This is a genomic window from Ruegeria sp. AG6 (genome assembly GCF_056541565.1).
This window is the reverse complement of sequence record NZ_JBQFYQ010000017.1, coordinates 1-50,041: the sequence shown is the minus strand read 5'-3', so window position 1 is coordinate 50,041 and position 50,041 is coordinate 1. Positions and strand designations below refer to the sequence as shown.

The 50,041-nt window shown below is 58.9% G+C and carries 49 protein-coding genes and 1 tRNA gene; 21 read left to right on the top strand and 29 right to left on the bottom strand.

Going from position 1 to position 50,041, the window contains the following annotated elements; genetic code table 11:
- Positions 1-62: 62 nt before the first annotated feature.
- The 5 genes from ACR0I0_RS20120 to ACR0I0_RS20100 all read right to left on the bottom strand — a co-directional run bounded on the left by ACR0I0_RS20120 (position 63) and on the right by ACR0I0_RS20100 (position 4,802).
- Positions 63-455: a hypothetical protein gene (locus tag ACR0I0_RS20120; protein WP_480492617.1), complete on the bottom strand. Its 393-nt coding sequence runs from the start codon at positions 453-455 to the stop codon at positions 63-65.
- A gap of 651 nt (positions 456-1,106) precedes the next feature.
- A tRNA-Arg gene (locus tag ACR0I0_RS20115) sits at positions 1,107-1,183 on the bottom strand.
- A 64-nt stretch (positions 1,184-1,247) separates the two neighbouring features.
- Entirely contained in the window at positions 1,248-2,630 is a 1,383-nt protein-coding gene (locus ACR0I0_RS20110; RefSeq protein ID WP_253284979.1) for a sensor histidine kinase, read from the bottom strand.
- An 18-nt stretch (positions 2,631-2,648) separates the two neighbouring features.
- Complete coding sequence (locus ACR0I0_RS20105; protein WP_480492616.1) at positions 2,649-4,067, bottom strand: dihydrolipoyl dehydrogenase family protein; 1,419 nt, start codon at positions 4,065-4,067, stop codon at positions 2,649-2,651.
- A gap of 3 nt (positions 4,068-4,070) precedes the next feature.
- Entirely contained in the window at positions 4,071-4,802 is a 732-nt protein-coding gene (locus ACR0I0_RS20100; RefSeq protein WP_152456930.1) for a TVP38/TMEM64 family protein, read from the bottom strand.
- 295 nt (positions 4,803-5,097) lie between these two features.
- Between ACR0I0_RS20100 and rpmH the strand changes: the two genes are divergently transcribed.
- From rpmH to ACR0I0_RS20040, 12 genes are all read left to right on the top strand, one after another.
- Entirely contained in the window at positions 5,098-5,232 is a 135-nt protein-coding gene (gene rpmH, locus ACR0I0_RS20095) for a 50S ribosomal protein L34 (RefSeq protein WP_005980833.1), read from the top strand.
- Between the two features lie 25 nt (positions 5,233-5,257).
- On the top strand, positions 5,258-5,683 hold the full coding sequence (gene rnpA, locus ACR0I0_RS20090; RefSeq protein ID WP_171634743.1) for a ribonuclease P protein component: 426 nt from the start codon (positions 5,258-5,260) through the stop codon (positions 5,681-5,683).
- The gene (gene yidD, locus ACR0I0_RS20085; protein WP_152456928.1) at positions 5,680-5,925 is read left to right on the top strand and encodes a membrane protein insertion efficiency factor YidD; all 246 of its coding nucleotides are present in this window, start codon (positions 5,680-5,682) and stop codon (positions 5,923-5,925) included. The genes rnpA and yidD overlap by 4 nt, the downstream gene beginning before the upstream one ends.
- A gap of 67 nt (positions 5,926-5,992) precedes the next feature.
- Positions 5,993-7,609, top strand: a complete 1,617-nt coding sequence (locus tag ACR0I0_RS20080; RefSeq protein WP_480492615.1) for an acyl-CoA dehydrogenase family protein — start codon at positions 5,993-5,995, stop codon at positions 7,607-7,609.
- A 43-nt stretch (positions 7,610-7,652) separates the two neighbouring features.
- Complete coding sequence (gene ttcA, locus ACR0I0_RS20075; protein WP_209834576.1) at positions 7,653-8,546, top strand: tRNA 2-thiocytidine(32) synthetase TtcA; 894 nt, start codon at positions 7,653-7,655, stop codon at positions 8,544-8,546.
- A gap of 61 nt (positions 8,547-8,607) precedes the next feature.
- Positions 8,608-10,140, top strand: coding sequence for a putative bifunctional diguanylate cyclase/phosphodiesterase (locus tag ACR0I0_RS20070; RefSeq protein WP_480492614.1), 1,533 nt, complete (start codon positions 8,608-8,610; stop codon positions 10,138-10,140).
- 126 nt (positions 10,141-10,266) lie between these two features.
- Positions 10,267-12,096 (top strand): membrane protein insertase YidC, encoded by a 1,830-nt coding sequence (gene yidC, locus ACR0I0_RS20065; protein WP_480492613.1) that lies wholly within the window; start codon positions 10,267-10,269, stop codon positions 12,094-12,096.
- On the top strand, positions 12,093-12,830 hold the full coding sequence (locus ACR0I0_RS20060) for an MOSC domain-containing protein (protein ID WP_171724219.1): 738 nt from the start codon (positions 12,093-12,095) through the stop codon (positions 12,828-12,830). The genes yidC and ACR0I0_RS20060 overlap by 4 nt, the downstream gene beginning before the upstream one ends.
- Complete coding sequence (yihA, locus tag ACR0I0_RS20055) at positions 12,827-13,480, top strand: ribosome biogenesis GTP-binding protein YihA/YsxC (protein ID WP_152456923.1); 654 nt, start codon at positions 12,827-12,829, stop codon at positions 13,478-13,480. The genes ACR0I0_RS20060 and yihA overlap by 4 nt, the downstream gene beginning before the upstream one ends.
- A 60-nt stretch (positions 13,481-13,540) precedes the next feature.
- Positions 13,541-14,404, top strand: coding sequence for an acetylglutamate kinase (gene argB, locus ACR0I0_RS20050; protein WP_171119631.1), 864 nt, complete (start codon positions 13,541-13,543; stop codon positions 14,402-14,404).
- 24 nt (positions 14,405-14,428) lie between these two features.
- Positions 14,429-15,115 carry a ferredoxin gene (locus ACR0I0_RS20045; protein WP_480492612.1) on the top strand — a complete coding sequence of 229 codons (687 nt, stop codon included), beginning with the start codon at positions 14,429-14,431 and terminating at the stop codon, positions 15,113-15,115.
- Entirely contained in the window at positions 15,112-15,609 is a 498-nt protein-coding gene (locus ACR0I0_RS20040; RefSeq protein WP_480492611.1) for a SixA phosphatase family protein, read from the top strand. Before ACR0I0_RS20045 ends, ACR0I0_RS20040 begins: the two co-directional genes overlap by 4 nt.
- 49 nt (positions 15,610-15,658) lie before the next feature.
- Here the strand turns inward: ACR0I0_RS20040 and ACR0I0_RS20035 are convergent, their stop codons facing one another.
- The 16 genes from ACR0I0_RS20035 to rplO form a co-directional block, all read right to left on the bottom strand.
- Positions 15,659-16,450, bottom strand: a complete 792-nt coding sequence (locus ACR0I0_RS20035) for an amino acid ABC transporter ATP-binding protein (RefSeq protein WP_171724223.1) — start codon at positions 16,448-16,450, stop codon at positions 15,659-15,661.
- Positions 16,451-16,462: 12 nt separating this feature from the next.
- Complete coding sequence (locus ACR0I0_RS20030; RefSeq protein WP_171205993.1) at positions 16,463-17,761, bottom strand: amino acid ABC transporter permease; 1,299 nt, start codon at positions 17,759-17,761, stop codon at positions 16,463-16,465.
- Between the two features lie 3 nt (positions 17,762-17,764).
- Entirely contained in the window at positions 17,765-18,997 is a 1,233-nt protein-coding gene (locus ACR0I0_RS20025) for an amino acid ABC transporter permease (protein WP_209834588.1), read from the bottom strand.
- Between the two features lie 126 nt (positions 18,998-19,123).
- Positions 19,124-20,140, bottom strand: coding sequence for an amino acid ABC transporter substrate-binding protein (locus ACR0I0_RS20020; protein ID WP_171724225.1), 1,017 nt, complete (start codon positions 20,138-20,140; stop codon positions 19,124-19,126).
- A 205-nt stretch (positions 20,141-20,345) separates the two neighbouring features.
- Entirely contained in the window at positions 20,346-21,053 is a 708-nt protein-coding gene (locus ACR0I0_RS20015; RefSeq protein ID WP_210093294.1) for an ATP12 family chaperone protein, read from the bottom strand.
- A gap of 3 nt (positions 21,054-21,056) precedes the next feature.
- Complete coding sequence (locus ACR0I0_RS20010) at positions 21,057-21,728, bottom strand: HAD-IA family hydrolase (protein ID WP_480492609.1); 672 nt, start codon at positions 21,726-21,728, stop codon at positions 21,057-21,059.
- The gene (locus ACR0I0_RS20005; protein ID WP_209834591.1) at positions 21,725-22,768 is read right to left on the bottom strand and encodes an RluA family pseudouridine synthase; all 1,044 of its coding nucleotides are present in this window, start codon (positions 22,766-22,768) and stop codon (positions 21,725-21,727) included. Before ACR0I0_RS20005 ends, ACR0I0_RS20010 begins: the two co-directional genes overlap by 4 nt.
- Before the next feature lie 375 nt (positions 22,769-23,143).
- The gene (locus tag ACR0I0_RS20000; protein ID WP_171724229.1) at positions 23,144-24,454 is read right to left on the bottom strand and encodes a replication-associated recombination protein A; all 1,311 of its coding nucleotides are present in this window, start codon (positions 24,452-24,454) and stop codon (positions 23,144-23,146) included.
- Positions 24,455-24,457: 3 nt separating this feature from the next.
- Positions 24,458-25,843, bottom strand: coding sequence for a trypsin-like peptidase domain-containing protein (locus ACR0I0_RS19995; RefSeq protein WP_171634785.1), 1,386 nt, complete (start codon positions 25,841-25,843; stop codon positions 24,458-24,460).
- Between the two features lie 159 nt (positions 25,844-26,002).
- Entirely contained in the window at positions 26,003-26,425 is a 423-nt protein-coding gene (gene rplQ, locus ACR0I0_RS19990) for a 50S ribosomal protein L17 (RefSeq protein WP_170687292.1), read from the bottom strand.
- A gap of 130 nt (positions 26,426-26,555) precedes the next feature.
- Positions 26,556-27,572, bottom strand: coding sequence for a DNA-directed RNA polymerase subunit alpha (locus ACR0I0_RS19985; protein ID WP_117870179.1), 1,017 nt, complete (start codon positions 27,570-27,572; stop codon positions 26,556-26,558).
- Positions 27,573-27,686: 114 nt separating this feature from the next.
- A complete protein-coding gene (rpsK, locus tag ACR0I0_RS19980; RefSeq protein WP_008757289.1) occupies positions 27,687-28,076 on the bottom strand; it encodes a 30S ribosomal protein S11 in 390 nt (129 codons plus the stop codon).
- 15 nt (positions 28,077-28,091) lie between these two features.
- Positions 28,092-28,460 (bottom strand): 30S ribosomal protein S13, encoded by a 369-nt coding sequence (gene rpsM / locus ACR0I0_RS19975; RefSeq protein ID WP_008757392.1) that lies wholly within the window; start codon positions 28,458-28,460, stop codon positions 28,092-28,094.
- Positions 28,461-28,660: 200 nt separating this feature from the next.
- Entirely contained in the window at positions 28,661-29,305 is a 645-nt protein-coding gene (locus tag ACR0I0_RS19970; protein WP_152456908.1) for an adenylate kinase, read from the bottom strand.
- Positions 29,302-30,666, bottom strand: coding sequence for a preprotein translocase subunit SecY (gene secY / locus ACR0I0_RS19965; protein ID WP_171634788.1), 1,365 nt, complete (start codon positions 30,664-30,666; stop codon positions 29,302-29,304). The genes ACR0I0_RS19970 and secY overlap by 4 nt, the downstream gene beginning before the upstream one ends.
- Positions 30,667-30,775: 109 nt before the next feature.
- A complete protein-coding gene (gene rplO / locus ACR0I0_RS19960) occupies positions 30,776-31,249 on the bottom strand; it encodes a 50S ribosomal protein L15 (RefSeq protein WP_171634791.1) in 474 nt (157 codons plus the stop codon).
- A 309-nt stretch (positions 31,250-31,558) separates the two neighbouring features.
- Here rplO and ACR0I0_RS19955 point away from each other — a divergent pair, with 309 nt between their 5' ends.
- The 3 genes from ACR0I0_RS19955 to ACR0I0_RS19945 all read left to right on the top strand — a co-directional run bounded on the left by ACR0I0_RS19955 (position 31,559) and on the right by ACR0I0_RS19945 (position 34,132).
- Positions 31,559-32,593 carry a fatty acid desaturase gene (locus ACR0I0_RS19955; RefSeq protein ID WP_171634793.1) on the top strand — a complete coding sequence of 345 codons (1,035 nt, stop codon included), beginning with the start codon at positions 31,559-31,561 and terminating at the stop codon, positions 32,591-32,593.
- A 614-nt stretch (positions 32,594-33,207) separates the two neighbouring features.
- Complete coding sequence (locus ACR0I0_RS19950) at positions 33,208-33,414, top strand: cold-shock protein (protein ID WP_152456904.1); 207 nt, start codon at positions 33,208-33,210, stop codon at positions 33,412-33,414.
- Positions 33,415-33,577: 163 nt separating this feature from the next.
- Positions 33,578-34,132 (top strand): L,D-transpeptidase, encoded by a 555-nt coding sequence (locus ACR0I0_RS19945; RefSeq protein ID WP_152456903.1) that lies wholly within the window; start codon positions 33,578-33,580, stop codon positions 34,130-34,132.
- An 18-nt stretch (positions 34,133-34,150) separates the two neighbouring features.
- Here the strand turns inward: ACR0I0_RS19945 and ACR0I0_RS19940 are convergent, their stop codons facing one another.
- Positions 34,151-34,816, bottom strand: a complete 666-nt coding sequence (locus ACR0I0_RS19940) for an arylesterase (protein ID WP_171634795.1) — start codon at positions 34,814-34,816, stop codon at positions 34,151-34,153.
- A gap of 27 nt (positions 34,817-34,843) precedes the next feature.
- Between ACR0I0_RS19940 and ACR0I0_RS19935 the strand changes: the two genes are divergently transcribed.
- Together ACR0I0_RS19935 and ACR0I0_RS19930 are read left to right on the top strand one after the other, a co-directional pair.
- The gene (locus ACR0I0_RS19935) at positions 34,844-35,539 is read left to right on the top strand and encodes an ABC transporter ATP-binding protein (protein ID WP_171724232.1); all 696 of its coding nucleotides are present in this window, start codon (positions 34,844-34,846) and stop codon (positions 35,537-35,539) included.
- Positions 35,536-38,064, top strand: coding sequence for an ABC transporter permease (locus tag ACR0I0_RS19930; RefSeq protein WP_480492605.1), 2,529 nt, complete (start codon positions 35,536-35,538; stop codon positions 38,062-38,064). The genes ACR0I0_RS19935 and ACR0I0_RS19930 overlap by 4 nt, the downstream gene beginning before the upstream one ends.
- A gap of 2 nt (positions 38,065-38,066) precedes the next feature.
- Here ACR0I0_RS19930 and ACR0I0_RS19925 read toward each other — a convergent pair whose 3' ends face one another.
- Positions 38,067-38,513: an RrF2 family transcriptional regulator gene (locus ACR0I0_RS19925; protein ID WP_170346430.1), complete on the bottom strand. Its 447-nt coding sequence runs from the start codon at positions 38,511-38,513 to the stop codon at positions 38,067-38,069.
- Between the two features lie 93 nt (positions 38,514-38,606).
- Here ACR0I0_RS19925 and ACR0I0_RS19920 point away from each other — a divergent pair, with 93 nt between their 5' ends.
- On the top strand, positions 38,607-39,176 hold the full coding sequence (locus tag ACR0I0_RS19920; RefSeq protein ID WP_210093301.1) for a gamma-glutamylcyclotransferase family protein: 570 nt from the start codon (positions 38,607-38,609) through the stop codon (positions 39,174-39,176).
- Positions 39,177-39,227: 51 nt separating this feature from the next.
- Here the strand turns inward: ACR0I0_RS19920 and gltX are convergent, their stop codons facing one another.
- The gene (gene gltX / locus ACR0I0_RS19915; protein WP_480492603.1) at positions 39,228-40,553 is read right to left on the bottom strand and encodes a glutamate--tRNA ligase; all 1,326 of its coding nucleotides are present in this window, start codon (positions 40,551-40,553) and stop codon (positions 39,228-39,230) included.
- 75 nt (positions 40,554-40,628) lie between these two features.
- Complete coding sequence (locus ACR0I0_RS19910) at positions 40,629-41,063, bottom strand: DUF1801 domain-containing protein (protein ID WP_480492602.1); 435 nt, start codon at positions 41,061-41,063, stop codon at positions 40,629-40,631.
- Between the two features lie 116 nt (positions 41,064-41,179).
- Between ACR0I0_RS19910 and ACR0I0_RS19905 the strand changes: the two genes are divergently transcribed.
- The gene (locus ACR0I0_RS19905; RefSeq protein WP_171634809.1) at positions 41,180-42,112 is read left to right on the top strand and encodes an MBL fold metallo-hydrolase; all 933 of its coding nucleotides are present in this window, start codon (positions 41,180-41,182) and stop codon (positions 42,110-42,112) included.
- 4 nt (positions 42,113-42,116) lie between these two features.
- On the opposite strand, the gene ACR0I0_RS19900 is transcribed toward ACR0I0_RS19905, so the two are convergent.
- The 3 genes from ACR0I0_RS19900 to ACR0I0_RS19890 all read right to left on the bottom strand — a co-directional run bounded on the left by ACR0I0_RS19900 (position 42,117) and on the right by ACR0I0_RS19890 (position 45,780).
- Positions 42,117-43,448 carry an NAD(P)/FAD-dependent oxidoreductase gene (locus ACR0I0_RS19900; RefSeq protein ID WP_480492599.1) on the bottom strand — a complete coding sequence of 444 codons (1,332 nt, stop codon included), beginning with the start codon at positions 43,446-43,448 and terminating at the stop codon, positions 42,117-42,119.
- A gap of 137 nt (positions 43,449-43,585) precedes the next feature.
- Positions 43,586-43,810, bottom strand: a complete 225-nt coding sequence (locus tag ACR0I0_RS19895; protein WP_480492598.1) for a hypothetical protein — start codon at positions 43,808-43,810, stop codon at positions 43,586-43,588.
- A gap of 311 nt (positions 43,811-44,121) precedes the next feature.
- Positions 44,122-45,780, bottom strand: coding sequence for an NAD+ synthase (locus tag ACR0I0_RS19890; RefSeq protein ID WP_480492597.1), 1,659 nt, complete (start codon positions 45,778-45,780; stop codon positions 44,122-44,124).
- Between the two features lie 153 nt (positions 45,781-45,933).
- Here ACR0I0_RS19890 and ACR0I0_RS19885 point away from each other — a divergent pair, with 153 nt between their 5' ends.
- Entirely contained in the window at positions 45,934-47,415 is a 1,482-nt protein-coding gene (locus tag ACR0I0_RS19885) for an MORN repeat-containing protein (protein ID WP_480492595.1), read from the top strand.
- A gap of 4 nt (positions 47,416-47,419) precedes the next feature.
- Here the strand turns inward: ACR0I0_RS19885 and ACR0I0_RS19880 are convergent, their stop codons facing one another.
- Positions 47,420-48,085 (bottom strand): SDR family NAD(P)-dependent oxidoreductase, encoded by a 666-nt coding sequence (locus ACR0I0_RS19880; RefSeq protein ID WP_171634821.1) that lies wholly within the window; start codon positions 48,083-48,085, stop codon positions 47,420-47,422.
- Positions 48,086-48,373: 288 nt separating this feature from the next.
- On the opposite strand from ACR0I0_RS19880, the gene ACR0I0_RS19875 reads away from it, so the two are divergent.
- Positions 48,374-49,942, top strand: coding sequence for a 2-isopropylmalate synthase (locus ACR0I0_RS19875; RefSeq protein ID WP_171634829.1), 1,569 nt, complete (start codon positions 48,374-48,376; stop codon positions 49,940-49,942).
- The last annotated feature ends 99 nt before the right edge of the window (positions 49,943-50,041 follow it).

The following is a 50,041-nucleotide window of genomic DNA, read 5'->3' as shown; positions in this document are numbered from 1 at the left end:
GGCGACCAGATACGACAGATGCCCGAAGGTCTTCCTCTCCGCCATCGCCCTCGCCGCAACCGTCATTTATTGGTTATGAGTCCTGACCCTAAATGCTTCGCGAAATATCGAGACAGTTCAGTTTGATCTTCCAGGACGACGTCAATTACGTCGATGCCGTCGCTCAGTTTCTCTTCCATTACTTGGCTTTGCGTATCCTGAAACTTTTCATACGCGCGGTCCGCAGGTTGTGTGACCTGGTTATTGCAGGTAGCACAGATCGAGTTTTCAAATTTTAAGAGGCGAGAGTTCAAACCTTGGATCGGTTTTTCTTCTCCTTTGAAGCTTCTCCAGACCGTGGGCTTTCCTGTCGCGTTCTTGGTTAGATCGCTTTTCTTGATTTTGTGTTCGCCAGTAAGGTTTTCCGCTGTTCCACAAATCCAACAAACATTTCTTGCCAACTTGATAAAAATCATAAAACCAACGCTACGGTATTTTTGTCCTCTCAGAAAGTGTGGTTTGAACTTGAGACCGAAGAGGCTGCAGCTCTCAAACGGTAGATAGGACTACACAGAGTCAATTTGCCCGTCATCGAATTTCGCTCACGCGGCGAATGTCGGCTTGGTGGCCCTATTGCTTTTTGCAGTTTGACAAAATGATACAATCGCAAAGGGCGGCGGACCCTCTTTCCCCTTACTTTTCCTTCGTGGGCCAGCGGGATTTGGACAAGCCAAACGCCTCTGGCCGTCAGGGTGAGAGCGCTGCCTTCCCCCTCGGGCAACCCTTTTAGACAGGGCCGTGTCCTCGGCTGTGCCTGCGGGCCGCACCACCCCTGTCGAATAGCGTTGCCTCGCCCCCTCCCGCGTTCGCCACGTGGCAGATTAGCAGGAACAGGCAGCTTCGCTGTCTGACCTACAAATCAGCTCTGATTTCCCAAGAGGGGGTCAGATCAGACCAAATTGTCTGCGGAAGTATGAAATGGGGGGGGCGTGTTAGTTGATGACGCAAAGGTCAAATTCAAGTGATGTCCAAGGTTGGGGTCGTCTTCTGACGTCGAACGTTCACTGCTTTTCTGGTCCAACTATGACGGTTGGGTCAGGTTCTTGTGACGTTCAACAGGAAACCAGTGGCGGACCGAGGAGGATTCGAACCCCCGACCCCTTGATTCGTAGTCAAGTACTCTATCCAGCTGAGCTATCGGTCCGCGTTGGTGAGGCGGTGTTTAGACCTGCTGCCCGAGACGTGCAAGCCGATTCTTCAAAAAAAAATCAAAATGTCATATCCCCGCGCGGAAGGCTGATTTCAAAGACTGTTCCCTCGGGTCCGGTCTCTTTCAAAACCAGGTCCCCGCCATGGCCGCGCACCAGCTCCTGCGAGATTGCCAGCCCCAGACCCGAGCCACCCTTTCGGACCCCACCCTGAAAAGGTGTAAACAGGTTTTCGCGCGCCTTGGGGGGAAGACCCGGCCCCGTGTCGCGGATTTCGATGCACCAAGCATCGTCGTATTCACACCCCGCAATCGTAATCCGGCCAGGTTTTCCCGAGGCAACCAGAGCCTGTCTTGCGTTGCGCACGAGGTTCATGATGACGCGGTACAATTGTTCGGGGTCGGCGCGGGCCACAAGCGCGTCCGGCACTTCGTTCACGATTTCGACGCAGGCATCCGCGACGGCGAGTTGTTCGCTGGCCGCGACATCCGCCGCGATTGCGCGGATCGGAACCATAGTCAGAGTGGGCGCGGGTTCTTCCGCGCGGCCAAAGGCCAATGTGCTTTCACAAAGGGACACGGCCCGGGTGATGGAATTCACCAGTTTCGGCGCCATCCGCCGCACCAGCGGATCATCGCTGGCCTCGATCCGGTCGGTAAACAGCTGCGCCGACGTCAGGATATTGCGCAAGTCATGGCTGACTTTGGCGACGGCCCCCCCAAGCTGCGCCAGCCTTTCCCGCTGCTTGAGCGCCTGGGTCAGGTCCGTTTGCAGCATCTTCAGTGCCTCCTCGGCCTCTCGCAACTCCGTCACCTTCGAGTTCGGCGAGATTATGCCACGCGCGTCCTCTGGCGCACTGGCATAGCGTTGCATGTAGCCGACAACGCTTTTGATGGGCCGCACAAGTACGACGCGCACGGCGAGAAACAGAAAAAACGCTGTGATGATGGAGATCACAAAGGACAGACCGAGAATACGCAACCCGTAGTCAATCATCGCCATTCGCAACGGCATGCTATCCATGGTGACTTCGATCAGAAGGCCCGCCCCCTTGACCGGTTCTCCGATGACCCGGATGACTTCGTTTTCGGGTTTGAGAAAGCGGCTAATCGCATCCCGGATCAGAATCCAGGGGCTTGCATCCCGCAAATCGAACGTGTCGGCGATTGGATCGGGAATCGGCGACGACAGCATCAGTTGCCGAACCTCATCCCGTCGCAACACGACATTGTAGACGCCTGCGTTTTCCAGCAGTTCTGCCTCAAGATCTTCGGCCAGCATGTCGTCCGCCAGCAAAGCCAGCGAGGCGATCTGCGCGCGTTCGAGCCTGTTCAGCAGAAAGTCCTCGCGGAACCGGGCGATCGACGGGACAAAGATCAGAACCTCGGCCAACATGACGAAGACCGTCGTCAGGATCAGAAATCGGCCCGAAAGCGAGTTCAATTTGCGCCCCTCCTCAGGTCAGGGAATCCAGCGCTGGACGAACCGGACCACTCGTTTAACTGTCTGATTCTCAAACAGCCTTGGCGAGAAATAAGCACCCGCCACACGTTTGTTAAGCTCTCCGATCGTCGGATAGGGTGAAACCATGGCGGCGATCTGCCCCATCTTCAGGTTATTGGCCAAAGCCAACGACCACAAGTTGATCAACTCACCCGCCTGATGCCCGACGATTGTGGCGCCGACGGGTCGGCCTTTCACGACCATGACCTTGACGAAGCCTTTGGTTTTGCGCTCGGCAATCGCCCGGTCATTGTGGAGATAGTCAAAGCGGGCGATTTCGAGCTTTTCTCCATGCGCCTCGCGGGCCTGAGCTTCGGTCAGTCCGACCTGGGCCAGCTCTGGATCCGTATAGGTGGCCCAAGGGATATGTGCCGTTTTCGCCCTGGACGGCAGACCGAACAGGGCCGAACGAATGATGACACCTGCATGATACCCTGCAACATGGGTGAATTGCAGGCCACCCGTTACATCTCCGATCGAATAGACGCGGCGATTGGCCGTGCGCAACGCGTCATCCGTTCTGATGCCGGTTTTTGTGCGTTCAATTCCGGCTGCTTCCAGGTTCAGACGCTCGATATTGGCTTTGCGACCGGCAGCGATCAAAAGATGAGAGCCCCGGTGAATTTCACCGTTTTCGGCAACGACCTCCACAGCGCCCTCTGTTCCGCGCACCTGAGCGATCATGGCGTTTTCCCGGATGTCCACGCCTTCACTGCGCAGGGTATCCAGCACCACGGAGGCAGCCTCGGGATCGTCTTTGCCCAAGGCTTTGAACCCTTCGACGACCGTCACCTTGCTGCCGAGGCGTATATGGGCCTGCGCCATCTCCATCCCGATCGGGCCGCCCCCGATGATCAGCAGGTGATCTGGCCGCTCTCTCAAGTCAAAGATGGTTTCGTTCGTATAATAGGGCACCGTGTCCAACCCCGGAATCGGCGGCACCAGCGGTGATGAACCGGTCGCGATGACGATGCGACGTGCACAGATGACATGATCCCCGGCCTGCACCTTTTCAGGGGATATGAACGTGCCATATTCGCGAATGACCGTCACGCCGAAGCCTTCGAACCGCTGCTGGCTGTCCATCGGTTCGATCTGCGCGATCACATCATGAACATGATCCTTTACTGCGGCGTAGTCGACCTGAGGGATTGTATCAGCGATGCCAAAACGAACGGAATGCGCCTGAGCATGGGCCGCTTTGCCGCTTGCGATCAGCGCCTTCGACGGGACACAGCCGAAATTCAGGCAATCCCCACCCATCTTGTGCCCTTCCAGCAGGACAACATCCGCGCCCATCTGGCTGGCACCCGCGGCGACGGACAATCCTCCGGACCCGGCGCCAATGACCAGGAGGTCGGTTTTCAACTCTTTCATGGTTCAGGTGCCTCTTTTCGCGCGCAGTGCTTTGAAAACGATGGGCAAGGCGGCCAATATACACAACCCGATAATCGGCCCGATCACGAACGGTTCCCACAGCAACGAAACATCAGGCGTTTCCCCACGGTCGAATACACCGCCCAGACCGACCCCGATCCAAGTGTACACGATACCTCCGGGAATGATGCCCAGCGCGGTCGTCAAAAGAAAATTGCGGAACTTCACACCGACCAAAGCCGGCACGAGATTGGCAACAAAGAACGGCACCACCGGCACCAGACGCAGCAGAAACAACACCGAGATTTCGTTTTCCCGCAGACCGTCCTTCAGTTTTCTGACCGTGCCTTCTGATGATTCCAGGCGCGACGTCAGGGCTTCGCCCAAGCCCCAGCGCGCCGCCAGAAAGATCGCCGACGCACCGATGGTGGCGGACACGACATTGAAAACAGTTCCCGCAAAAAGACCGAAAAGAAAACCGCCCGTCATCGAAGCCACCGCGGCACCGGGCAGTGAAAAGGCCACTATGACGATGTATATGGCGACAAAAGCGGCTGCCATGATCCAATAGTGACCGTCCCGCCACGCCAGAAGCGCCTCGCGATTGTCCCGCAAGGTCTCGAAAGTCAGGTAATCCCCAAGCGTGAAAAAGCCGACAACGGCTACGCTCAGGATTACAAGCAGCGGAATGTGGCGTGCGAAACCGTTGCGCGGCGCCTGGCTTGTGTCGGACATCAGATTTTCCGGTTCTTTGTGCTTCATCTTGTGCCCAAGATGCGCTGACTGACGGGCCAGCAATAGGGGGATCACGGGGCCTTGATCTTTGTGGCACCGAATGTGAGGAATTTCGGCGATAAACGGGTATTTTGAAACCTTTTGCCGTTGCCGGTTACAGAATTGTTGCAAAAGCTGCGAAAACCTGGCCGTTGGGGTTTGACTTACCCCCCGCTTGGCAGTAGAGGACGGGCTTCGAACACCACGGGCAGGCGAATCCGCGCCGCACCCGACCGCATAGATTGGAGACGGAGCGATGAAACGCACCTATCAGCCTTCGAACCTGGTTCGCAAACGCCGCCACGGTTTCCGCGCGCGCATGGCCACTAAGGCCGGCCGCAAGATCCTGAATGCACGCCGCGCACGCGGCCGCAAATCGCTGAGCGCGTAAACCGCTCACCGATCAGGTTATGAACATGACGCCGCCGGAGGCCCCTGAGGTTGGTAGGAACCACCCCGGGAACAAGCCCCCGGCGGCGTCCGTTTGTGCATCTGCACCCCTGACCGTTCTCAAGAAACGGTCCGACTTTCTGAAAGCGGCGCGTGCCCGCCGACAAGGCACGTCTTCGATGATGGTGCAGGCCCGCAAGCGTGGCCTCGGCGAGGGCATCGGGATTCGCGTGGGGTTCACCTGCTCGAAAAAAGTGGGCAATGCCGTGGCCCGCAACCGCGCCAAGCGCCGTCTGCGCGAAGCCGCGCGGGCCGTGTTGCCCGAAGCCGGCCGCGACGGGTGGGATTACGTTCTGATCGGCCGTGCCGAAGTTACCGCCAACCGCCCCTATGACGCATTGTTGGACGACCTGCGCTATGCGCTCCGCAAGGTGCATGCGGCTGAAAAATGACCTTCCTGTCCCATATCGTCGCCCTGCCTGTTCGGGCGTATCGGCTGATCTTCAGCCCATGGGTCGGTTTCAACTGTCGCTACCAACCCACCTGTTCCGCCTATGCGCTTGAGGCGCTGGAGAAACACGGGGCGGTCAAAGGATCCTACTTGGCCGCTCACCGGATCTGCCGTTGCCACCCTTGGGGCGGCGACGGATATGATCCGGTACCTGACGACAAGCATAACGACCCTTCGTCCTGACCCCTCGTCAGACTTGACCGGCAAGTGCCGCGCCTGAACAGTTGGACCTGCACAACCCGAGGTCCCTATGAAATCCCCAGCGCGCGACACCCTGCCAACCCACGATGTCCTGAACCAACCGCCCACGCGCGGCGGCACCGATCTTTGGCTGTCCGATCCGGTCCTACAAGACGCAGCAAAGACAGCGGGCGCGCGCGCTTTGGAGCTGGCGGCATATGGCAAAACACTCGGAACCGAAGAAACGCGGGAACTGGGTCGGGAAGCCAACCGGCATTTGCCAGAGCTGCGGCTGTTCGATCCCGGCGGCAGGCGCCTGGACGAGGTGCGGTTTCACCCGGCCTATCATCAGATGATGCAGATCAGCCAATCGGCGGGCTATGCCGCACTGGCCTGGGATGGACAACCCGGAGGGCATGCGACCCATGCGGCGATGGTCTATTTGGCCGGACAGGTCGAACCCGGGCATTGCTGCCCGATGACCATGACCTATGCAGCAATCCCTGCACTGGCCGCCAATGAACACATTGCCTCGCTCTGGCAGCCAAAACTCATGGCCCGCCACTATGATCCTTCGAAGGAACCGATCGGTCAAAAGACCAGCGCGACGCTGGGGATGGCGATGACCGAAAAACAGGGCGGTTCGGACATACGCGCCAATACGACCATTGCGGCACGCGACGGGGATCATTGGCGCTTGCGAGGGCACAAGTGGTTCTGTTCCGCGCCAATGTCGGATGGGTTCCTGACACTGGCGCAGGCGCCCGGCGGGTTGACCTGTTTTCTGGTGCCCCGCTGGCTCGAAGGCGAACGCAATGCGATCCACCTGATGCGCCTGAAAGACAAGCTGGGCAACAAATCCAACGCATCCTCGGAAATCGAGTATCATGACGCGCTGGCCTATCAGTTGGGCGAAGAAGGCGCGGGCGTGCGCACCATACTGGAAATGGTGCACCACACGCGGCTTGATACAGCCATGGCACCGGCCGGGCTGATGCGTGCCGCGCTCAGCGCAGCGCATCATTGGGTGGAACACCGCAGCGCATTTCAGCGCCGATTGATTGATCAACCGCTGATGCGTGCGGTCCTGTCCGACCTTGTTCTGGACTGGGAAGGCGCTGTGACCTTGGGAATGCGTGTGGCGCAGGCATTTGACGGCCAGACACCCGAAGACAAGGCCTTTGCCCGGATCGGTGTCGCATTGGCCAAGTTCCTGAACAACAAGCGTTGCCCGGTCGTCGTCGTCGAAGCGATGGAAGTGCTGGGCGGCATGGGGTACGTCGAAGACACGCCCTTGCCCCTGATCTATCGTGAAGCGCCCCTGAACAGCATCTGGGAGGGGTCAGGCAATGTGATCTGCCTCGATATCCTGCGCACCCTGACGCGTGAGCCGCTGGCCGCCGAGGTTCTGGGGGCCGAGTTGGATGCGGTACGAGGCACGGACAGAAGGTATGACGCAGCTTTGACCGCGCATCGCAACCGCTGGCCCGGTCTTCCGCCCGAGGCCGAAGCGCGCTGGTACGCTGAACGTACGGCACTGCTGCTGACGGCCTCGCAATTGCTGCGCCATGCGCCCAGCGCTGTGGCTGACGGCTTTGTTGCCACACGTCTTTCCGATGACAGCGGCCGCATTCCCGGAGCAGTAGCCGGGTTGGATACCGGCGCCCTGCTGGCGCGGCTTGGCTGACCCGCCACTTGCCCGGTTGCGCCATCTGCTGTAGGGGCTGCGCATGTTTGATGATGCAGACGATATCCACCCGCTCTTTGCCGGCGCGCCCTCGACCACCGAGTTCAAGAAACTGCGCAAACGCATCGTGCGCCAGACCCGCGAAGCGATCGAACAATACGGGATGGTTGACCCGTCCGCCCATGACAAGGACGGCACACCGCCGCGTTGGCTTGTCTGCCTGTCGGGCGGCAAGGACAGTTATACGCTGCTGGCCGTCCTCTACGAACTCAAATGGCGCGGATTGCTGCCTGTCGATCTTCTGGCTTGCAATCTGGATCAGGGACAACCCGGATTTCCAGCAACGGTCCTGCCAGAGTTTCTGGACCGCATGGGCGTGCCACACAGGATCGAGTATCAGGACACATACTCTGTTGTGATGGACAAGGTCCCGCAGGGCCGAACATATTGCGCCCTGTGCTCGCGACTGCGCCGCGGCAACCTGTATCGCATTGCCCGGGAAGAAGGCTGTTCCGCCGTCGTGCTGGGCCACCACCGCGACGATATTCTCGAAACGTTTTTCATGAACCTCTTCCACGGAGGCCGACTGGCCACCATGCCACCGAAACTAGTGAATGAAGAGGGGGATCTTTTTGTCTTTCGCCCGCTTGCCCACGTCGCCGAAGCCGACTGCGAGAAATTTGCCAAGGCCATGCAGTATCCGATCATCCCCTGCGATTTGTGCGGCAGTCAGGACGGGCTGCAACGGCAGCAGGTCAAACAGATTCTCGATCAATGGGAAAAGAACAGCCCGGGTCGGCGTCAGGTTATGTTCCGCGCGTTAACAAATGCGCGCCCGTCGCACCTGTTGGATGCGAAACTCTTTGATTTTGTTAATCTTTCGGTAAACTCTGACGAAAAATCGGAAAATTTGGAAGAAATACCGCTGCTGCGTTAACGACTGACTCAGACTGGTTTCCTAGGCTCGGCATACCATTCATGCCCAAGGTCAGGACCCGATGCGGAATCATCCTTTCGTCGACCGTATTATTGAAGCTTTTGGAAACGTGGCATACGGCCCAGCCTTTCTGGCCTTTGTTCCGGCAACAAGCCTGGGGGCGTTCTGGCTTGGCGGTGAACGCGCTTTGGTCGCGGTGGCCCTGGGCTTGCCCCTGATGATTGCCGGTATAGGCGCAATGGCCCCCAACCCGGCAGACAGGAAACGGCAACAGGGTGGCCTGCTACCGAATGACCAGTTCGAAACCGTTCTGGCTGAGGTGCTCTGGGATAGTCGCCGCAAAGGTGAAACGTCGGCCTGTTTCGCTGTGATCCTGGACGACTATATGCAAATGCTCGATCTGCATGGCCAAGCAGCAGCGAACCATGTGGCGCAGCAATTCTGTTTGCGCATCATGTCCATGATCCGCTCCAGTGACACCGCAACCCGGATCGATGGAAACAAGATGATGGTTGTTCTGCACCCGACGCAACAGCTTGATCTGGAAACCTGCATTCAGATGTCGGGACGAATACAATCCGCGGTCGAAGACCCCATCATGCTGAACGGAACCGGAGTTTACATGTCCTGCTCCATCGGTTTCTGCCTCAGCAGCAATGTCCCCGACGGCACCGCGAAAGACTGGTGCAACGCTGCTAACAACGCGCTGCAAGAAGCACAGCAAAACGGGCCGTCAACGATTCGTGCCTTTTCGTCCGAAACACGTCGCCGAGCTCAGGTCAGAACCAATCTGCGCAAGGAATTTGATGCGGCGCTGGAAAGCGGTGAAATTAGACCATGGTTTCAACCGCAGATCTCGACGGATACCGGGCGTGTGTCCGGGTTCGAGGCTCTGGCCCGCTGGGAACACCCGGCAAAGGGAGTGCTGGGCCCCAATATCTTTCTGCCCTTTGCCGAACAGGCAGAGTTGATGGGCAAACTGGGACAGGCGATGCGGCATCACGCCTTTTGCGCAATGCGCGAATGGGATCGCGCCGGTCTGACCGTACCACGCATCGGCATCAACTTCTCGTCGGACGAATTGCGCGACCCGGGGCTGATCGACCGCCTGAAATGGGAATTGGATCAATGCGATCTGACCCCGGACAGATTGGCGGTCGAAGTATTGGAGACCGTGTTTTCCAGAGGACCGGATGACGTAATCACCCGCAATGTCACGGGCTTGGCCGCGATGGGGTGCTGTATCGATCTGGACGATTTCGGCACAGGGCATGCCTCGATCGCTTCAATCAAGCGGTTCAACGTGTCCCGGATCAAAATCGACCGTTCTTTCGTGACAAAGGCGGACCAGGACCCAAGCCAGCAGCAGTTGGCCAGCGCAATTCTGACCATGGCAGAACGGCTGAATCTGGAAACCCTTGCTGAAGGCGTCGAGACGCCCGGAGAACACGCTTTGATGGCGCAATTGGGATGTGACCATGTTCAGGGGTTTGGCATCGGCAAGCCCATGCCTTTCGAAAAAACCGAGGACTGGATCACGTCTCATCGCGACAAGATCGACGGAATGCCCAAAATCGGGCGGCAAACGGGCTGAAGAACCGGAAACTGCGCCACAGAAGACCAATCCGTGACGAAATAACGAGCGATTCCGCTTGACCTTTGGGCCTGCACTCTGTTGAACCCTGCGGGTGTCTTTCACTGCTCAAGGTGGCTGTCCCAGATGGACGATCAGAACAAGAATCTCATCCTCGCAACCGTGCTCAGCTTTCTCGTGATCCTGGTCTGGTTCGTGCTGTTCCCTCCGCCGGAACAGACGCCAACCACGGAACAGGCTGAAATCGCCAGCATCGAAGGGAATGAGGTTCAGACGCCCAGCGCCGCTGATACCGGAACGGTCGGCGAAGCAACTGCAAGCGCCACTGAAGCCGAAGCCGAACCCGAGGCGCCCCGCGTCAGCATCGACACGCCCCGCCTGACGGGCAGCCTGTCGCTTGCCGGTGGCCGAATTGATGAGCTGTCGCTGAAGGATTACAAGGTTTCACTGGCTAAGGATTCTCCGATCGTCGAACTTCTGTCCCCGGTTGGAAGTGACTCTGCCTATTATGCGCTTTATGGCTGGGCCCCCGGCGCGGGCCTGTCGGTCACGGACGTTCCCGGCCCGAACACTCTTTGGACGCTTGAGCAGGGCGAAACTCTGGGTGTTGACACTCCGATCACGCTGGCTTGGGACAATGGTAACGGCCTCACCTTCCGCCGCACCATTGCCGTGGATGAAGACTATATGTTCTCGGTCACCCAGTCGGTCGAGAACACCACCGACGCCGAGGTCGGCATGGCCCCCTACGGCATTCTGGCACGCCACGGCATGGGCGAAGACGGTGACCTGCCGGGCCTGAAGAACTTCTTTATTCTTCACGAAGGCGTCATGGTCATGGCTGACGGCGTTCTGGATGAGATCGACTATGGCGATGTGCGCGATTTCGATATCGACCCCAATGAACGCGCACAGGCCGAGGTCTATCAGGTCAAAGAAGGCGGCTGGATTGGGTTCACGGATCACTACTGGATGACCACCCTGATCCCGGCCGAGGGTGCAGCGTTCAAGGCAGCTGCCAAATACGATTCACGTCGCAACATTTATCAAACGGAAACGGTGCTGCCGACACTGACAGTCGCGCCCGGTACAACGGAAGAGGTCACGACCAGACTGTTCGCCGGTGCCAAGGAGTGGGAAACCATCCGGGAGTATCAGGCGGAAGGTGTTCAGAAGTTCATCGACAGCATCGACTGGGGTTGGTTCTACTTCCTGACCAAGCCGATCTTCTGGCTGCTGCACAACATCAATGCCCTGATTGGAAACATGGGCTGGTCGATCATCGGCCTGACGCTGATCATAAAGGCCATCCTGTTCCCGCTTGCCTTCAAGTCCTACGTCTCGATGGCAAAGATGAAGGAATTGCAGCCGCAAATGGAGGCCCTAAAAGAAGCCGCAGGCGATGATCGCCAGAAAATGCAGCAGGGCATGATGGAGCTGTACAAAAAGGAAAAGGTGAACCCTGCCGCAGGCTGCTTGCCTATTCTGTTGCAGATTCCGATCTTCTTCTCGCTGTACAAGGTAATTTTCGTGACGATCGAACTGCGTCAGGCCCCATGGTTCGGCCCGTTCCGGGACCTGAGCGCACCTGATCCAACCTCGATCTTCAACTTCTTTGGCTGGCTGCCATGGGCCGGGCCGCAACCTGACAGCCTGATGGCGCTGATCTTCATCGGTATTCTGCCGCTGCTGCTGGGTATTTCGATGTGGTTGCAGCAGAAACTGAACCCGGCGCCAACCGATCCGACGCAGGCCATGATCTTTGCCTGGATGCCTTGGGTCTTCATGTTCATGCTGGGTGGTTTCGCCAGTGGTCTGGTCGTGTACTGGATCGCGAACAACACGATCACGTTCACACAGCAATATCTGATCATGCGCAGCCAGGGCTATAAGCCGGATGTATTCGGAAACATAAAGTCCGGTTTCAAGCGGACGCCAAAAACGGACAACAAATGAGCGGAACGGTCTCAAGCCTTTGGCGCCACCCGATCAAAAGCCATGGGCGAGAAGCCCTGAGCCAAGTCACACTCATCCCCGGGCAGACCATGCCCGGGGATCGCGTTTGGGCGGTCGCTCATGAGGCCGCCAAAACCGATGGTTCGGAATGGGCACCCTGTTTCAATTTCAGCCGCGGTTCAAAAGCGCCTCAGTTGATGGCCATTTCGGCCGAATTGCAGGGCGACCGGGTTACATTGCGCCACCCGCAGCGACCGGATCTCAGCGTTGCGCCGGACACCGAACAAGAAGCTTTTCTGGACTGGGTAAAGCCACTTATGCCGGCGGACCGCGCTGCATCTGCCCGGATCGTTCGGGTTCCGGGGCGCGGTATGACGGACAGCGACTTTCCATCGATCAGCCTGTGCAACATGGCATCGCATCGCGCAGTCGAACAGAAGCTGGGCCAGACTCTGTCCATTGTTCGGTGGCGCGGCAATATCTGGTTCGAAGGTCTGCCGTTGTGGGATGAGTTTGACTGGCTGGGCCGGGACCTGCGCATTGGCGAGGCCGTGCTTCGCGTCCGCGAGCGGATCACGCGATGTATGGCCACCACCGCCAATCCCGAAACCGGTGAGAGGGACGCAGACACCCTGCGCGCCCTGAACAGCTGGGACCATCAGGATTTCGGCGTTTACGCCGAGGTCGTTCAGGGCGGCGAAATCCGCGTCAACGATGAGGTGCAGGTGCTATGACCACGCTTCCCTTCCCCCTGGCCGAAGACCCGGATGAATTCGCCCTGGAGCGAGGCCGCAAGCTGTTTGCAGGCCCGTCCGAGTTCGTCAAAGGCGTTGTCGCCATGAATGGCCTGCCCGCACCTGACCGGTTGGAAGTCTGTTTTGCGGGGCGTTCGAACGTGGGCAAATCCAGCCTGATCAATGCCTTGACCGGCACGAAGGGTCTGGCCCGCGCATCCAACACGCCCGGCCGCACGCAAGAGATCAACTTTTTCACCCAAGGCCCTGAACTCTATCTCGTGGACCTGCCGGGCTATGGCTATGCAAACGCCCCGGTGAAAGTGGTCGAGAAGTGGCAGAAGCTGCTGAAACAATATCTCAGCGGGCGCCAGACACTGCGCCGCGCCTTTGTCCTGATCGACTCGCGCCACGGGGTGAAACCGGTCGATGACGAAATTATGAAGTTGCTGGACACCAGCGCCGTGACATTTCAATGCGTTCTGACCAAGGCAGACAAGGTCAAAGCCAAGGATCGTGAAAAGGTTCTGGAACAAACCCGGGCCGCGTTGTCCAAACATCCCGCGGCATTTCCGGAAATCGTGCTTACCTCTTCCGAAAAGGGTGACGGCATCGCGACCCTGCGGTCCATCATTGCGCATCTGGAATAGCTTCACCCTTGGCAGCGTGGGGCAAAGGTCCTAACACGGTTTTCCAGAAGGACTTTAGCAATGAAGACACGAGATATGAACCGGGACTGGATCGCCACCGCAGCCACACTCAACAGCGCCCTGCCCTATCTGCAGCGCTATGACGGAGCCATCGTCGTCATCAAACTTGGCGGACACGCCATGGGCAGCGACGAGGCGATGGAGAGCTTTGCCCGGGACGTGGTTCTGATGCGCCAGGTGGGTGTGAACCCGGTGGTCGTCCACGGCGGTGGTCCGATGATCAATGCAATGCTGGGCAAGTTGGACATTCAATCCGAATTCGTGAACGGCAAGCGAGTGACCGACAAGGCCACGGTTGAAGTGGTCGAAATGGTTCTGTCCGGGCTCGTGAACAAGCGCATCGTACAGGCGATCAATGATCAGGGCGGATCAGCCGTAGGCCTGTCTGGCAAGGACGCAGGCCTGATGGTCTGCGATCAGACGGATGCGTCGCTGGGCTTTGTCGGCACTCCTGCCGAGATGAATCCGAAGATCCTGCATGATCTGTTTTCACATGACGTAATCCCGGTCATCGCCCCGCTTGGTGCAGGCCGCGACGGTGAAACATTCAACGTCAATGGCGACACGGCAGCCGGAGCAATCGCTTCTTCGCTCAAGGCAGACCGTCTGTTGCTGCTGACGGATGTTTCCGGTGTCAAGAACGCGGCGGGCGATGTCGTGACCGAACTCAAAGCCGGTCAGATAAGGGAAATGACCCGCGAAGGCACCATTGCAGGCGGTATGATACCCAAGACAGAAACCGCACTGGACGCCCTGCACAGCGGCGTTCGGGCTGTCGTCATACTTGATGGGCGCGCACCCAATGCCGTGCTGCTGGAGCTGTTCACCGAACATGGGGCCGGGTCGCTGATACGCCCGGACTGACCCCGCAAGAGAGGAGGAGGAGACATGACACATCTTGCACAGCCTTCCTCTGATCCTGACGCGACGCCCTATGAACAGGTTGAAAACGCCGCCCTTGATACTGGTTTGTTGGTCATGGGCGCACTGCATCCTCGCCACGTTGCAGCCAAAGACCTCGAAACCGGCACGCTGATCCTGTTGGGGGTCGGGCCGGAATTCTGGCCCGTACTGAAAGCCTCACCGGAATGGCACCGGGCCGACCCCGTTGACCGATGGTCGAAAAGGGTCGTCGGTCAGATGGCCGAAAGGCTCGGCGCACAGGCGTATTTCCCGTTCGGCGGCCCTCCGTACACGCCATTCATTGACTGGGCACTCAAGTCTGGGCGAACGTTCAGCAGCCCGGTCGGGGCATTGGTGCATGATACCGTTGGGATGATGATTTCCTATCGGGGCGCACTGCATTTTGCCAAAGAGTTCGCCATCCCAACCCCTTCCGGCGTGTCGCCTTGCGAAACCTGCGCCGCGCCTTGCACGACGACCTGTCCGGTCAGTGCGCTGAACGCGCAGGAGTTCTATGACGTCGCTGCATGCCACGACCATCTGGGCACTGCTGAAGGTCAGACCTGTATGGCGGGCGGGTGTCTGGCCCGCCTTGCCTGCCCTCTGAGCGCGGGCGCAGGACGCGACCCGGAACAATCGGCCCATCACATGAAAGCCTTTCATCCGTCATGACCCGAATTCTGATCCTGACACGTCATGCGAAATCCAGCTGGGATAGCCCGGGTCTTGGCGATCATGACCGCCCGCTGAACAAGCGTGGACGAAAGTCAGCCCCGGCCATCGCTGCTTGGTTGCGTCACCACGGCTGGTTGCCGGATGAAGTCCTAAGCTCTACATCAACCCGCACCCGCGAGACATGGGATCGCATGGGTTTGCAGGCCGATAAAGTCAGCTTTCACAGCGCGCTCTACCACGCTGATTCAATGGTCATGCTGCGGGAACTTTCAGGTGCTACGGAACCGGCTGTTTTGATGCTGGGCCACAATCCCGGGATCGCCGATTTTGCCAACCGTCTGGTGCGGCAATCGCCAAATCATACACGCTTTTTCGATTATCCAACCTGTGCAACAACCGTCATGTCGTTCGAAATAAACAGCTGGGCCGAGGTCCGATGGCAAACCGGGACAGTGCTGGGGTTCACCATCCCGCGTGAGTTGATCGAATAGAAAAAGGCGGGGCAATACCCCGCCTTCATTCATTCAGCCTTTGTGCAGGTCAGTGACCCAGAATCTGGCTCAGGAACAGTTTGGTCCGCTCGCTTTGCGGGTTGTTGAAGAACTCTTCGGGTTCATTCTGTTCCACGATCTGACCGGCATCCATGAAGATCACGCGGTTGGCGACCTGACGGGCAAAGCCCATCTCGTGCGTCACGCACAGCATGGTCATACCTTCTTCGGCCAGTTCGATCATGGTGTCGAGCACCTCTTTGATCATCTCGGGGTCCAGCGCCGATGTCGGTTCATCGAACAACATGATCCGTGGCATCATGCACAGTGAGCGGGCAATCGCGACACGCTGCTGCTGACCACCTGAAAGCTGACCGGGATACTTGTCGGCCTGTTCAGGGATTTTGACCTTTTCCAGGAAATGCATCGCCCTCTCTTCAGCCTCTTTCTTGGGCGTCTTGCGCACCCAGATCGGGGCCAGCGTACAGTTTTCCAGAATGGTCAGATGCGGGAACAGGTTGAAGTGCTGGAACACCATTCCAACCTCGGACCGGATCTTGTCGATGTTCTTCAGGTCATTCGACAGCTCGATCCCGTCCACCACGATCTTGCCTTGCTGGTGTTCTTCCAGTGCGTTCAGGCAGCGGATCAGGGTGGATTTGCCCGACCCTGACGGGCCCGCGATCACGATCCGCTCGCCCTGATTGACGGTCAGATTGATGTCGCGCAGCACGTGGAAGGACCCGTACCACTTGTTCATGTTGTTGATTTCGATGGCGACCTCGTCGCTCACCTGCATCTTGGAGCGGTCGATTTCGCGGTCAATTGCAAGTTCAGACATGTGTTGAACTCCTTAACGATGATCTGTGGCAAGGCGACGCTCGAGCCACTGAGAATATTGAGAGATGCCGTAACAGACGACGAAGAACAGAAGCGCGGCAAAGCCCAGAAGCTCCCAGTAGACGCCGTTCCATTCAGTCGACGCCAGGATGGGTCCCCGGATCATACCCACCAGATCGAACATCGAAATGACCGAAACCAGTGTCGTATCCTTGAACAGGCCCACGGCCACGTTCACGATCCCGGGGATCGAGATCTTCAGCGCCTGCGGCAGGATGATAAGCCGCATCGCCTGCGGATAATCCAACCCAAGACTGTCTGCGGCCTCGTACTGCCCGCGCGGAAGCGCTGCCAGACCGCCGCGGATCACCTCGGCGATATAGGCGGACGAGAACATGGTGATCATGATCACAACGCGCAGGAACAGGTCGACCGTGCTGTCAGGCGGGAAGAAATAGGCCAGCATCACCGAAGCCACGAACAGCAGCGTGATCAGAGGCACGCCGCGGATGAACTCGATGAAGATGACGCAGACCCACTTGATCAGCGGCATGTTCGACTGTCGCCCCAAGGCCAGTGCGATCCCAAGTGGTACCGACAGCGACACACAGGTCACGCCCAGCATCATGTTCAGCATGAAACCGCCCAAATCACGGCTGGGAACGGCCGTCAGCCACGCGTTTTCTGATGCGCCTTCCGGGATCAGGGCCCCTCCGACGTTCCAGATGACCAGTGCCGTCACAATCGCTCCGAAGAACCCGGCGGCAAAGTTGTTGTTGCCCAGCTTCTGGAAGACACCACCGGCGGCCATGCAGCCAACAAGCGCAACCAGAGGCACGAGGATCGTGCCACCCCAGATCAGCCAGAAAGCCAGGAAGGGATAGACCGCAGTGAACAACAGCATCTTGCGAGGCAAGTCAAAGAACAGCACCGGCGCAATCGCCACCAGCATCAGCACAAAGGCCAGGTTCGGCCGCCAATAGGCATCGACGGGGTACTTGAACCCATAGATCAGCTGCGGCCAGCGTTCCGTCAGAACCGCGAAACAGGCTCCGGTCTTGTCCCCCAGAATCTCGCGGCATTCCGCGAGCGAGTTGGCATTCCACACTCCGTTCAGAATCCATGGCAAGGTATTCTTGAGAAGAATGTAGATCAGGATCAGCGACAGAACTGTCAGGATCGAGTTGACGACCCCTGAAAACAGATTCTCGCGCAGCCATTTGATGACGCCGGTCTCATTTGCCGGCGGCGGTGAGGGCGGGATGGTGCCTTCGGCCACGAAGGCGATCGGGTTTGTTGCTTGATCGCTCATGGCTCAGCGCTCCTTCAGCTTGACGGAAGCGTTGTAGATGTTCATCCCCGTCGAAATCAGCAGCGAGGCCGTGAGGTAGAACAACATCAGCAGAAGAACGCATTCAATCGCCCGGCCGGTCTGGTTCAGAGTAATACCACCCAGTGTTGCGGTGATATCCGCATAGCCAACGGCAATCGCGAGAGACGAGTTCTTGGTGATATTCAGATACTGCGAGATCAGCGGCGGGATGATGACCCGCAATGCCTGGGGCAGGATGACCAGTTTCATGATCCGTCCCTGACGCAAGCCCAGCGCGGCGGCAGCCTCGGTCTGACCTTTGCTGATCGCCTGAATACCCGCACGCACGTTTTCCGCGATAAAGGCACCGGTATAGATCGACAGGGCAAACCACAGCGCAATCAGGGGGCCGCCGGCATTCATTCCACCGCTGAAGTTAAAGCGCTTCAGTTCGGGGACATCCCAGGTCAGGCCCATGATGACCATCAACAGCACAAAAGGCACCAGCCAGATTGCCAGTTTCGGCAACAGTGTTGCGGGGCGCTCGCCGGTTTCTTCCTGCTTCTTGGTTGCGCGTTTTTCAACTTCGCCACTGACGAACCACGATCCGATCAGGATGGCGATGACCAGCAACCAGTTCAGGGCTGTCGATGCAAACAGGCCATTGGCGAATTCGGGACGCGGAAAATAGATGCCCCGATTGGTAAAGGCAAAGGACCCAAACAGCATTGAAGACGTCGGGTTTTCCCCCCGGAACGCGCTTGGCGCCGGCAGCACGGCCGTCATGATCGTGAAGATGATGATGATCCAGATCAGAACCGGGATGTTCCGGAAGATCTCGACATACACGGCCATCAGCTTCGACACGAGCCAGTTGTTCGACAGTCTCAGAACACCCGCGATCACACCGAAAACAGTTGCGGTGATACAGGCCAGAAAGGCCACAAGCAGTGTGTTCAGCAAACCGACAAGTGCCGCGCGTGCATGCGATGACTGACTGTCATATTCAACAAGACGCTGGTTGATGTCGTACCCGGCTGAATCGCCGAGGAAAGCATAGGAAATATTGAGCCCTGCGGCCCTGAGGTTCTGGATCAGGTTGTTGCCCAGATACCAGATGGAAAGCGCAATGACGATGGCCGCAATCACCTGAAATGTAAGAGAGCGATAGCGGGTATCGTTTATGAGCATAGACAACCGAAAATCAGCTTTCGGTGGGTCAGTCATAGTCGACATATTTTGGGATCCCCGTGGCTTGCGAGCTGTTTCATTTCGGCGAGGTTTTCCCCGCTCTGCATCTGCCCGCAGCAATTTATTGTAGAAAAGGGCGCAGGTTGCCCCGCGCCCTCTTCCATTGATGCCTTAACGGAACGGCGGCGAGTACAGCAGGCCGCCTTCGGTCCACTGTGCGTTCAGGCCCCGCGCCAGACCGATCGGAGTTTCCTCACCGATGTTCTTGGCAAACACTTCACCATAGTTGCCGCCAGCTTTGATCGCTTTGGCCGCCCAGTCAGCGTCCAGACCCAGCATTTCACCCAGAGTGCCTTCTGTACCCAGCAGGCGGTTGATTTCCGGGTTGTCGGTGCCGGCGCTCAGTTCGTCGATATTTGCCGAGGTCACGCCCAGCTCTTCAGCCGAAATCAGTGCGTTCAGCGTCCAGCGGACAACGTCGCCCCACTCGTGATCGCCATGACGGACCAGCGGGCCCAGCGGCTCTTTCGAGATGATCTCGGGCAGCAGGATGTGCTCGTCCGGCGCTTCGAAGGTGGCGCGGGTTGCGGCCAGGCCCGAAGCATCAGTGGTGTAAACGTCACATGCACCGGCCAGGTACTGCTGCTGCGCTTCGGCGTTGGTTTCGATCGGAACCGGCTCGTAGCTGATGTTGTTGGCACGGAAGAAATCGGCCAGGTTCAGCTCGGTGGTGGTACCGGTCTGGATGCAGACACGGGCGCCGTCCAGTTCCTTGGCCGAGCTGACGCCCAGCGCCTTGGGAACCATGAAGCCCTGACCGTCATAGTAGTTCACACCAGTGAATTCGAACTTCAGGTCGACGTCGCGGCTGAAGGTCCAGGTGGTGTTTCTTGCCAGCATGTCGATCTCGCCCGAGGCCAGAGCGGTAAAACGTGTCTTACCAGTGGTCGGAACGAATTCAACGGCGTTGGCGTCGCCCAGAACAGCAGCAGCAACGGCGCGGCACAGCGATACGTCAAAGCCCTGCCATTCGCCATTGGCGTCGGGCGCAGCAAAACCAACCAGACCGGTGGTCACACCACAATTCAGCTTGCCGCGTGCTTTAACGTCGTCAACGGTCCCTGCCATGGCTGCGCCAGCAGCAAGACCGGCAATCGTTGCCGCGCCCAAGATTACGGATTTTTTCATTTTTACCTCTTCCTGATTTTCCGCCCCGTCCGAGACGGCTCTGCCCGGCAAGTGGATGCCGGATAGGTTACCCCAAAGGTGTCTCCCCTTTAGTGGCACTGAGTTTGGGCGTATTCATAAACAAACGTCAAGGGCCGGATCATCGAAAACGATGGATCAGGCCCCAAGCTGTTTACAGATCTGCTCAAAAAACCGGAATTTAGGATCAAACCGATATGTCAAAGAAGCGTTTGGCATGCATAAAGGCCGCTTTCTTGGCCTCGGCGACCTGATGGGCTTCTTCGTCATGGCCCCATTGTTCGATCTGCCAGGTTTCATCCAATCTTGAAATGCGCCATATCTCGTCCGGTTTGCGCCAGTTCATGGCGGCCGCAAAGCCAAGAATCAATGACCCCGACAAACTGACAAGATCGTGGAAAGCGGCCAGTTGGAACGCATCCAGCCCGTGCACCCGAGAACGCAATGTCGCCAGGGCGGATTCCGGCTGCGGTTGATGCAGGACGCCCGCAACCGGAACCAGACGGGCAGACAGCGCGGTCTCGGCCCAATCCAGGGCGGGATCCCATTCGGAGCACTGACGATCCTGCAACTCCTGCGGGTGGGTTGCGCGATAACACAATAAATCGGAATCGCCGTAATCGGCCAGCATGTCGGCCACTTCCCCGTGCTGGATGCGGACTTTGTCAATCGCTGCATTGGCAGAACGGGTGAACGGCATCACGGCAGGATCAACCTCTTTTTCCTGCGCATCCCATTCCCCTGCCACCGCTTCGGCCATGGGGCGGGTTGGCAGGATCAGGTCTGCCTTGGCGGGTGTTTTGACCCTGCGGCCATCCAGTTCGACGGTGAAGCCGCCATCAACCGCGACAACGGTGCTGTCCTTCCAGAAGCGTTTCGGTTTCCAGTCACTCATCTTTCAATCCCACATCTCAGCCAGAGCATTGGGCAACTGGTCAAAGGTTTCGACAATGCAAGAAGCTGCGGTCAAAGCCGATCGGTCATGATAGCCCCAAGTGACGCCGATGCCGCGAACACCGGCAGCCGCGGCCATATCCATGTCAAAGCTCGTGTCGCCGATCATCACTGCACAACCCGGATCGACCCCGGTTTCCGCCAATGCGGTCTGCACCATGGACGGATGCGGCTTTGACGGGTGGTGATCCGCGACCTGCCGGGTCACGAAATACGGTTCCAGCCCATGGGCTTCGATCAATGCGTCCAACCCGCGCTGCGACTTGCCGGTTGCCACGCCAAGAAGCACTTCGGGCACGGCATGCAACGCTTCAATCGCCTCGCGCGCACCGGGGTACAACGGCGAACTTGCCGCGCCCAATTCAAGACGATGGGCGTGATAGGCCTCTTTATACCCGTCGACCAGATCGTTCTGGACCGAGAGGGGCTGTTCCGGCGCCAACCGGGCGATGGCATGCGGCAGCGACAAGCCAACAATGGACAGGATCGCCTTTCGCGTCGGAAGCGGCACGGAGGCGGCCTGAAAGCTGGCGGTCATGGAATGAACGATACTGCCCTGACTGTCGACCAGAGTACCGTCGACGTCGAACAGGACCAGCCGCAAGGGTGCGCTCATTGCAGCGCCTCAAACGGGTCATCAGCCGCCAGATCCTCGCTCCATCCGAACGTGTCCCAGCTGTGCTTCATATGCTCGGGCAAGGGCGCCGTCACGGTCACTGGTTTCCGCGTCACCGGATGCAGGAAGGACAGCCGCCGTGCGTGCAGATGCAGCTTTTTGCTGATGATCCCACCCAGTTGCGCACCCCATCCGTCGCCAAGGTTTTCCTGACCCGAACCGCCGTATTTTCCGTCGCCGATAATCGGATGTCCGATTGCGGCCATATGCGCCCGCAACTGGTGCGTACGTCCGGTGATCGGCTCCATCGCGACCCAAGCAGCGCGGCCGGCAACTCGATAAAGGGTTGCGTAATGCGTATGCGCGCGTTTCGCGCCCGGAGTGCTGTCAATTTCGTTCATATGCACGGGGATCATCTTTTCACCCTCACCGTGCTTGCCATGACCGGGCGCCTTGACAAGGCCGGTCTTGATCTCACCCAGATACGGTGTCGGCACCCCGGCAACCAGCGCCCAGTAGATCTTGCGCGTATCGCGGTGGCGGAAAGCGGCCGTCAAACCCTTGGCGGCTTCGCGGGTGCGGGCCAGCAGCAGAACACCTGACGTGTCCTTGTCCAACCGATGGACCAGCCGAGGGTTCTCGTCATAGTCGAACCGCAGCGCTTCGGACAGGCTGTCAACATGCCTTGTCTGCCCGCTGCCGCCCTGCACCGGTAGACCATGCGGCTTGTTCAGCGCCAGAACGTGATCGTCACGGTAGATCACGCAGGATTGGATCATCTTGGCATCCGCATCCGAGATGTGATGCTTGACCTCAGCCGGTTTGTGATCAGCGTCCGGCAAGGGCGGCACGCGAACAACCTGCCCGGCCTCCAGCCGGGTCGAGGCCTTGGCGCGGCTACCGTCAACACGCAATTCTCCCTTGCGGCACATCTTTTCAATGCGCCCCTGGCTGACATGCGGAAACAGGCGGCGCAGCCAGCGATCCACGCGCTGGTCCCCATCCCCTTCAGCGACTGTAATCATCTGCACGCCACTCATGCCATTACCCCTTGTTCCGCGCGGGTGATCCGCCCGGATTGCGTGTTTATCCGTGTCCCAGAAATCATGGGCGTCTGTCGCGCGCAACGCGGCAAGAGTCAAGGTATCTGGCTCTGGATCTCAGATGTTCGAGAAGTCGCCGTGCCGCCTTGCTCCGTCCCGGAAACGGGTCGCACCAGCGGTTCCTTCGCGGCGAATGACATCCTACCCGTTGGCCCATTCAACCTTAAGCGCGTCACAAACCGGCATTCCACGCGTTTCGATGATCGACCGGCATATCAAGTCCTCCGCTGCAAGCGTTGACCCAGGGGAAGCGTCCAATTTCAATCCAGTCGCCTGTGGCGCCGCGGAACCTTTACGATTGACCCCGCGTAACTAGCTGTTCCGCTGTGTCCGCAGCTTGGCAAAATAATCGAGGCGTTTCTTTAGCTCACGCTCGAAACCGCGCTCGACCGGCTGATACAAAACCGGGCGTTTCATCGTCTCGGGGAAGTAGTTCTGACCGGAAAACCCGTCCTCGGCATCGTGGTCATAGGCATAGCCCGCGCCGTAACCCTGTTCCTTCATCAAAGAGGTCGGCGCGTTCAGGATATGCTTGGGCGGTGGCTCGCTGCCGGATTGCTTGGCCAGCCGCATTGCCGCCTTGTAGCCGACATAGGCGCCGTTGGATTTTGGCGCCAGGGCAAGATAGACCAGCGCCTGAGCAAGCGCCAACTCGCCCTCGGGTGAACCCAGACGTTCGTAGGTTTCCCACGATTGCAAACAAATGGCCTGCGCCTGCGGATCGGCCAGGCCTATGTCCTCGACCGCCATGCGTGTGATCCTGCGCGCAAGATACCGCGGGTCTTCGCCCCCGGTCAGCATGCGCGCGAACCAATACAAGGCCGCATCGGGATCAGATCCGCGCACCGATTTGTGCAGGGCCGAGATCAGGTTGTAATGCTCATCACCAGACTTGTCGTATTTTGCAGCCCGCCGCATCAAACGCGTAGACAGCGCATCGGGGCCCAACGGCGCATCCACCTTCCACGCCGAAACCTGTTCGATCAGGTTCAGCAAAGCCCGACCGTCGCCATCGGCCATCTCTTGCAACGCATCGCGGGCGGCAGGCGTCAATGGCAACGCGTGGCCCAGCTCTTTCTCGGCCCGCTGGGTCAGACGCTCCAGATCGGCAAGGCTCAGCCGTTCCAGCACCAGCACCTGCGACCGGCTGAGCACAGCGGCATTCAGTTCGAATGACGGGTTCTCGGTGGTTGCGCCGACCAACAGGATTGTCCCGTCTTCCATATGGGGCAGAAACCCATCTTGCTGAGCCTTGTTGAAGCGGTGAATCTCGTCCACGAACAACAAGGTGCCCTGCCCGTTCTGGCGGCGTATTTTCGCGGCCTCGAAGACTTTCTTCAGATCCGGCACACCGGTAAAGATCGCACTGATCTGAACGAAATGCAGATCGGTTTCCTGTGCCAACAGCCGTGCAATCGTGGTCTTTCCAACTCCGGGTGGGCCCCAGAAGATCAGGCTGGACAAACTGCCTGCCGCCAGCATGACACCCAGAGGGGCCTCGGGGCCCAGCACCTGCTCCTGCCCGATCACCTCGGCCAGGGATCGAGGCCGCAACCGGTCAGCCAGTGGCCGGTGAGGAGAAGCGGCGGGTTCTGCCGCCCCGGTATCGAACAGATCACTCACAGGTCACAGCCGGAACCGCAAAGAGACGGACCGCCCCCCGCGCACCAGACCTATCTGCACGTAACGGCCCGGATCGGTCAGCGCGGTCTCAACGTCCCGAGGGCGCTGGATCTCATCGGCATTGATGCTTTCAAGAATATCACCGGTTCGCAATCCCGCCCTTCCGCCATACGGGCCGGGATCCACCACGACGACACCGGTCAGCGACAGCGGCAATCCCATCCTGGTGATCACCGCGGGATTGACCCGGGACACCACCAACCCCGGAAGAACGGTTCTGTCGTTCAACGTCGTTTCTTCGGCGGCCGGAACATCGGGGGCTTTGATAAGCGCCACCTCAACCTGGTCACTTTGGTCGCCGCGCAGACGGGTCAGAACCGAGGTTCCGCCCACTCCGGCGACCGACATCCGAAACTTCATCTCGGCGGGTGAATTGACCTCATCCCCGTCCACATGGGTTACCACGTCTCCAACTCTGAACCCTGCGTCGCGCAAAGGGCTGAGCTCATGCAGATCAGAGACCACAACGCCCAACGGGATGGCCAGACCAAGGGATTCCGCGATATCCGCGCTCATATGTTGACCCGACATTCCTGCCCACGGGCTGACGAAGGTTTCGTTTCCCTGCTGCGCCTGCTTGAGGAATTGCGCCACCAGATTGGCGGGGATGGCAAAGCCTATTCCGTTTGACCCACCCGATCGGGTCAGAATCGAGGTATTGATCCCGATAAGCTGGCCATTCACATCGATCAGCGCCCCACCGGAGTTGCCCGGGTTGATTGCCGCATCCGTCTGGATGAAATATCCGCGGCCATTCCCGGTTGCCGTGCCCGTGCGCGCCAGCCCCGAGATGATGCCGGAAGATACCGTCTGCCCCACCCCGAACGGGTTTCCGATGGCCAGCGCCAGCTCTCCGACTTCGACCTGGTCGGAATCGCGAAGGGTCAGGTAGGGCAGATCTTCGGCCTCCTTCAAGCGCAGGATCGCGATATCGCTTTCCTCATGGCCCAGCACAACCTCGGCCGAAAACTCGCGCCGATCCGTGGTGACAACCCGGATCTCGGTCGCAGAGCCAACCACGTGATAGTTGGAAACAACATACCCATCGTCCGACAGGATAACCCCGGAACCCAACGAGTTTTGAACCCGCTGACGTGGTTCGCCAAATCCCCGGCCAAAGAAATCCTGAAAGAACGGGTCCGAGAAAAACGGGCTTGCCCGGCCCTGCCGGACGATCTTGGCATAGATGTTCACAACCGCCGGTGATGCCTGTTTCACGACCGGGGCAAATCCCAACGAAATCTCGGCCTGTGACTGCGGAACTTTCGTTTCGGCCATTCCTTGCGTCGCGCAGGTCAAGGCAACAAGGGTCAGCATTACGCGGATCATGGTGGCTCCGTTTTTTGCGATTGGCCCAGATATGCTGACACAAAATCCGAATTGCAAGTCGGCGGTCGGGTATGCCCCGCAACATGCCGGCATGCCATAACGAAAGAACCTCCGTCCGGTTTCCCGAACGGAGGTTCGACCGTGACCCTGGATCAGATCTTATTCTTCGTCTGCTGCCTCTTCGGCGGCAACGCGGGCTTTGTCGGCCGCGCCCTTAGCGTCGACGTCACGATCAACGAATTCGATGATCGCCATCGGGGCCATGTCGCCATAGCGGAAGCCAGCCTTCAGGATGCGGACATAACCGCCCTGACGCTCGGCGTAGCGGGGCCCCAGAACTTCGAACAGCTTGGCGACGTCTTTGTCTTCCTTCAGCTGTGCTGCGGCCTGACGGCGGGCGTGCAGGTCGCCGCGCTTGCCCAGAGTGATCAGTTTTTCAACGATCGGGCGCAGTTCTTTTGCCTTGGGCAGAGTCGTTTTGATTTGCTCATGCTCGATGAGCGAGCCAGCCATGTTCGCAAACAGCGCCTTGCGGTGCTCATGAGTACGGTTCAGGCGGCGGTAACCACGTGCGTGACGCATTTTCTAGTTCCTTCTTTCGCGTTTTGCTTTGTCTGGCCGGCGATGCGTGTCACCGGCTCTCCTTGGGGCGGAAATGCCCATATTGTCCCCGGATATTCCCACTTCGGGCCGGGCATTGGGGAAGACGCGCTTAGAACGCGTCTTCGAATTTCTTCGCCAGATCTTCGATGTTGTCGGGCGGCCAGTCCTCGACATCCATGCCCAGGTGCAGGCCCATGCCGGAAAGAACTTCCTTGATCTCGTTCAGCGACTTGCGACCGAAGTTCGGAGTGCGCAGCATCTCGGCTTCGGTCTTCTGGATCAGATCGCCGATATAGACGATGTTGTCGTTCTTCAGGCAGTTTGCCGAACGGACCGACAGTTCCAGCTCGTCCACCTTCTTCAGCAGCAGCGGGTTGAACTCCAGACCATCGTCCTCGTCCTGACGGCTTGCCGATTCCGGCTCGTCGAAGTTGACGAAGATCGACAGCTGATCCTGAAGGATACGAGCGGCAAAGGCCAGTGCGTCTTCCGGCGTGATCGAACCATCGGTTTCGATCTTCAGGGTCAGTTTGTCATAGTCCAGAACCTGACCTTCACGGGTCGGCTGAACGTCATAAGCGACCTTTTTGACCGGCGAATAGATCGCATCGATCGGGATCAGGCCGATAGGCGCGTCTTCGGGCTTGTTCTTCTCGGCCGAGACATAGCCCTTGCCGGTGTTGACGGTCAGTTCCATGAACAGGTCAGCGCCATCGTCGAGGTGGCAGATGACGTGGTCGCGGTTCAGAACCTCGATACCGGCGCTTTCGCTGATGTCACCCGCGGTGACGACTGCGGGGCCTTTGGCATTGATCGACAGGCGCTTGGGGCCTTCGACTTCCATGCGCAGGGCAACCTGCTTGAGGTTCAGGATGATGTCGGTGACGTCTTCGCGAACGCCTGCGACGCTCGAGAACTCGTGCAAAACGTTGTCGATCTGGACGCTGGTGATGGCCGCGCCTTGCAGCGAGCTCATCAGGACGCGGCGCAGGGCGTTGCCCAGGGTCAGACCAAAGCCACGCTCCAGCGGTTCGGCAACCAGGGTGGCCTGACGTGCAGGATCATTGCCCGGCTTGGCTTCCAGCTGGGTCGGCTTGATCAATTCTGCCCAATTCTTGTGGATCATGTAATCCCTCCATTCCTGTCCGCGCCCCATGACCAACAAGGTGCAGACGCCCGAGGTTCAAAATGACGTGCTGGGGCCGTGCAGAAACACAGCCCCAGCTCAATTCAAAATCGTTTAGACGCGACGACGCTTCGGCGGACGGCAGCCGTTGTGAGCAATCGGTGTCACGTCGCGGATCGACGTGATGTTGAAGCCCACTGCAGCCAGCGCGCGCAGTGCCGATTCACGGCCCGAACCGGGGCCCTGAACTTCGACTTCCAGCGTCTTAACGCCATGTTCCTGCGCCTTCTTGCCTGCGTCTTCGGCAGCCATCTGAGCGGCGTAGGGGGTCGATTTCCGCGATCCCTTGAAGCCCATGGTACCGGCAGACGACCACGAGATGGCGTTGCCCTGTACGTCCGAGATCAGGATCTTGGTGTTGTTGAAGGTCGAATTCACATGGGCAACGCCCGATGCGATGTTCTTGCGCTCTTTGCGCTTAACGCGAGTCTTGTCACGTGCCATCGGTCAGACCCTCCCTTATTTCTTCTTACCAGCGATGGCCTTTGCGGGGCCTTTGCGGGTACGAGCGTTGGTGTGGGTACGCTGACCGCGAACCGGCAGGTTGCGGCGGTGACGCAGGCCGCGATAGCAGCCCAGGTCCATCAGACGTTTGACGTTCATCTGAACTTCGCGACGCAGGTCACCTTCAACGGTGAAATTTGCATCGATGTGCTCGCGGATGGCCAGAACTTCGGCGTCGGACAGTTCGTTGACGCGACGGTGCGCTTCAATGCCCACGGCTTCGCAGATCGCTTTGGCCGAAGTGTTTCCGATACCGGTGATATATGTGAGGGCGATAGGTACCCGCTTTGCAGTCGGGATGTTTACGCCGGCAATACGTGCCACGTGTCACTTTCCTTTTCGTTGCGGTTCCGTAACTCCAGAACCTTTTTTCACAACGCTTTACCGTGGCAGTGTGGCCAGAGGGTTCAGCATTATTCGAGGTGGTCGGGGCGGTTGGGACGAATCCCGCACGCGGTCTTGATTCCCTTTAGGGATGGGGGTCGATATGGGCTTTTGGCGGTGCCGTCAAGCCCATATTGAAATCAGCCGAGAATGGCCTCGATCGACGCCGTGACTTCCTTGATGTCCGCCAGCCCGTTCACGGGGCGCAGATCGCCCTTGGCGTAGTAATAGCCGATCAGCGGAGAGGTCTTCTTGTAGTACTCCATCAACCGCGTGCGCAGGCTGTCTTCGTTATCGTCGGCGCGACGAACGAAGTCATTTTCCTTGCCGCAGTTGGTGCACTTGCCGTCAGCCGGGATCGGCTTGGTCTTGTCGTTATAGACCTCACCGCATCCGCCACAGGTTGACCGTGCGGTAATCCGTTCCACCAGAGCATCGTCATCCACGCGCATCTCGATCACGGTATGCAGGGACTGGCCCAGCTTGGTCAGCAGAGCCGACAGCGCGTCGGCCTGTGCCAAAGTGCGAGGGAAACCGTCAAAGATGAAACCGGCGCCTTTTTCGGTGGTCAGTTTCTCTTCAATCAGGCCGATCACGATCTCATCGGTGACCAGCTTGCCCGCGTCCATGATCGCAGCAACCTTCTGGCCCATTTCGGTTCCGCTGGTCTTGGCCTCGCGCAGCATATCTCCGGTGCTGAGCTGCACCATCCCGCGTGTTTCCACCAGATGACGCGCCTGCGTTCCTTTCCCGGCCCCCGGGGGGCCCAACAGAATGATATTCATCGACGAGAGGGTCCCTTCCTGCCGCGTTTCTTGCCTTTGCCGCGCAGCTGGGACTTTTCGATAAGCCCTTCGTATTGATGCGCCAGAAGATGGCTCTGAACCTGCTGGATCGTGTCCATGGTCACAGAGACGATAATCAGAACCGAGGTGCCACCGAAATAGAACGGGATGGCAAATTGGCCCCGCAGGATTTCAGGCAGCAGACACACGGCGGCCAGATAGGCCGAACCCAGAACCAGCACGCGATTGACCACGTATTCCAGATACTCGGCGGTTTTCTTGCCGGGGCGGATACCGGGCACGAACCCGTTCTGCTTTTTCAGGTTGTCCGCCACATCGTCCGGCTTGAACGACACGTTGAACGTGTAGAAATAGGCGAAGAACACGATCATCGACGCGAAGAACAGCAGATACAGCGGCTGTCCGGGGCCGAAATTGGCCAGCAGCCACGACATGACCGGCCCGTTGGCAGCACCGGACGAGAAGGTCGAGATCGTGACCGGCAGCAGCAGCAGCGAGCTGGCGAAGATCGCCGGAATGACACCCGCAGGGTTGACCTTGACCGGCAGGTGGCTTGAGCCGCCTTCGTAGATTTTCATACCGGCCTGACGACGCGGATACTGAATGTGGATCTTGCGCAGGGCGCGCTCCATGAACACCACAAAGGTGATGACCGCGATTACCATGACGATCACGCCAACGATCACGGCAGGGCTGATCGCTCCGCTGCGGCCGCTTGCAAAGAACTGCGCCAGAGCAGCCGGAACCTCGGCGATGATGCCGACGAAGATGATCAAAGAGATACCATTGCCGATCCCGCGCGCGGTGATCTGTTCACCCAGCCACATCAGGAACATGGTGCCGCCAACCAGCGTTATCATGGTCGACATGCGGAAATAGAGCCCCGGATCAGTCGCCAGATCGCCCGATTCCAGCGAAACGGCCAGACCGTAGGCCTGAACGGTGGCCAGAGCCACGGTGCCGAACCGGGTGTACTGGTTGATCTTCTTGCGCCCCTGCTCGCCCTCTTTCTTGAGCTGTTCGAGCGCGGGAACCATGGATGTCAGCAGTTGAACGATGATCGAGGCCGAGATGTAAGGCATGATGCCGAGGGCAAAGATACCCATCCGCCCCAGCGCCCCGCCGGTGAACATCGAAATCATGCCGCCGATGCCCTGCCCCGCCTGCTCCATGAATTCGCGCAAAGCTGCTCCGTCAATCCCCGGCACCGGAATAAAGGTGCCCAGACGATAGACGATCAGCAAACCCAGCGTGAACAGGATGCGGTTGCGCAGATCGGTGGCCTTGCCCAAAGCAGCCCAGCTTGTGTTGGCTGCCATTTGTTCTGCTGCTGATACCATAAATCGGTCTCTCTTATGCAAACGCCGCCCGGAACCGTTTTCCGGCTCGGACGGCGTCTTGGAAAACTCTGAGGTCTATGTAAGCGGGTCTTTGCCCGCTCACAAGCGATTACTCTGCCGCAGCAGCTTTTGTGACCTTCAGTGAACCGCCCGCTTTCTCAACTGCCTCGACGGCAGATTTCGAAGCACCGGTTACTTCAAGGTTCACCTTGGCGCTGATTTCGCCTTTGGCCAGAACGCGGATACCGTCCAGCTTGCGGCGCACCAGACCGGACGCAACCAAAGCGTCTTCGGTGATCGCAGCCGAAGCGTCCAGCTTGCCGGCGTCGACGAATTTCTGGATCAGGCCCAGATTGATAACGGCGAATTCCTTGCGGTTCGGCTTGTTGAAGCCGCGCTTGGGCAGTCGCTGGTACAGCGGCATCTGGCCGCCTTCGTAGCCATTGATGGCCACACCCGAACGGGATTTCTGGCCTTTGATACCACGGCCACCCATTTTACCTTTGCCGGAACCGGGACCACGGCCAACGCGGGTGCGTTTCGGTGCGGCGCCAGGATTGTCGCGCAGTTCGTTCAGTTTCATATCGCTTCTCCTAAGCCGGATGTGACCCCGAAGCGTGATGGGCCAAACACGGCATTTCTTGGTTTTGATTCTCGTGGCGGAAAGCCACCGCAGGCGTATAGGCCCGATGACCGCACTTGACAAGCCTGTAGATTGTCCTGCGCCGCGGGATGCCGGCATGAGGTCTTGAGCCCAGTGTTACGCAAAGGGCACCTCTGCCGGCCTTTGACCGAAAAGTGACCGTGAAATGCGGCGACCTTTACAAAAACCGCTTGCTATGTCGGGGGGGTCGTCTATCCGGTGGCCTGCAAACACTTGACTGGCAGGCATATGACTGAACCCTCTCTCTCCCTCCGCGACAAGCCGGAGACCACCGCCGCACGTGACTGGGTAACAACGCTTGCCAAATATCGCGAACCGGACCAAATGCGCAGCTCTTTTGAGCTGGGCGTGAGCATTGTCCCCTTTTTCGGGCTGTGGGCTTTGTCCTGGATGTCACTGTCAGTCAGCTATTGGCTGGCCTTTGTGATTTCCGTCCTCAATGCTGCCTTTCTGTTGCGCTTGTTTGCCATCCAGCATGATTGCGGGCACGGCGCGTTCTTCAAAAACCGCGCCGTCAGCGACTGGATCGGGCGCGGCATCGGGGTTCTGACACTGACACCATATGATGTCTGGCGCCGCACGCATTCCACGCATCACAACAGTTCCGGCAACCTGGACAAGCGCGGGATGGGCGATATCCACACCCTGACCGTGGCGGAATATCGGGCCAAAACACCACTGAACAGGTTCTGGTACCGCGTGTACCGAAACCCGATCACCTTGTTCGTGCTTGGCCCTGGCTATCTGTTCCTGTTTCAAAACCGCCTTCCGCTGGGCCTGACAGACAGCGTCAGGTTCTGGGTCAGCGCGATGGCGACGAATCTTGCGATTCTGGTTGCCCTTGTGGCCATCTACTATTTTGGCGGGCTGATGCCGATGTTGCTGATCTTTCTGCCGTCGACTCTGATTGCCGCAACGGCCGGCGTTTGGCTGTTTTATGTACAACACCAGTTCGAGAACACGCATTGGGACGCCGATGCAGACTGGCAACTGCATGAAGCGGCGCTGCACGGAAGTTCGCACTATATCCTGCCCTCGGTGTTGCAGTGGTTCAGTGCCAATATCGGCATCCACCATGTACACCACCTCTACAGCCGCATTCCGTTCTACCGTCTGACCGAAGTGCTGCGCGATCATGAAGAACTGGCAAACAGCAACCGAATGACCATCCGGGAAAGCCTCGCCAATGCGCGGCTTCACCTGTGGGACGAGAAGAACCGTCGTCTTTTGTCCTTCGCCGAGGCCCGCGCACTTTATGGGTAACAGGCATGCCCGGCGCTTTCATTTCTGAAATCAAAGCGCATGCCTTGCGTCAACGGCAGGCGTGTGGCGCGGGACAATCTCCATCCATCGCGACGACTTTGGTGGGCGTTATGTTGACAGAGAATGCGCGCGTCACAAACCAGTATTCAGCCGAAGCAAACGCAGGCGAGATAAAGACATCTTCATCCGGATCGCGGCTGGTTTGGTCGCCGACGCCTGGACGGGACATCGATCACGATTGACGCAAACCGCATCGCGCCCTGCATTGCTGCGAAAAGGTCGCGTGACCATCTGGTGACATGAACACCACTCTGCACGGCATTTGTGATGACCAAATGCGGCCGTTCAACCCGTTCGTCGACACTGGGCAAGGCGTGGGCACCGTAAAATAATACTCGCCCCCCGCGCATGTGGGCACGGCAGAAATCGGTCATGCCCTTGCACAAATCGAACGAAATCCCTTGTCACACCCCCGCCCCGATGCCATATGCAAAGAGCTTACGTTTTTCTATTCGACCTACTGTCTCCTTCATCGGCAGTCAGTCTATCGATACAGACCGACGACGCCAGGCTGCCGCAACTCCGTGGGCAGCACTCAAACAGGAGACACGGATATGCCAGCAGGCACCGTAAAATGGTTCAACACCACCAAAGGCTTCGGCTTCATCGCACCGGAAGAGGGCGGCAAAGATGTATTCGTACACATCTCGGCTGTCGAACGTTCGGGCCTGACCGGTCTGGCCGACAACCAGAAAGTCACGTACGAGCTGCGCGCCGGTCGTGACGGCCGCGAAAGCGCCGACAGCATCCAGCTGGCCTGAGCTTGATATCGGGTGAGGGGATCCCCCTCGCCCCTTTCCCGCCACAACCTCGGGTGGCAGACAGGACACATCACGTCCACGTGATGACTGCCCTAGAATTGACCAAATATCATATGATGATGAAATTGGTTTCAGTTTCATTGGTCATTCGACGAGGGTTTCGATGTTTACACGCCGTATTTTTCTGGCCGGAACAGCAGCAAGCATGTTGCCGGGCATCGCCCGCGCCAAAAAGGCGGTCGAGTATGATCCGACGCCGCAATTCGTGCGCATCAAGAAACAGTTCGTACCAGGACAGCTGCTGGTCGCGCCCCGGTCGTTCTACCTTTACTTCGTCACGGAACCTCGCAAGGCGATCCGCTATGGATGCGGCGTCGGCAAAGCGGGGTTGGAGTTTACCGGCACGGCCACCATCGATGTGAAAAAGGAATGGCCGACCTGGCGCCCGACGGATGAGATGATCGAACGTGATCCCGTCGCTTACGCCAAATTCAAGGACAATGACTATGTCCAACCCGGCGGCGGAGATAACCCGCTAGGCGCGCGCGCGCTGTACCTGTTCCAGAACGGTGTCGATACCTATTTCCGCATCCACGGCACGACGCAGCCGCAGACCATTGGCCGGGCAGTGTCCAACGGTTGCATACGGATGCTGAACGAGCATGTGATCGATTTGTACAACCGGGTCCCGATCGGAACAGTTGTCACGGTCGTCTAGGTGCCCATGGATGGGCGCCTATTCCGCTTGACCCGCCTGATCAACAAGCTTCAGAACGGACGGCCCCAGTGATTCAACGATCTTTGCCACCCCATCCGCGTTTGGATGTATTCCGTCCGACTGCATGAACTGCGATACCGCACCGGGGTCGCCCTCTGCCGCAAGACCTTCAAAGAAACTGGCGGTGAAGAGGACGTCGAACTCTTTCGCCAGGTCTGGGTACATCCCGTCGAAAGCTTGCTTGTAATCGGCCCCGTAGTTGCCCGGTGCCTGCATACCGATTAGCAGAACCGGTACATTCACGCCCCGCGCCACGTCCAGGATCCTGCGCAGATTAGCCTTTGATACGGCAGGGTCGATCCCCCGCAGCAGGTCGTTGCCGCCAAGGGCAACGATCATGCCATCCACATCCGGTGTCAGGGTCCAGTCCACACGTGCGGCCCCGCCCGCCGTCGTGTCACCCGAAACGCCTGCGTTGATGACGCGGACATCCGCGCCCTGCGTCTGCAACCAGCGTTCAAGCTGCGGAACAAACCCGCTTTCCTCCACCAGCCCATAGCCCTGAGTCAGCGAGTCCCCCAATGCCGCAATCACCACTTGTTCGGCTGTGGCCGCAAAACCGCACCACGTGAAAAGGCCTGCTATCAAAGCCTTGCGCAATGCGGTGATCGCTCCATATCCCAAAAGACCGCTCCTTTTTCGGGTAGACCCATGACGACTGCTGTTCTCGCCCTCCAAGATGCCTCTTTGTCCCTGGATGGCAATGCCGGGCGGGTCGATATTCTGCATGACATTACGTTGACTGTGGACAAAGGCGAGACTCTGGGGCTTATCGGGCCTTCTGGCTCGGGCAAGTCTTCGCTGCTGATGTTGATGGCGGGGTTGGAACAAGTGACGCGCGGTCAAATCATGGCGCTGGGTCAGGAGCTGACAGACATGGATGAGGACGCTCTGGCCCGGTTTCGACGCGATAGTATGGGGGTGGTGTTTCAGAACTTCCACCTGATCCCGACGATGACCGCGCTTGAAAACGTAGCAACCCCACTGGAACTGGCGGGGCACAAGGATGCGTTCGACCGGGCCAAGCAAGAGCTGGACGCCGTTGGCCTGTCGCACCGTCGCGATCATTACCCGGCGCAACTGTCGGGCGGAGAACAACAGCGTGTTGCCTTGGCACGAGCATCTGCGCCGCGCCCCAAAATCCTGTTGGCTGATGAACCGACCGGGAATCTGGACGAAACCAACGGGGCCGCAATTGTTGATTTGCTGTTTGGTCTGCGCCGGAAATACGATGCAACCCTGGTTCTGGTGACACACAGCCATTCATTGGCCGAAAGATGTGACCGGGTCGTTCGGTTGCGTGACGGCAGGATCGCCGAAGAGACCCGGCAGGAGGCCGCGGAATGAGCCTGCGGATGGCCGGGCGGCTCGCCCGCCGCGAGCTTCGCGGAGGCCTGAGTGGTTTTCGGATCTTTCTGGCCTGTTTGGCGTTGGGGGTCGCCGCCATCGCGGCCGTCGGGTCGGTGCGGCAAGCCATACTGGCTGGGCTTGCGCAAGAAGGGGCCTCGCTGCTGGGGGGCGATGCCGAACTTGAATTCACCTATCGATTTGCCGACCCGGCCGAGCGCGCCTGGATGCAACAGACATCCGTCCAGATGTCCGAGGTTGTTGATTTCCGCTCGATGGCCGTTGTGCCCGGCGCGACAGATCCGGAACGAGCACTGACTCAGGTCAAGTCGGTCGACAACGCGTACCCACTTGTCGGCTCGGTACGGCTGGAACCAGAGATCCCGCTGGAAGACGCCCTGAACGGCAGTTCCGGCTTGCCCGGGGCCGTGATGGAACCTGTGCTGATGGACCGGCTTGGGTTGTCCGTCGGTGATCGGTTTTCACTTGGGGCGCAAGAGTTCATCCTGACGGCAGCCCTGCTGGACGAGCCCGACAGCGCGGCGGATGGGTTTGGCCTTGGGCCGCGCACTCTGGTCCGAACCGAGGCATTGCAGGCGTCCGGTCTGCTGGAACCCGGAACACTGTTTTCAACAAAATACAGGATGATCCTGCCCCGGAACGCAGATCTTTCGGATGTATCCGCAAAGGCTGATGCGGCATTCGAAGGCACGGGGATGCGCTGGACGGATGCGCGCAACGGTGCCCCCGGGATATCCGAGTTCGTCAATCGCCTGAGCGCATTTCTTGTCCTTGTTGGGCTGTCCGGGCTTGCCGTTGGCGGCATCGGCGTTTCTGCCGCCGTGCGTGCTTATCTGGCGCAGAAGACGGAAACCGTTGCGACACTGCGCACCTTGGGGGCCGATCGCGCCACCATTTTTCAAACCTACATGATTCAAATTGGCGTTCTGTCCGTCTTCGGGATCGCGATCGGCCTGACGCTGGGTGGATTGGCGCCGCTTGTTCTGGCCCCACTGCTGGAAAGCCAATTGCCGGTTCCAGCAGTGTTTTCCCTTTATCCACAGCCGCTGATCGAGGCGGCAATATACGGTCTGCTCACAGCGTTCCTGTTCACACTCTGGCCTTTGGCCCGCACCGAAGATGTGCGCGCCGCGACGTTGTTTCGCGACGCGTTGAGCTCGGCCCGCCCCTTTCCACGTCTGATTTACGTCGTGGCAACGGGTGTCGGGCTGTTGTTGCTGATCGCCCTGGCATCATGGTTCAGCGGCTCGACGCGGCTTACCGTCTGGACCGGCGGCGGGCTTGTCGGTGCACTGGCGCTGTTGGCCCTCGCCGCTTATGCCATTCGCAAACTGGCCCGGGCTGGGACTTCGTTGGCCCGCGGGCGACCCACAGTCAGATGGGCGTTGTCGGCCATCTCGGACCCACGCGAAGGCGCAGGGTCTGTGGTTCTGTCACTGGGACTGGGCCTGTCGGTGCTGGCTGCGGTCGGGCAGATCGACGGTACCCTGCGCAACGCCATTTCGGGCAACCTGCCGGATGTCGCGCCGTCGTACTTCTTCGTGGACATCCAGAAAGATCAAATGCCCGGCTTCACCGAACGCCTGCAAAGCGACCCCGCGGTCAGCCGCATTGAAAGCGCGCCGATGTTGCGCGGGATCATCACGCAGATCAACGGCCAGCCCGCTCGGGACGTGGCCGGAGATCACTGGGTGTTGGAAGGGGATCGCGGCGTGACCTATTCGGTTCAACCGCCACCGAAGGCACGCCTGACCGCAGGGGAATGGTGGGCCGAAGATTACGCAGGTGCGCCGCAGGTCAGCTTTGCCGCCGAAGAAGCCGAAGAGATGGGCCTGAACCTGGGCGACCAAATGACCGTCAATATCTTGGGGCGTGACATCACGGCAGAGCTGACGTCCCTGCGCGAGGTAGATTTCTCTACCGCGGGAATGGGCTTCGTCATGTCGATGAACCCCACTGCGCTGGCCGGTGCGCCGCACAGCTTTATCGCGACGGTCTATGCCGAAGAACAGGCCGAGGCGGCCATCCTGCGGGATCTTGCAGGCCAGTTCCCCAATATCACGGCCATCCGGGTGCGCGACGCCATTGATCGTGTCTCGGGCCTGCTGGCAGGCATCGCCGCAGCGACCTCGTACGGTGCAGGAGTATCGCTGCTGACCGGATTTCTGGTTCTGATCGGCGCAGCGGCGGCGGGCGAACCTGCCCGCAGATACGAAGCAGCAATCCTCAGGACATTGGGTGCAGATCGTGGCCGTATCCTGCGCAGCTTTGGCCTGCGATCCGTTCTGCTTGGGGCCGCTGCGGGATGCGTCGCGCTGTTCGTTGGCATTCTGGGCGGCTGGGCCGTTGCCACCTACATCTTCGACACAGAGTTCACGGTCATCTGGTCATCGGCCTTCGGCATCGTTCTGGCCGGGATAGGCGTCACGTTATGTGCTGGGCTGGCATTTGCCCTGCGTCCACTTTCGGTGCGTCCGGCGCGCATATTGCGCGCGAGCGATTGAAATCAGCGCACGCAGGCCACGGGCTGCAAGAGCCTCAGCAGCGGATCATTGTCACATACCAGCGCATCCAGGGTAACATCGTCGAGGGACGCATAGAACACCTCTGCCGCGTCCTGAAGCGCAAGCCTCAGCCGGCAGGCATCCGTGAGCGGGCACGTGTTGTCCGCGTCGGCGAAACACTCGGCAATGGGCAAAGCCCCTTCAACATGCCGGAACACCGCACCGATGCGTATCTGATCCGCGGGGCGCGCCAGTGACATGCCACCGTTACGACCGCGCTGTGTGCTCAGATAGTTCAGCTGGCTCAGCTGATTGATCACCTGCGCCAGATGGTTTTCCGAAATGTTGCACACTTCGGCGATTTCGGATTTCGTGACCAGCCTGTCCGGGTGAGCTGCGCAATACATCAACAGGCGCACAGCGATATTCGTCCTTTTGGTAATCCGCATGAGGGCCTCCCTAAATTCAAGATGCAACCTTATTGCATGTCCGGGAAAAAAGCGGTTTGACATACATCAATCGACCCAAAGGACACTTCTCGGATGGCCGACCCCTATTTCTTTGGCTATGGCAGCCTCGTGAACCTCGCGACGCATGATTTCCCCGGTCCGCGCCCCGCGCGACTGAAGGGTTGGCGGCGGGCCTGGCGGCATACCGATCTGCGACCCGTGGCGTTTCTGACTGCCGTGCCCGACCCGAAGTCAGAGATCGAAGGCATGATTGCGCATGTTCCCAATAATGACTGGGCCGCGCTGGATGAACGGGAATGGGCGTATGACCGGATTCCTGCAACGCAGTCGGTTTCACATCCCCTGACGCACGACGTCGAAATAGCTGTCTACGCCGTCCCGCAGGATCGGCACAGCCAGCCCAGCAATCACCACCCGTTGCTGCTCAGCTATATCGATGTTGTCGTGCAGGGTTACTTGCGGGCATTCGGCGAGGACGGCGCGGATCGATTCTTTGAGACGACAACAGGCTGGGACGCCCCGATCCTGAATGATCGCGCCGAACCGCGTTACCCACGCCACCAGCAACTCAAACCTGTCGAACGTGATTTTGTCGATGACCGCCTGACAAGTTTGTCGGTTCGGTTCGTACAGCCGGCGTAACAAAAAGGGCCACGCCGATGACGTGGCCCAGAAAATTGGTGTGCCACCACGTTAGCCGCGCGCGCGGATCACCTGTAGCAACGGCATCAGCGCAGCCATTTCCGGGCCGCGCTCCATGCCGGTCAACGCTTTGCGCAGTGGCATGAACAGGCCTTTGCCCTTGCGACCGGTTGCCTCTTTAACGGCTTTGGTCCAGGTGCCCCACGTGTCACCATCGAACGGGCCTTCGGGCAGAAAAGCCATCGCCTGGGTAATGAATTCCCGATCTTCATCGGCGATCAGGGGATCTGCCCCGTCACGACACAGCTCCCACCAGCCCTTGAGATCGGCCAGGGTGGTGATGTTTTCACGGGCCATTGCCCAGAAAGGTTCTGCCAATTCATCGGGAACACCGGCATCCGCAACGGCACTGGCCACATCGGACAGCGACAGCGATTGCAAATACCTGGCAGTCAGCGGGAACAGGTCCTGCACATCGAACTTGGTCGGCGCGGCGCCAAACCGGTTCACATCGAACCCTTCGATCAGTTCGGCCATTTCCGAGCGCAGCTCAACCGGGTCAGACGAGCCCAGACGTGCCATCAGGCTCAGCAGCGCCATAGGCTGCACACCCTGCTCGCGCAGATCGCGCAACGCCAGCGTGCCCAGACGTTTCGACAGCGCCTCACCCTGCGGGCCGGTCAGCAGCGAATGGTGGGCAAAGCGCGGGCAGGTGCCCCCCAGCGCCTTGATGATCTGTATTTGCGTCGCCGTGTTGGTCACATGGTCCGAGCCGCGCACTACATCCGTGACGCCCATCTCGGTGTCATCCACCACCGACGCGATCGTATAAAGAACCTGACCATCGCCACGGATCAGCACCGGGTCCGAAACGGACGCCGCATCGATCGAGATGTCACCCAAGATGCCATCGGTCCATTCGATCCGTTCATGATCCAGCTTGAAGCGCCAGACGCCGTTGCCGCGCTCAGTGCGCAGGGCCTCTTTCTCGGCATCCGACAGGTTCAGCGCGGCGCGATCATAGACCGGAGGCTTGCCCATGTTCAGTTGCTTCTTGCGCTTCAGGTCCAGCTCGGTGGGCGTCTCGAAAGCTTCATAAAACCGGCCCATCTCGCGCAGCTTGTCGGCGGCCTCGGCATAGCGGTCCAGACGCTCGGACTGACGTTCAATCCGGTCCCAATGCAGGCCCAGCCACTCCATATCCTGCTTGATGGCGTCGACATATTCTTCTTTCGACCGCTCAGGATCAGTGTCGTCGATACGCAAGATGAAAGTGCCGCCTGCCTTGCGGGCGATCAGATAGTTCATCAGGGCGGTGCGCAGGTTGCCCACATGGATGTAACCGGTGGGCGACGGGGCGAAACGGGTGGTTGTCATGGGTGTCTCCTGTTGGCGCGGCTCTTGTCACAAAGGCGCGATTTTGTCCAGCCGCCGCTTGATCCATCAGGTGATTCAGAAAGGTTTCACCGGCCACACCCTGTCGAGGTCGTCCAGTCCGGCGCGAATGAGTTCGCGCAAAACACCCCTGTCGATATCCGCCAGTTTGTTGACGTAAAGACAGGACTTGCCCAGCTTGTGCTTTCCCAATCTGGCCATGAGATCCGCAAAATCTGCGTAACCCGGCATGGTGTAAATCACCAAAGCTGATTTGCGCGGCGAAAAACCGGTTGCCAGAAAGTCCCCTTCACGACCCGTTTTGTAGCGATAATGGTAGCGGCCATACCCGACGATCGACGGGCCCCACATGACCGGTTTAAACCCGGTGGTGGCGCGAAACAACTTGTCAAGCTGGTGCGCGTCTTCAGCACGGCGCGCCGGTTGAACCGTTTTCAGGAAATTCTCGACGCTTTGATCTGTCGGAACTGTCTTATTGTCTGATCGCGCCATGAACAAAAATTAACACGTATTATTCATCCATGCACCCCATCTGAATGGCGTATAAACTGGCAAGAAACTCTCGACGCCCTAACTGCAACATTGATGTCCTGACAGGGAGAACGAAGATGACAATAAAACTTACACGCCGCGCCGCTTTGGGAAGTGCCGCTGCCTTGCCGTTTGCTGCTGCGGCCGCACCGGTTCTGGCCGCCAGCCCGGAAACCAAAGCAAACTCGACCATCGCAAGGTCATTTCATATTGGCGACTTCACGGTCACGACCCTGCTGGATGGCAGCTTTCCACGCGACGGAGCCAAAGAGATTTTTGGGGGCGGAGCGACGGACGATGAATTTGCCAAGGTTTCGGCTGAAAACTTCATTCCGGCAGACGTCGCACAGTTTTTCTTTACCCCCTCACTGGTCAACACAGGATCAGAGCTGGTTCTGTTTGATACCGGTCTGGGGCAAGGTGGCATACAGGCCGCGCTGGCAGATGCGGGTGTGACCCCGGATCAGATCGATGTGGTCGTGATAACGCATATGCACCCTGACCATATCGGTGGCATGACCACCGAAGGCGCGCCCACCTTCGCCAATGCGCGCTACGTGACGGCGTCTCCGGAGTATGATTTCTGGGCTGCGCAGGACGCAGGCAATCGCGTGGGCGATCTGGTCGCTGAAAAAGTCACACCGCTGGCCGAGAAAATGACCTTTGTCGAAGACGGAGGCGAGGTTGCCTCGGGCATTACCGCAGTGGCCGCTTATGGCCACACACCGGGCCACACGGTCTACCATCTGGAAAGTAACGGGCAACGTCTGGTGCTGACGGCGGATTTGGCCAACCACTATGTCTGGTCTTTCGCCCATCCCGAATGGGAAGTCCGGTTTGACATGGACAAGGCCGCAGCCACTGACGCACGCCGTGATGTTCTTGGCATGCTGGCTGCCGACAAGGTACCTATGGTCGGCTATCACATGCCATTCCCCGGCGCCGGGTATGTTGAGACCCGTGGAGAAGGCTTTCGCTTTGTCCCGGTCAGCTACCAGATGATGGGCTGAGCGTTCAGTACCCCGGATCCGGCCGTACTTTTGAACCGTCACTGAACCGCGACAAGCGAAAGGCGGCCGGGTCCACGCAAGGCGTTGTTTCGGCAACCAGATCGGCCATCAGCCGCCCCGCCCCGGGCCCGATTCCGAAACCATGGCCCGAAAACCCCGTGGCAATGTACATTCCCGGCAGATCATCCACGCCCGAGATGACGGGAATGGCATCCGGCGTCACATCGATCATACCTGCCCAGCTTTGTACGATCTCGCCTGTTTGCACAGCGGGGTATCCCTTGCATGCACTGGCCCAGGCGCGTCGCAACGTTTTTTGAGACGGCTCAGGGTCCAGGATCCGGCACTGTTCGAATGGTGTCACATCGGTTGGCAGCCATCTTCGGTTCTGTTGTGCTTCGATCGTCCAGCGTTTGGACAGGCGAAAGCGCAGAGATTTCCACTCCTGCACAAAAGCCGGCAGGAACTGAATCGCCAATCGAAAACTGTCCGGCACGATGTCCACGGTATTCTCATGACCGGACGCAATAGTGTACCCGCCATCTGCCCGTTTTCGGATCGCAAAGTCATCCGACCACAACGCCGCCTCGGGCCCCTCTGCGATAGGGGATGTGCGCAGGACCGTATTCAGAACCTTCAACTGCGGCAGCTCGATCCCAGCATTTCCTGCAAACAGGCGCGACCACGCACCCCCGGCCAGAACGACGCGGCCGCTGGCAACTTTGCCGCGCTCGGTGAAAACACCGGCGATACGTCCAGCCTGAATGTCCAAACTGCGCACGGCGCAATTCGTCATGATCACCGCGCCCCGAGCCCGCGCAGCTTCGGCAATGGCGGGGGCTGTCCATTGAGGTTCGGCACGACCGTCCTGCGGCATGTACAAAGCGGTTTCAAAGCCCGATTGGTTGCCGTGCAAAAGGTCTGCCAACTCACCGCCCGAAACCATCCGCGCGCCGGTCTGCAATCCTTCGACATGGTGCAGCCAACGTTCCATGTTGCCGGCATCCCGCTTGCCGGATGCGCCAAAAAGGATACCGGATCGGGTGTAACCTGTCTTGCGGTCGAGCCGGTCATCGAGCGTCTGCCAGATGCGCGACGATTCCTGCATCAGGGGTATCTCTCTTGGGTCCCGCATCCCAAGACGGACCCAACCCCAATTGCGAGAACTTTGTTCGGCTGCAATCTGCCCTTTTTCGCACAAAAGAACCAAAGCGCCCCGCTCTGCCAGTTCCAATGCGGTTGAAACGCCGATGATTCCGCCGCCGATGACCACGACATCCACGGTTTTGGGCAGGGCAAGATCAGGTTCTACAGGAGTCGGTTTGGGCGCGGTCATCAATAAGCCTTACTCTGTCACTTGGACCGCTATGGAGACCAAAAGACAAAGCATGGGCAATACAAACTGCCACCGCAACATACGATTTTCGGCTTCTGTGACCCAGACGCCTGAGGTTAAAAGCGCGGGGCCAAAGGTTACGCTGCGCCGGACAATTCCGCCCATTTCTGGCGCAAGATCGCGGACAACCGGTTTTCCTTCAGCGCCCCTTGCGCGGATACGTCTTCCTGTGGAAGCAATTGCGGAAACTCTGGCCGCAACATGACCGCTTTCTGATCTTCCGACTGCCGCTGCTCATTCAACAGATCGTCAATTGCTGCATCCAGCTTTTCTTCATCCAAATCTTGCGGCAAAGATTCCATTGTGCGCCATTTCAAAGGCGCATGAAGCGATCTTTCAACATTCTCGTACATTTTAACACCAAACCATTCACTCAGACATCCAACCCCGGATACGCCGCGATCACCACGGCTGGCCCTCGCCATCAACAACAATGCGTCGCATCCGCCCCACATTGGGCAACTTCCAAGCAAAAATGTGTCAGAAAAATGTCACCCAAGCAAGCCAGAGATGGCCTTTTTCGCCCCGTTGCACGGGCTTTGCTCCTCGATCAGGGGACAATGCGCAGCGCGGAAACTTCACTGTTTCCGATCTGACGGGTTTGGCTTCGATTTCAGTGACGATCACGCCAGCGATTTACGATCGGGTACCGCCGGTCCAGCCAGAATGCCCGCTTGCTCAAGCGTGTGCCCGGAGCGGACTGGAACCGTTTGTACTCGCTGATATAGATCAGGTGCTCGACCTTTCGCGCGTCCGCCTCGTCAAATCCGGCGGCGACGCAATCCGCGATGGAGCCATCCTGATCGACCAGAATGTCAAGTATCGCGTCCAGTACGGGATAGTCCGGCAGACTGTCGCTGTCTTTCTGATCTTCGCGCAGTTCGGCGCTGGGGGGTTTGTCGATGACGGACGGGCGAATGACCTCTCCGTCAGGCCCCATCATCCAGTCTCGATGATTGGCGTTGCGCCAGCGGCAGGTTTCGAACACGCGGGTCTTGTACAGATCCTTGATCGGGTTGTAGCCGCCATTCATATCACCATAGATCGTGGCATAGCCCACCGCGACCTCGGACTTGTTGCCGGTGGTCAACAGCATTTCGCCGAATTTGTTCGAGATTGCCATCAGCAAAAGCCCGCGCAGGCGCGACTGAATGTTCTCCTCGGTCAAGCCTTCGTCCAACCCCGCAAATAGCGGAGCGAGCGTGTTGGTGACGGCAGCCCGGCTTTCCGAAATCGGCACATGGTCATAGTGCACACCCAGCGCCTTGGCGACGGCCTCGGCATCGTCCAATGACGCTTGGCTGGTATATTCCGACGGCAACATCACGCAGCGAACATTGTCGGCCCCGATGGCATCCACCGCGATGGTCGCCACCAACGCGGAATCGATCCCTCCGGACAGTCCCAGAACTGCTTTTTTGAAACCGGTCTTGCCCATATAGTCCCGCAGGGACTGCACCATCGCGCGATAATCCTGCTCCCACACATCCGGCTGGGGCACGATTTCTGTCGGCACAATGCGCCAGCCATCGTCGCCACGCTCAAGATCCACCTGCGCAACCACTTCGTCGAATACCGGCATCCGGAAGGCCAGCTCTCCGCCCGGGTTGAGACCGAAGCTGGCGCCGTCAAAGACCTGATCGTCCTGCCCGCCGACCATGTTCAGGTAGATCAGCGGCAGGCCCGTTTCGACCACGCGCGCGACCATATGGTTCAGACGTACATCGTATTTGTTCCGGAAATAGGGCGACCCATTGGGGATCAGCAGAAACTCGGCCCCGGTTTCCTCAAGGGTTTCCGCCACATCCGGGTGCCAGCCATCCTCGCAGATGGGGCTGCCGATCCGGAAGTTGCCAACCGAATAAGGACCACCCAGAGGACCCGCATCATACAGGCGCACTTCGTCGAAAACAGTCTCATTCGGCAAGTGGTGCTTCAGAACCTTGCTGGTGATCCGCCCCCCCTTCAGGATCAGATAGGCATTGTACAACTTGCCATCATCGATCCACGGACCACCCAGGGCAATCGCGGGTCCATCGGCGCATTTTCCGGCCAGAGTCTCGACCGCATCCATGGCCGCGCGATGAAACACCGGCTTCAGCACCAGATCCTGCGTGTTGTATCCGGTGATGAACATCTCGGGGAACGCCACCAGATCGGCGCCCGCCGCTTTGCCCTGTTCCCACGCGGCAACGACCTTGGCCGCATTGCCGTCGATATCCCCTACGGTCGGGTTCAGTTGCGCCAGAGTGATACGGAAACGGTCGGCCATGCTGCCCTCTTGCCTCGTCAGTCCTACTGCCATTTAGCAGATCACCGCGCGAGTAAAAGGCCAATGCGGCAAAACCCGTTGCCCTGCCCTCGACGGTGTCCTAGTTTTGCGCCCAGGGATGCAACCAACGATGATCCGGCAGGCAGGACCAAAATGAACGTGATCCGAAACTCAATTGGGGCTGTGGCCATGAGCCTGGCAGCTGCGACCGCTGTTGCGCAGGACGGCACGATTATCGTCAAGGATGACGAAGTGGGCGGCGTCTACGAGGGCACTTATGAGAATGGCCTGCGCCACGGGACGGGTACGTATCGGCTGCCCAACGGGTTCGAATACACCGGCCAGTGGGTGGAAGGCGAAATTCAGGGCCAGGGCATCACCAAGTACCCGGATGGATCGGTTTATGAAGGCGCGTTCGTCAAAGGTCAGCCGGACGGGCGCGGCAAGATCGTTTACGCCAATGGCAGCAGCTATGACGGTGAATGGTCCAACGGATCCATTAACGGCACGGGCATCGCTGAATTTGCCAATGGCTCGCGCTATGAGGGTGAGTTCAGGAACGCGCAACGGCACGGCAACGGCAAACTGACCTTTCCCGACGGATATGTCTACGATGGCGACTGGGTGGACGGTCAGCGGCAAGGTAAGGCCACGATCACCTATGCCGATGGCAGCGTTTACGAAGGCGATGTCAACGCCGGCTTGCGCGATGGCACAGGCACCCAGACGATGCCTGACGGAATGGTGTACGAAGGCGAATGGACGCAGGACCAGATCACCGGAACTGGTCGCCTGACCTATGCCAATGGTGATGTGTATGAAGGCGAGCTTGTGCAGGGGCGCCGTCAGGGCAAAGGCAAAGTGACTCACGCGTCAGGGGACGTCTATGAGGGCGACTTTGTCGATGATCGCCGCCATGGCAAGGGCACGTTCACCGGAACCGATGGATTTGTGTACACCGGCGACTGGAACCAGGGTCAGATAGAAGGCCTGGGTGAACTGACCTATCCCGACGGTTCGGTTTACGTGGGCGATTTCGTGGCCGATCTGGCGGAAGGAAACGGCCGCATTACCTATCCCGACGGCTCCACTTACGAGGGTGAGTGGATCGCTGGCGTTATCGAAGGTCAGGGTACAGCGACCTATGCCACCGGCATGATCTACAGGGGCCAGTTCAAAAACGCGCAAAGCCACGGCAAGGGTGTGATGACCCGCGCGGACGGTTCGATCTATGACGGAGACTGGGTCAACGGGGTCCGTCAGGGAAAAGGCAAGGCGACCTACTCTGACGGCACGGTCTACACCGGGGACTTCGTGAACGGAAAGCGTCACGGCAAAGGAGAAATCGTGACCCCTGCCGGGTTCAAGTATGTCGGCGACTGGTCCGAAGGCAAAATCAACGGTGAAGGCATAGCGACCTATTCGAACGGCGACGTCTATGAGGGCAACTTTGTCGACAACAAAAGGCAGGGCAGCGGAACCATGCGCTATGCCAACGGGCAAGAAGAAACCGGTATCTGGGAAAACGGTGTTTTGCCAAATCAAACCCCGGACCAGCAGGGCGGCGCAGACGCTCCGGCACAGCAGACAGACCCGGATTCAGAGGTGGCACAACCAGATCCGTCTGGCGAATGATCGCTCACCAGGGAACAGGTTTTCCGGCCCAGTCAAAGAACCCACCGGTATCCGCCGGGCGCAACCCGCCGATCACGGACATCAGGTTGCGCGCGGCTTCACCGGGTTCAACGGCAGGGTGCCGTCCCAGATATTTCCGAGTAAACTCTGTCTTGACCGTGCCGGGATGCAGCGCAACACATATCGCCTGTTTATGGGTCCGGGCCAATTCAATTGCCGAAGTATGGACGATTTGATTGACCGCGGCCTTGGCCGCGCGGTAGCTGATCCAGCCGCCCATCCGATTGTCGCCAATGGACCCGACCCGCGCGGACAATACAGCAAATACCGAACGCCGCTGTCGCGGCAACAACTGATGGGCCCGGCTTAGCACCAACGCCGGACCTACGGCATTCAGAGCAAACTGGTCCATCATTGCCCTTGCCGAAACAGATCGAATGGTCTTTTCGGGCGCATTGCCTGAAATTTCCAGCGCCCCGGAAGCGACAAGAACAAGATCGAACGGGCCCGATAAGCGATCAAGCATCCGGCTCGCTTGATCTGGCTCCATCAGATCGAACCCCTCGACAGAGCGCGAGAGGCACGTCACCGCAACGCCCTGTGCCTCCAATTGCTCGCGTACGGCCGCACCAATCCCGCCGGACGCACCAATGATCAAAGCAGTATCCATCTGTGACCAGCTAGCGGCATGGACGGATCAATCAAGGGACGGGAATTTCCAACCCCCTGCACCGCAACTTGTCGAAAATTGGTTCTTTTCATTCCCGGCGGCGTCTGTATAACCTCAGACCCATGATCAACTGCGCAGATATCCCTTTTGCCAAAGCCGCCCCTCGCGGCGCGGTTCTGCGTGGCCTACTGATCCTAATCCGCCTCTGAGCGTGCCATCCGGCGCGCCCGCTCAGAGGAGGACGCCAGCGCGCCAACAGGCTTTAGGACAGACAAGAAAGAGATTCCCATGACCAACGTGACCGACCAAGACCGCGTCTTGATCTTCGATACCACTTTGCGCGACGGCGAGCAGAGCCCCGGCGCGACCATGACCCATGACGAAAAGCTCGAGATTGCCGAACTGTTGGATGACATGGGCGTCGACATCATCGAAGCCGGTTTTCCGATCGCATCCGAAGGTGACTTCAAAGCGGTAACCGAGATCGCGCAACGATCCAAAAACAGCCGCATCTGCGGTCTGGCCCGCGCCAATTTCGCCGATATCGATCGCTGCTGGGAGGCGGTCAAACACGCGGAACAGAACCGCATTCACACCTTCATCGGCACCTCTCCACTGCACCGCGCCATTCCGAACCTGACACAGGACGAGATGGCTGACAAAATCCACGAAACGGTCAGCCACGCGCGCAACCTGTGCGAAAACGTGCAGTGGTCGCCGATGGATGCAACCCGGACCGAATGGGATTACCTGTGCCGCGTCATCGAAATCGCGATCAAGGCCGGGGCAACCACCATCAATATCCCCGACACCGTGGGATATACTGCGCCTCTGGAATCCGCTGACCTGATCAAACGCCTGATCGAAACGGTTCCGGGCGCAGATGAGGTGATCTTTGCCACCCATTGTCACAACGACCTCGGCATGGCGACAGCGAACTCGCTGGCGGCCGTCATCGGTGGCGCACGCCAGATCGAATGCACCATCAACGGCCTGGGCGAACGCGCCGGCAACACCGCCCTGGAAGAGGTCGTGATGGCAATGCGCACGCGCAATGACATCATGCCCTTCCACACCGGGATCGACACGACCAAGATCATGCATATCTCTCGCCGGGTCGCCACGGTGTCGGGCTTCAACGTGCAGTTCAACAAGGCCATCGTCGGCAAGAACGCGTTTGCCCACGAAAGCGGTATCCATCAGGACGGCATGCTCAAGAACCGCGACAATTTCGAGATCATGCGCCCCGAGGATATCGGCCTGTCGGGCACGTCCCTGCCTCTGGGCAAGCACTCGGGCCGCGCGGCTCTGCGCGACAAACTGGAAACGCTGGGTTTTGAAGTTGGCGACAATCAACTCAAAGACATCTTCGTGCGGTTCAAGGATCTGGCGGATCGCAAGAAAGAAGTGTTCGACGACGATCTCATTGCGCTGATGACGTTGGACGAGGCGGACGACTATCTGCAATTGGTGTCGATGAAAGTCACCTGCGGCACCGGCGGCCAGGCGGAATCGACGGTCGAGCTGGAAGTCGACGGCAAGGACGTCATCGCAACTGAACACGGTGACGGGCCGGTAGACGCAACCTTCAAGGCGATCCGTGCGATTTACCCCAACACGGCCCGTTTGCAGCTGTATCAGGTTCATGCGGTGACCGAAGGCACCGATGCGCAGGCCACGGTTTCGGTCAGGCTGGAAGAAGATGGCATGATCGCCACGGGTCAGTCGGCGAACACGGATACTGTCGTGGCTTCGGCCAAAGCCTATATCCACGCGCTGAACCGCCTGATCGTGCGCCGGGAAAAGACCGGCCCGGGCGCGGATGCCCGCGAAATCAGCTACAAAGACCTGACCTGATCAAAATTGGCGCGGTGAGGGGCTCCCGCACCTGCGGGTGCCCGGCTGCGCCGAGCACCCTTGCAGCTTTGGGCCCGGCAGCGCGCCTGCGGCGCGCTG

Coding starts and splice junctions, on each gene's coding strand:
- ACR0I0_RS20120 (WP_480492617.1), bottom strand. CDS start 455: ATGATTTTTATCAAGTTGGCAAGAAATGTTTGTTGGATTTGTGGAACA.
- ACR0I0_RS20105 (WP_480492616.1), bottom strand. CDS start 4,067: ATGAAAGAGTTGAAAACCGACCTCCTGGTCATTGGCGCCGGGTCCGGA.
- ACR0I0_RS20100 (WP_152456930.1), bottom strand. CDS start 4,802: ATGTCCGACACAAGCCAGGCGCCGCGCAACGGTTTCGCACGCCACATT.
- rpmH (WP_005980833.1), top strand. CDS start 5,098: ATGAAACGCACCTATCAGCCTTCGAACCTGGTTCGCAAACGCCGCCAC.
- rnpA (WP_171634743.1), top strand. CDS start 5,258: ATGACGCCGCCGGAGGCCCCTGAGGTTGGTAGGAACCACCCCGGGAAC.
- yidD (WP_152456928.1), top strand. CDS start 5,680: ATGACCTTCCTGTCCCATATCGTCGCCCTGCCTGTTCGGGCGTATCGG.
- ACR0I0_RS20080 (WP_480492615.1), top strand. CDS start 5,993: ATGAAATCCCCAGCGCGCGACACCCTGCCAACCCACGATGTCCTGAAC.
- ttcA (WP_209834576.1), top strand. CDS start 7,653: ATGTTTGATGATGCAGACGATATCCACCCGCTCTTTGCCGGCGCGCCC.
- ACR0I0_RS20070 (WP_480492614.1), top strand. CDS start 8,608: ATGCGGAATCATCCTTTCGTCGACCGTATTATTGAAGCTTTTGGAAAC.
- yidC (WP_480492613.1), top strand. CDS start 10,267: ATGGACGATCAGAACAAGAATCTCATCCTCGCAACCGTGCTCAGCTTT.
- ACR0I0_RS20060 (WP_171724219.1), top strand. CDS start 12,093: ATGAGCGGAACGGTCTCAAGCCTTTGGCGCCACCCGATCAAAAGCCAT.
- yihA (WP_152456923.1), top strand. CDS start 12,827: ATGACCACGCTTCCCTTCCCCCTGGCCGAAGACCCGGATGAATTCGCC.
- argB (WP_171119631.1), top strand. CDS start 13,541: ATGAAGACACGAGATATGAACCGGGACTGGATCGCCACCGCAGCCACA.
- ACR0I0_RS20045 (WP_480492612.1), top strand. CDS start 14,429: ATGACACATCTTGCACAGCCTTCCTCTGATCCTGACGCGACGCCCTAT.
- ACR0I0_RS20040 (WP_480492611.1), top strand. CDS start 15,112: ATGACCCGAATTCTGATCCTGACACGTCATGCGAAATCCAGCTGGGAT.
- ACR0I0_RS20035 (WP_171724223.1), bottom strand. CDS start 16,450: ATGTCTGAACTTGCAATTGACCGCGAAATCGACCGCTCCAAGATGCAG.
- ACR0I0_RS20030 (WP_171205993.1), bottom strand. CDS start 17,761: ATGAGCGATCAAGCAACAAACCCGATCGCCTTCGTGGCCGAAGGCACC.
- ACR0I0_RS20025 (WP_209834588.1), bottom strand. CDS start 18,997: ATGTCGACTATGACTGACCCACCGAAAGCTGATTTTCGGTTGTCTATG.
- ACR0I0_RS20020 (WP_171724225.1), bottom strand. CDS start 20,140: ATGAAAAAATCCGTAATCTTGGGCGCGGCAACGATTGCCGGTCTTGCT.
- ACR0I0_RS20015 (WP_210093294.1), bottom strand. CDS start 21,053: ATGAGTGACTGGAAACCGAAACGCTTCTGGAAGGACAGCACCGTTGTC.
- ACR0I0_RS20010 (WP_480492609.1), bottom strand. CDS start 21,728: ATGAGCGCACCCTTGCGGCTGGTCCTGTTCGACGTCGACGGTACTCTG.
- ACR0I0_RS20005 (WP_209834591.1), bottom strand. CDS start 22,768: ATGAGTGGCGTGCAGATGATTACAGTCGCTGAAGGGGATGGGGACCAG.
- ACR0I0_RS19995 (WP_171634785.1), bottom strand. CDS start 25,843: ATGATCCGCGTAATGCTGACCCTTGTTGCCTTGACCTGCGCGACGCAA.
- rplQ (WP_170687292.1), bottom strand. CDS start 26,425: ATGCGTCACGCACGTGGTTACCGCCGCCTGAACCGTACTCATGAGCAC.
- ACR0I0_RS19985 (WP_117870179.1), bottom strand. CDS start 27,572: ATGATCCACAAGAATTGGGCAGAATTGATCAAGCCGACCCAGCTGGAA.
- rpsK (WP_008757289.1), bottom strand. CDS start 28,076: ATGGCACGTGACAAGACTCGCGTTAAGCGCAAAGAGCGCAAGAACATC.
- ACR0I0_RS19970 (WP_152456908.1), bottom strand. CDS start 29,305: ATGAATATCATTCTGTTGGGCCCCCCGGGGGCCGGGAAAGGAACGCAG.
- secY (WP_171634788.1), bottom strand. CDS start 30,666: ATGGTATCAGCAGCAGAACAAATGGCAGCCAACACAAGCTGGGCTGCT.
- rplO (WP_171634791.1), bottom strand. CDS start 31,249: ATGAAACTGAACGAACTGCGCGACAATCCTGGCGCCGCACCGAAACGC.
- ACR0I0_RS19955 (WP_171634793.1), top strand. CDS start 31,559: ATGACTGAACCCTCTCTCTCCCTCCGCGACAAGCCGGAGACCACCGCC.
- ACR0I0_RS19950 (WP_152456904.1), top strand. CDS start 33,208: ATGCCAGCAGGCACCGTAAAATGGTTCAACACCACCAAAGGCTTCGGC.
- ACR0I0_RS19945 (WP_152456903.1), top strand. CDS start 33,578: ATGTTTACACGCCGTATTTTTCTGGCCGGAACAGCAGCAAGCATGTTG.
- ACR0I0_RS19935 (WP_171724232.1), top strand. CDS start 34,844: ATGACGACTGCTGTTCTCGCCCTCCAAGATGCCTCTTTGTCCCTGGAT.
- ACR0I0_RS19930 (WP_480492605.1), top strand. CDS start 35,536: ATGAGCCTGCGGATGGCCGGGCGGCTCGCCCGCCGCGAGCTTCGCGGA.
- ACR0I0_RS19925 (WP_170346430.1), bottom strand. CDS start 38,513: ATGCGGATTACCAAAAGGACGAATATCGCTGTGCGCCTGTTGATGTAT.
- ACR0I0_RS19920 (WP_210093301.1), top strand. CDS start 38,607: ATGGCCGACCCCTATTTCTTTGGCTATGGCAGCCTCGTGAACCTCGCG.
- gltX (WP_480492603.1), bottom strand. CDS start 40,553: ATGACAACCACCCGTTTCGCCCCGTCGCCCACCGGTTACATCCATGTG.
- ACR0I0_RS19910 (WP_480492602.1), bottom strand. CDS start 41,063: ATGGCGCGATCAGACAATAAGACAGTTCCGACAGATCAAAGCGTCGAG.
- ACR0I0_RS19905 (WP_171634809.1), top strand. CDS start 41,180: ATGACAATAAAACTTACACGCCGCGCCGCTTTGGGAAGTGCCGCTGCC.
- ACR0I0_RS19900 (WP_480492599.1), bottom strand. CDS start 43,448: ATGACCGCGCCCAAACCGACTCCTGTAGAACCTGATCTTGCCCTGCCC.
- ACR0I0_RS19895 (WP_480492598.1), bottom strand. CDS start 43,810: ATGGAATCTTTGCCGCAAGATTTGGATGAAGAAAAGCTGGATGCAGCA.
- ACR0I0_RS19890 (WP_480492597.1), bottom strand. CDS start 45,780: ATGGCCGACCGTTTCCGTATCACTCTGGCGCAACTGAACCCGACCGTA.
- ACR0I0_RS19885 (WP_480492595.1), top strand. CDS start 45,934: ATGAACGTGATCCGAAACTCAATTGGGGCTGTGGCCATGAGCCTGGCA.
- ACR0I0_RS19880 (WP_171634821.1), bottom strand. CDS start 48,085: ATGGATACTGCTTTGATCATTGGTGCGTCCGGCGGGATTGGTGCGGCC.
- ACR0I0_RS19875 (WP_171634829.1), top strand. CDS start 48,374: ATGACCAACGTGACCGACCAAGACCGCGTCTTGATCTTCGATACCACT.